Origin of the sequence: Micromonospora mirobrigensis, from assembly GCF_900091555.1 — a bacterium.
Classification (GTDB): Bacteria; Actinomycetota; Actinomycetes; order Mycobacteriales; family Micromonosporaceae; genus Micromonospora; species Micromonospora mirobrigensis.
Genome location: NZ_FMCX01000002.1, coordinates 739,709 through 797,379 on the forward strand (window position 1 = coordinate 739,709; position 57,671 = coordinate 797,379).

Below are 57,671 nucleotides of genomic sequence, written 5' to 3' on the forward strand. Positions count from 1 at the left end.
GCCCCGACGGCACCGTGCTGGTCAGCTGGCCGGCCGCCAACGGGCAGGGCAACACCATCGCGAAGTACACGGTCACCGCCACGTCGACCGGCGCTAACGCCCCGGCCGGCGAGTCGACGAAGACCGAGCTGGTGGTGCCCGCGGGCGCGCTGAGGTACGGCACCCAGTACGCGTTCACCGTGGTCGCGGTCAACGACAAGGGCGCCGGCTCGGCGGCCTCGCCGATGAGCAACACGGTGGTGCCGTTCACCGCCCCGGCAGCCCCGACCGAACTGCGGGCCGCGACCGTGGCCGACCAGGCCGGCACCGTGGCGGTGCAGTGGTCACCGGCGGTGGACAACGGCCGGCCGGTGACGAAGTACCTGGTGGACGTCGGCGGGCAGACCAGTGAGGTGACCGACGTGCAGACCAGCGTCGGCGGCCTCGGCGACGGACAGAACGTCACGGTCAAGGTGACGGCGGTCAACGAGGCCGGGGCCGGCCCGGAGGCGACGGCCACCGCCCGCACCGTCGCGCCGCCGCAGGTCACCGTCACCGGGTCGTCGGCCACCACCACCTCGGCCACGGTGTCGGTCACCGTGGACGCCGGCGGCGGGCAGGCCACCTGCCAGCTCAGCACCACCGGGGCGGCCCCCAAGAGCGGGGACTGCACCGACCTGACCGTGACCGGCCTGACCCCGGGCACCGACTACACGTTCACCGTCACCGCGACGAACGTCGCCGGGCAGGGCACCGCCACCCACGCCCAGACCACCGACCCGATCTACGGGATCGCCACCTGCACCAACGGCACCTCCGGGGCCGAGGCGACGTACTGCAACAAGGACGTCTCCGGGCGCAACGGCAACGAGATCTTCTCCGTGCCGCAGCAGGTCAACGCCAAGCAGGTCGGCTGGGCCAGGCCCGGCACCCGGCTGCGGACGTACTGCAGGAAGCAGGGCGAAGAGGTCTACGCCTACATCTACAACAACGACAAGCGCAGCACCTGGTGGGTGCAGGTCGACTACTCGGGCCGCAACTACATCCCGTGGGCCTGGCTCAACCTGGAGGGCGGCGACGACATCGCCCTCCTGCCCACCTGCTGACCCGCCCGGCGAGGAGCGACTGAGGCACGTGAACCACCCCGAACCGTTGAGCCAGCCGGAGGTGCAGGGCTTCGCCGCCCTCGCCGCCCGGCTGGCCGACAACGTCAACGCCGTCGTGCTGGGCAAGCCGCAGGTGGTCCGGCTGGCGTTGACCGCGCTCTTCGCCCAGGGGCACGTGCTGCTGGAGGACGTGCCCGGGGTCGGCAAGACCACCCTGGCCCGGGCGATCGCGGCCACCGTCAAGGGCGAGTGGCGGCGCATCCAGTTCACCCCGGACCTGCTCCCGTCGGACGTCTCCGGGGTGACCATCTTCAACCAGGCCACCCGGGCCTTCGAGTTCCACCCGGGCCCGGTCTTCGCCAACATCGTCATCGCCGACGAGATCAACCGGGCCTCGCCGAAGACCCAGTCGGCGCTGCTGGAGGTGATGGAGGAACACACCGTCACCGTCGACGGTGTCCGGCACCCGGTGCCGCGGCCGTTCCTGGTGGTCGCCACCCAGAACCCGGTGGAGATGGACGGCACGTACCGCCTCCCCGAGGCGCAACTCGACCGGTTCCTGGTGAAGCTGTCGGTGGGTTACCCCGACGAGGCCGTCGAGGTGGAGGTGCTGCGCGGCGCCACGCTGCGCTCCCCCGACTCGTTGCAGGCGGTCACCGACACCGCCACCGTCGGGGAGATGGTCCGGATGGCGCGCCGGGTGCACATCGCCGAACCCCTCTACACGTACGCGGTGCGACTGGCCGCGGCCACCCGGGGGCACCCGCAGGTGCGGGTCGGGGTCAGCCCGCGCGGGGTGATCGCGCTGACCCGGGCGGCGTGCGCGTACGCGCTGATCGACGGGCGGGGCTGGATCATGCCGGAGGACCTGAAGATCCTCGCCGAGCCGGTCTTCGCCCACCGGCTGCTGCTCACCCCCGACGCCCAGGTCCGCGGCGTCTCCGCCGCCGAGGTGCTCCGCCAGGCGATCGCCTCGGTGCCGGTGCCGCTCCCGTCCGGCCAGGCCACGCCGGTGCACGGCTGAGGCGGCAGCGCACCAGTGGGGATCACCGCCCGGGGCGCCGGGCTGCTCGTCGCCGCCGTCGTGCTGCTCGCCGCCGGCTTCCGGTTCGCGTACCCGGAGCTGACCGTGCTGGGCGCGGCGGCCGCCGTGGCGGTCGGCTACGCCCTGCTGACCGCGGCCTGGCGGCCCCGGTTGACCGTGCGACGGCGGGCCGAACCGGACCGGGTGGCCCGCGGCGAACCAGCCCGGATGACGCTGACCGTGCGCAACACCGGGCGGCTGCGGGCGGCGAACCTGGTCGCCGAGGACCGCTGCGGCGACCGGACGGTGCCCGTGCCGGTGCTGCGGCTGCGCCCCGGCCGGGACACGGAGGTCCACTACGACGTGCCCACCGAGCGTCGGGGGGTGGTGCCGGTCGGTCCGCTGCGGGTGACCCGCCGCGACCCGCTGGGCCTGGTGGCGCTGGCCCGCCGCTACGGCGAGCCGGTGCCGGTCTGGGTGCACCCCCGCGTGCACCCGTTGAACGCGGTGCCCACCGGGGCGGGACGCAGCCTGGACGGGCGGGTCGACAGCGTCGCCCACGGCTCGATCACCTTCGACTCGCTGCGGGAGTACGTGGTCGGCGACGAGCTGCGCCGGGTGCACTGGCGGACCAGCGCGCGGGTCGGCGAGCTGATGGTCCGGGAGAACGTGGACACCAGCCTGCCCCGGACCGTGGTCCTGCTGGACAACCGGGCCGCCGCCCACCCGGACGTCGTCGACGGGGTGGCCGAGTCCTTCGAGGCCGGTTGCGAGGCCGCCGCCTCGGTGGTCGTCGCCGCGATCCGCGCCGACCTGCCGGTGACGCTGCTGACCGTGGCCGCCGGGTCGGCCGACGACGGGCCCCCGCTGGACCGGCTGGCGGCCGTGCGGCTGGTCGACGGCGGAGCGGACGCACTGCGCGACAGCACCGCCCGGCTGCGCCAGGAACGCCTCGGCGACACCCTGGTCTTCCTCACCGGCCCCGGTGGCCGCGCCGACCTGGGCCGGCTGGGCACCGTGCGCGGCGCGTACCCGTCGGTGGTCGTCGGGGTCCTCGCCGCCGGCGGGCCGGCACCGGCGGGCGCGGCGGCCGGCATGGTGGTCATCGACGCCGCCGACGGCGCCACGTTCGCCGCCGAGTGGGACGGGATCCGCCGGTGGTGAGGGCCGCCCGGGCGCTGCGGGCCGTTCCGGTCCCACTCGCGCTGATCACCATGGTCGCGCTGGCCGGCGTGGTCCTCGGCCGGGTGTACGCGGGGCCGCTGCTGACCCGCACGGTGCTCGGCGCGGCGGTCGGCTCGGTGCTGGTCGGGGTGGCCGCCCGCCGGCTGCAGTCCTGGTTGGTGGCCCCGCTGTCCCTGCTCGCCCTCACCGGCTGGACGGCCTGGTCGCTGCGGGTCGCCGCCGCCGACGCCGACCTGCCCGGCGGTCTCGGCGCGGTCACCGCGGACGCCGCCCGCAACGGCATCCCCCGACTGCTCACCGCGATGATCCCGGTCGAGCCGACCCCGGACACCGTGCTGGTGCCGCTGGTCGCCGCCTGGCTGGCCGGCCTGCTCGGCACCGAGGTGGCGCTGCGGTCCGGCCGGGTGCTGCTGGGCTACCTGCCACCCACCCTGTTCTACGCGGGCGCGCTCTACGTGGTCGGCCCGAACGCCGACCCGGCGGTGTGGCCGACCGTCGCCTTCGCCGCGGTCGCCGCGCTGGGCCTCGCCGTGCCGTCGGCCGCACCGGCCGCCGACCCGACCGACGGCCTCACCCCGGCGGTACGCGCCGCCGTTCGGGCCCGCGTCGCCGCCTCGGCCACCGCCGGGGTGGCCGCGGTGGTGGCCCTGGCCGCCCTGCTCGGGCCGGCGCTCGCCGCGCGGGTCGACGAACGGCCGGTCGACCCCCGCCGCTACGTCGAGCCACCGCGGGTGGAGTCGCTGGACGAGAACCCGCTGATCCGGATCTCCGGTTGGGCGCTGAACCCGCGGCAGAAACTGCTCGACGTGCGGACGGACGCCGGCGGCAGCCGTGAGGACGCCGGGACGCGGATCCGGCTGGCGGTGCTCACCGACTACGACGGGGTGACGTGGCGGGTCGGCGCGACGTACCGCAACGCGGGCCGGATCCTGCCGGCGGGGGCGGCGCCGACCGGGCCGGTGGAGACCGTCCGGCAGGAGATCACCGTGGCCGGGCTGACCGGACGGCTCCTGCCGGCGGTGGCCACCCCGCGCGAGGTCACCGGCGCCCGGGTGGCGTACGACCAGGCCACCGGGACGCTGATCCGGCCGGAGGGGCTGACCCCGGGGCTGCGCTACACGGTCACCTCGGCGCGGGAACGCCTCGACGGTGACCTGCTCGCCACGGCGAACGTACCGGCCGGGGACGGGGTGGCCCGGATGCTGCGGGTCGCCGACGGGGTGCCCGAGCAGCTGCGCCGGCTCGCCGACCAGCTCGCCGCCGACAACGCCGCCCCGTACGCCCGGGCCGCCGCCATCGAGGAGTTCCTCGCCACCCACTACCGGCTGGTGGCCGACGCGCCGAGTGGGCACGCGTACCCGAACCTCGGGTTCTTCCTGTTCGGGCCGCGCAACGGCGGTGGCCAGCGCGGCACGTCCGAGCAGTTCGCCGCCGCGTACGCGGTGCTGGGCCGGCTGACCGGGCTGCCGACCCGGGTGGTGGTGGGTTTCCGGACCCGCGGTGACGGTCCGGTCCGGGCGGCCGACGCGTACGCCTGGCCGGAGGTGCTCTTCACCGGGGTCGGCTGGGTGCCGTTCGACCCGCTGCCGCAGCCCGACGACCGCCCCCGCCCGGTCGAGGAGGACTTCCGGCCGAAGCCGGAGACCCCGCCGCCGTCCCCCTCCCGGGCGCCGACGCCCGTACCCTCCGCCACCCCCGCCGCGTCCGCCGTGGCCGAACCGCCCGCCCGCACCGCCGGGGTGTCCAGGGTGGCCCTGGTCGGCGGGGGCGCCGGCGGTCTGCTGCTGCTGGTCGGTGGCGTCCTGCTGGCGTTGGTCGCGTTGCGCCGGTCCCGCAGCACCGCCCGGCTGCGCCGGGGTGACCCCGCCGACCGGATCGCCGGCGCCTGGCGGGAGGTCACCGACGCGCTGCGGCTCGCGGGCGCGCCCGCCCGCGGTGACCTCTCCGCCAGCGAGGTGGCCGCACGGGCCGATCGGACGCTCGACGAGGCCCGCGCGGCGCGTCCGGCGCAGGGCACCGGTCCCGCGCCGACGGTGGCGGAGCTGGCCGGGCTGCTCAACCAGGTGGCGTTCGCCCCGGGCACGGCGACCGCCGAGCAGGCGGCCCGGGCGGTCGGGGTGGCCGGTGGGTACGTGACGGCGCTGCGGGCCGCCCGGCCGTGGTGGCGGCGGCTGCTCTGGTCGGTGCACCCGGGGCCGCTGCGCTGGCGCGGGTGACCGCGGGCGGCCCGGACTGCCGCGACCCGGCCGGGTCGGGTCAGGCGCGCAGTCGGCGGATCAGTTTGCGGAGCCCGGCCTGCCAGCCGTCCGGGTCCTCGGCGCGCCGTCGGGCGTAGTCGGCGACCTCCGGGTGCGGCAGGATGAGGAACCGCTCCTCGGCCAGCCCGGCGATGGTGGCGTCGGCGACCTGGTCGGGGGTGAGCACCGCCCCGGAGGCGGCGATCACCCGCGCCGCGAGGTGCCCGACGGCGAGCCCGTCGGCCAGCATCGGGGTGTCGACCCCCTGCGGGCAGAGCGCGCTGACCAGGATGCCCTGGTCGCGGTAGGTGACGGCGAGCCATTCGGCGAAGCCGACCGCCGCGTGCTTGGTGGCGGTGTACGGGGCGTCGCCGACCGCGGTGAGCACGCCCGCCGCCGAGCAGGTGAGCAGCAGGTGTCCCTGCCCGCGGCGGAGCATCGCCGGCAGGGCGGCCCGGGCGGCGTAGACGTGGGCCAGCACGTTGACCCGCCAGGCGCGGTCCCAGTCGGCGTCGGGCGCCTCGATGCCCTGCCCGGTGGCGACGCCCGCGTTGGCGCAGAACAGGTCGATCCGGCCGTACCGCCGTTCGGTCTCGTCGACCAGCGCGCGGACCTGTTCGGAGTCGGCGACGTCCAGCGCGGCGGCGTGGCCGACCGGGCCGATGCCGTCGGCCACCGCCCGGGCGGCGTCGGCGTCGAGGTCGGCCACCACGACGGCGGAGGCGCCCTCGGCGGCGAAGCGGCGGGCGAGGGCGGAGCCGATGCCGCCCGCCCCGCCGGTGATCACGGCGACCTTGTCGGTGAGGTTCATGGTCAGCTCCCGTCGGTGTGGGGTCGGCCCAGCCGGGCGATCAGGGTGCCGAGCGCGGCGGCGCCACCGGCGGCCAGCTCGGGGGTGGGCAGCAGCGCCAGGACCGGCACGTCGACCCCGGCGTCGGCGTAGCGGCGGACCTGCTCGCGGCAGCTCTCCGGCGAGCCGTGCAGGATCAGCGCGTCGACCACCTCGTCGGGGACCGCCGCGCCGGCGCCGCGCCGGTCACCGTCGGCCCAGGCCCGCCACATCGGGTCGAGCGCCTCCGCCCGGCCCAGCCAGCGGTGGAACTCGGCGTACGCGGGGACGGTGAGATAGCTGGTGATCAGCCGGCGGCCCAGCGCGCGGGCGTGCCCGGCGTCCTCGGTGGGGCAGACGAAGATCCGCGCGGTGACCTCGAAGCCGGGCCGGCGCTCCCCCAGCTCGGCGACGGCGCGGGGCACGTCGTCGGCGGCGAGCCAGTTGAGGATCACCCCGTCGGCCTCGGCGGCGGCCAGCCGCAGCATGCCGGGGCGCAGCGCGGCCAGTTGCACGGGCGGTGGCACGGCGGGCGGGCGTTCCAGGGCGAACCGGCGGACGGTGAAGGTGTCGTAGACCTCGTCGACGGTCTCGCCGCGCAGCGCCGCCCGCAGGAACCGCAGCATGTCCCGGGTACGCCGGAACGGCTCGGCGAAGCGGACGGCGTTCCAGGCCCCGACGACCACCGGCGACGACGCCCCGATGCCGAGGGTGAAGCGGCCCGGCGCCGCCTCGGCGAGCGCGGCGGCGGTCATCGCCAGCAGCCCCGGGCCTCGGGTGAAGACCGGCGCGATGGCGGTGCCGAGGCGCAGCCCCGGCGCCCACGCGGCGGCCAGCGCCAGCGGGGTGAACGCGTCGGTCCCGTTCACCTCGGAGGACCAGACGTCGGTGAAGCCGGCCCGGTCGAGGGCCGCGTACACGGCGGCGTGGTCGGCGAGCGGGATGCCGCTCATCGGCACGGTCATGCCCCATCGGTTCGTCACCCGGTCGATCGTGCCGTTGACCGCCGCCACGAGCAAGATCCGAATCGGCCGGGGCCGGGCGATACGCGCGATACCAACCGCTACGACCGGAAAGAGTGTTACGACTGCGGGGTGGGTGGTGCCGGGGACGGGAGGCGGTCGTGCGGAGGACCCCTGAGCCGGCCGCGCTCCTTCCGGCCGAGAACGGCCAGCGGGCCACCTTCCTGGAGCTCTTCTTCGACCTGGTGTTCGTCTTCGCGCTGACCCGGATCGGCGCCCGCGCGTTCGAGGACCTGGCGCTCGAGCCCGGTCACGCCAGCGGTTGGCGGGCGGTCACCGGCGGCGGCAAGACCCTGTTGCTGCTCTTCGCGCTCTGGGCCGTCTGGCAGGGCACCGCCTGGACGACCAGCCGGTACGACCCGTACCACATCTGGTTGCAGACGATCGTGATCACCGCCCTGGTGTGCAGCATGGTGATGGGGGTGGCGGTTCCCCGCGCCTTCAGCGGCACCGGACTGGCCTTCGCGGTGGCGTACGTGGTCGCCCAGGTGAGCCGACCGGGAATCCTGCTGCTGACGTTACGCCGGTACCAGTACCGGCAGCTCAAACAGCGGATGCTGATCACCTTCTCGGCCAGCGGGGTGCTGTGGATCGTCGGGGCGTTCCAGTCCACCGACCCCCGGGTGGTGCTCTGGAGCGCCGCGCTGCTCCTGGAGTACGCCGGGTCCCGGTTCGGTTGGCCGGTGCCGGGGATGGGCCGCTCGACGGTGTCCCGGTGGGACATCCACGGCGAGCACCTCGCCGAGCGATACCAGCAGTTCTTCCTGGTGGCGCTCGGCGAGACGATCCTGGTCGCCGGGCTGTCCTACAGCCGGGACCCGGCGAGCCTGACGAGGACCGGCGCGTTCGCGGCCGCGGTGGTCACCTCGGTGCTGCTGTGGCGGATCTACGTGCAGCGGGCCGGGCAGATCCTCGCCGAGGCGGTGACCCGGGCCGCGCATCCGGCCACCATCGGCCGGTCGGCGGCCGACACGCATCTGGTGATGGTCATCGGCGTGGTCGCCATCGCGATCGGCTACGAGCTGGTCAACGAGCATCCGACCGGGCACAACGAGATCCCGTGGATCGCGATGATCCTGGGCGGACCGGCGCTGTTCCTGGCCGGGCGGGCCCGCTTCGAGTACGAGGTGTTCGGCAGGGTCTCCCCGTCCCGGTGGATCGCCATCCTGGCGCTGGTGGTGCTGACGCCGCTGCTGGTGCACGTGGCGCCGCTGTTGTCCGCGGTGGCGGCCGCGCTGGTGCTGGCCGCGGTGGCGGTGGCCGACGCCCGCCGGGCCTGGGGCCGGCCCCCCGAGGCCGCGGCCCCGCCGTTCTGAGCCCGACGGCGTTACCATCCGCGGGTGACCTTCTCGATCGTCGCCCGCTCCGCCGACGGGCGCCTGCACGGCGTGGCCGTGGCCAGCAAGTTCCTCGCCGCCGGGGCGCTGGTGCCGGCCGCCGAGGCGCAGGTGGGCGCGGTGGCCACCCAGGCGCACGTCAACCTCGCCTACCGCGCGCAGGGGCTGGCGCTGCTGCGTACCGGGGTGGCCGCCGCCGAGGTGGTGGCCGGGCTGGTCGCCGCGGACCCGGGCCGCGGCGACCGGCAGCTGGGCGTGGTGGGGGCGACCGGCGACGGCGCCACCTGGACCGGGCCGCGCTGCCACCCGTGGGCCGGCGGGCAGGCCGGTGACGGCTGGGCGGTGCAGGGCAACATCCTGGCCGGTCCGCACGTCGTCGACGCGGTGCGGGACGCCTGGCTGGCCGGCGGCGAGCTGCCCTTCCCCCGCCGGCTGCTGGCGGCGTTGCACGCCGGGGACCGGGCCGGCGGGGACCGGCGCGGCCGGCAGAGCGCCGGGCTGCTGGTGGTGCAGCGGCACGGCGGGTACGCGGGCACCGGGGACGAGCTGGTCGACCTGCGGGTGGACGACCACCCGGATCCGGTGACCGAGCTGGGCCGGCTGCTGGAGGTGCACACCATGCTCTTCGGCAAGCCCGACCCGGCGACCCTGCGGGAGCTGACCGGCCCGCTGGCCGACGAGGTTGGCCAGCTGCTGGCCGCCGCCGGTCATCCGGTAGGCGCCGCCGGTCTGGACGACGCGCTCGCCTCCTGGGCCGGGGTGGAGAACCTGGAGGAGCGGATCGTCCCCGGTCGGATCGACCCGATCGTGCTGGCGCACCTGCGCTCGACCATGGGGCACGTTCCGGCTCCCCGCGCGGCCTCCTGACGCGGCTATCCGGCGACCGGCGTGCCGTCGGGCAGTGGCGACGTCCGGCCGGCGGTACGGAAGGCACGCGGCGCGGCGGCGAAGTGCCGTTTGAAGGCGGTGCTGAACGCGAACGGGTTGGCGTACCCGACCTGCCGGGCGACCGCCTCGACGCTGGCGGTGGTGTCCCGGAGCAGGTCCGCCGCCAGCGACATCCGCCATTCGGTGAGGTACGCCATCGGCGGCTGGCCGACCAGCGCGGTGAAGCGGCGGGCGAGGGTCGCCCGGGACACCGCGACCGCCCCGGCCAGCGCGTCGAGGGTCCACGGCTCGTCGGGCCGGTCGTGGATCAGCCGTAGCGCGCCGCCGACGACCTGGTCCCCCTGTGCCCGCCACCAGGCCGGCGCCCCGCTGTCGGGGCGGGCGAACCAGGCCCGCAGCGTGCCGATCAGCACCAGGTCGACGAGGCGGTCGAGCACCACGTCCTGCCCGGGGGCGTCCCGGGTGAACTCGTCGGCGAGCACCCGCACCAGCGCCGCGTCGCGGTCGACGCCGGGCAGGACCACCAGGTCGGGGATCGCGGCCAGCAGCCGCCCGGTCACCTGCGAGGGAAGCTCGTAGGTGCCGGTGAGGAAGGCGCACGGCCCGTCCGGGTCGTTGCCCCAGGTGCGCAGGCCCAGCCCGAGGGTGGTGCTGACGTCGGCGCCGTCGAGGGTGTGGCAGTGCTGTCCGGGGCCGACGACCACCGTCGGCGGGGTGCCCGGGTCGTCGGCGAGGGTGTACGGCCGGGGCCCCTTGACGATCGCCACGTCGCCGGCCTCCAGCCGGACCGGGTCGTCGCCGTCGCGCAGCAGCATCGCGTGGCCCCGGACCATGACCAGCATGCCGACGGCCGCGCGGTCGGCGATGCGGACGGACCACGGGGGCGCCATCACGCAGCGGAGCACGAACGCGCCGCGCGCCCGGTGGCCGTCGAGGATCGTACTCATCGTATCCACGTCGGCCAGCTTAGACGGTCACGAAGGAATTCGAGCCGATCACCCATGGAAGCGTCTCACCGGTCGGGCTTTGATCGGTGTATGACCACTTCACACCACGTCTCCTCCCACCATCCGCACCGGGTACTGGTGACCGGCTCGACCGGCAAGACCGGGCGCCGGGTCGCCGTCGCCCTCACCGCGCAGGGCGTCCCGGTCCGCGCGACGTCGCGCCGGGCGGCCGACCCCCGGGACCGGTTCGACTGGCACGACCGGGACAGTTGGCTGTCCGCCCTGTCCGGCGTCGACGCCGTCTACCTGAGCTACCAGCCCGACCTGGCGGTGCCGGGCGCGGCGGAGGCCGTCGGCGCGTTCGCCGCGCTGGCCGCCGAGCACGGGGTCGGCCGGGTGGTGCTGCTCTCCGGCCGGGGTGAGCCGGGCGCCGCCGACAGCGAGTCGGCGCTGCTGGCTGAGCTGCCGTCGGCGACGGTGCTGCGCTGCTCCTGGTTCGACCAGAACTTCACCGAGGGCGCCCTGCGCGACGTCGTACGTGAGGGGGTGCTGTCCCTGCCGGCGCCGGCGTGGCGGCGGGAGCCGTTCGTCGACGCCGACGACATCGCCGCCGGCGCGGTGGTCGCGCTCACCGATCCCTCGTGGGCAGGGACGGTGGTGGAGCTGACCGGGCCCGCCGCGCCGACCCTCGCCGAGGTCTGCGTGCTCCTCGAGCAGGCGTCCGGCCATCCGGTGACGTACCTGCCCGCCGAGCCGGCGGAGTTCAGGGCCGCGCTCGTGGCTCAGGGCCTGCCCGGCGCGGAGGCCGCCTTCCTGTCCGGGCTCTTCGCGGAGGTCCTCGACGGTCGCAACAGCGCCACCACCGACGGGGTCGCCCGCCTCCTCGGCCGGCCCGCCCGTTCGTTCGCCGAGTTCGCCCGGGACGCGGCCCGGGCCGGCGCGTGGGCCACGGAAGGGGCCCGGCGGTGAGCGGGGCGCTGCGTGGCCTGGCCCTCGGCACCGCGCTGGCCGGCGCGGTGACCGGCGGGGTCTTCGTGGCCTTCTCCACCTTCGTCATGCCGGCGCTCGGCCGGCTCCCGGCCGACCAGGCGATGCGGGCCATGCAGGCGGTGAACGCGCAGGCGCCGCGGAGCTTGCTGATGGTGCCGCTGGTCGGATCGGCGGTGGGCTGCCTGGCGGTCGCCGGGTGGGCGCTGTTCCGGGCCGACCTGCCGGGCCGCGGCTGGCTGCTGGTGGGTGCGGGCGCCGGCCTGGTCGCCTTCGCGGTGACGGCGGCGTACCACGTCCCGCACAACGACGCCCTGGCCCGGCTGCGCCCGGCCGCGCCGGGCAGCGCCGAGCAGTGGGCCCGCTACGCCTCGGCCTGGACCCGGTGGAACCACGCCCGGGCGGTGGCGGCGCTGGTCTCGGCCGCGGCGCTGGTCGTCGGCGTGCTCGACCGGCGGTGAGCGGGGCTCAGCCGGAGAACGACAGCCCGCCCAGGCCGGCCGTCCCGCTCACGGTGATCTCCTCGGGGGTGAGCGGGGCCCGGCCGGTGACCTTGCGCAGCAGGGTCACGTCGTCCCAGCCCAGGGCGTCGGGGACGGGCCGGCCGCCGGTGAGCACCGCGGCGGCGACCCGGGCCGCGGCGGGCGTCAGCCAGGGCTCCCGGTCCAGCGCGTCGGCCAGGTCCAGGCCGTGCACCGCCACCTCCACCACCCGGGTACGCAGGAACTCCGTCACGGTCATCGGCTCGCCGTGCCGGGTCCGGACCACCCGGTCCGGCGTCGCCGCCGTCACCGCCTCGTCGGTGGCCCGCCAGGCCCGCGCGAAGTCGGCAACCATCGCGGGTACGCCGGGCAGCGCCGCGCCCTCCCGGCGGGCCGACTCGATCCGGTCCCGGTCCACCTCGGGGGTGAACTTCGCGGCGCCGAAGTAGCTGACGGCGTCGACCTCGGCGGCCGGCGGCGCGGGTTCGGCGAGCATGCCGGCCAGCCGGCCGACGCCGGTGCGGACGTGCGCGACGAGGTCCCGCAGCCTCCACGGTGGACAGGGCGTCGGCCGGTCCAGGTCGGCGGCCGTGAGGTCACCCAGCACCGTCTCCAGCCGTACGCACTCGTCCCGGAACGCCTCGCGTACCGTCTCCACGTCGTTCCCCTCCCCCGTGCCGGTCGGTCGGCACAGCCTCGCACGGCGGGCTGGGCCGGGTCGCGGCCGTTTCGCCGGTCGCCGCGCGGGTACCCGCGGCCGGACGAGGAGAAGGGGGCGACCGATGGCCGGCATCATGCTGCGCAGCACCGCGTTCACCGATCACGACCTGCTACCGGGACGCTTCGCCCAGGACGGTGGAAACGTGTCACCGCCGTTGCAGTGGTCGGACGTGCCCCACTCGGCCGAGGAGCTGGTGCTGGTGGTGGAGGACCCGGACGCCGGTCGCGCACCGTTCCTGCACTGGCTGGTGACCGGGATCGCGCCGGGGTCGACCGGGGTGGCCGAGGGCGCGGTGCCCGACGGCGGCCGGGAGTGGCCGAACGCCACCGGCGCCACCGGCTGGTCCGGGCCGCTGCCCCCGCTGGGCGAGGAGGCGCACCGCTACTTCTTCCGGCTGTACGCGGTGAACCGGCCGTTGGAGCTGCCGGCGGAGCCGCAGGCCGCGGACGTGCACGCGGCGCTGGCCGGCAGTGAGCTGGCAAGCGGCACGATGGTGGGCACCTACCGGCGCTGAGCGCGGGTGGCCGTCAGCCCTTGATCCGGGGCACCAGCCGGTGCACCGTGACCAGCACCAGGGCGGCCACCACGGCCATCACCCCGGCGATGCCGGCGGCACTGCCGGCGTACCCGACGAAGAGTTCGCGGCGGGACAGTTCGTCGACCGGGACCTGCGGCAGGTCCATCAGCCAGGACAGCGCCAGGCCGGAGGCGACCACGGCGATCAGGCCGCCCAGCCCGAGCACGACCGACGAGACCCGGTGCGCGTCGCCGGAGTCGACCTGCGCCCGTTCCCGCTGGAAGACCAGGAGGAGCAGACCGGCCGCGGCGGCCCACCCGCCGGTGACCAGGTAGGCGGCGACCGCGTCGCTGGGTCGGTGCCAGCCGGCGGAGAGGGTGGCCACGCCGGCCGCGGCGGCGTACGCGGCGCCGACGACGGCGCCCAGGACGCGGACCTTGCGGGGCAGCACCAGGATCAGCGCCAGCGCCACCGAGGCGGCCACCGCGCTGTGTCCGCTGGGCAGGCTGTTGCCCGCCGCCGCCCGTTCCGGGTCGATGCCGAAGTCGGGCCGGGTGAGGAAGTGCTTGAGCAGCTGGACGGTGGCGTTGGCGCCGGCGATCAGCAGGGTGGCCGCCACGGCGAGCGCCTTGCGACCGCGGGCCAGCGCGATGAAGCCGAGCACACCGGTCGCCACCAGCAGCGAGAACAACGACATGGCGTTGAGCAGCCGGTCGACCGGACCGTCGATCCGGTCCTGTCCGATCCGGTTGCCGGTCAACGCCACCGTGTCCAGCCACTGGCCGGTCCGGGTGTGCAGGGCGAGGCGCCAGACGACGATGAAGGCCGCCACCTGTGCCAGGCCGAGCACGACCAACCAGACCGCGGTCCAACCCCTTGCCGTCGTTCGCACCCGCACACCGTACTGGTGGGGGAACGCTCCCGCAGCGGTGGGCGGCACCCCTCGACGGGCCTCGCGGGATTCCCGCTGGTGGACATTGACCAACATGGAATTCACGCCTAGGGTCGCACAGCGTCGACGCCCGCAGGTGCTCCTCTCCCCCGTCCCGAAGGACCCACACCGATGCGACGTACCATCGCCCGCGCCCTCCCCGTCACCCTCGTCGCGGCCGGACTCGGCTACGCCGGCCTGGTGGCCACCCCCGCCGGCGCCGCCACCTCGCTGCCCGTGGCCGGGGTGGTGGCCAGCACCGACGACGGCAACGTCGCGGCGAACACCCTCGACGGCGACCTCGGCACCCGCTGGTCGGCGCAGGGCGACGGCTCGTGGATCCGCTACGACCTGGGCGCCGCCACCCAGGTCGGCTCGGTCCGCATCGCCTGGCACCGCGGCGACGAACGGACCAGCAGCTTCGCCGTGCAGACCTCCACCGACGGCACCTCCTGGACCACCGTCGTCGGGCAGCGCGACAGCAGCGGCACCACGCTGCAACCGGAGACCTACGACTTCGCCGACCGCTCCGCCCGCTACCTGCGGGTGGTCGGGTACGGCAACACGACCAACGACTGGAACAGCATCACCGAGGCACGGGTGCTGGGCCCGGAGACCGCCGGCTGCGCCGTCCCCGCCGACGTGCTCAACCTGACCAACTGGAAGCTCACCCTGCCGACCGGACCGGTCGAGGACCCGACCACCATCACCCAGCCGACGCTCGCCGGCTACCAGGCCACCCCCTGGTTCACCACCGCGAGCTCGTGCGCCGCCGTGCAGTTCCGGGCCGCCGTCAACGGGGTCACCACCAGCGGATCCGGTTACCCGCGCTCGGAGCTGCGCGAGATGACCGGCAACGGCGCGACGAACGCCAGCTGGTCGTCCACCTCCGGCACCCACACGATGAGCTTCGAGGAGGCGTTCACCAACCTGCCCGCCGGCAAGCCGCACCTGGTCGGCGCGCAGATCCACGACGCTTCCGACGACGTCACCGTCTTCCGGCTGGAGGGCACCAACCTGTACGTCACCAACGGCGACAACGCCCACCACAAGCTGGTCACCAGCGGCTACCAGCTCGGCACCCGGTACCGGGGGAAGTTCGTGGTCAGCGGCGGGCAGGTGAAGGTGTACTACAACGACGTGCTCCAGACCACGATCACCCGCAGCTTCTCCGGCGCGTACTTCAAGGCCGGCGCGTACACCCAGGCGAACTGCACCAACGCCGCGCCGTGCGGCGACGGCAACTACGGCCAGACCCTGATCTACGCCCTCACCGTCAGCCACTCCTGAACCCCGTCACCCGCGCCCCGCCACCGCACTCCGGTGGCGGGGCGCTCAGGCGTGGTCCGGTCCCTCGTCGGCGAGCAGCCCGGTGAGCAGGATCCGCAGCGTCCGGTCGAAGAGGTCGGCACGGGGCGGCCCCCCGACCGGACGGCGCAGCGCGGCGGCCAGGTGCGGGTGGGCGGTGAGGTCGACGCCGGTGAGGGCGAACGAGCTCGAGCCGGCCCGCCGACGGGCGAAGAGGCTGACCACGCCGGTGGTCATGGCGATCGCCTCGAACTTGGCGGCGGTGGCGCAGTCGACCGGTTCCAGGATCCGCAGGCAGGTGTCGAACCAGGCCAGGCTCTCCGGACCGGCGGCGGAGGTCCGGGGCAGCAGGTCCAGCAGCCAGGGATGGCGCCCGTACAGGGCCAGTTGCCGGCGGGCCAGCAGCAGGATCCCGGCCAGCCAGTCGTCGCCTCCGGACGGGTGGGGACGCAGCTCACCGATCGCCCGGTCGGTCATCAGCTCCAGCAGGTCGTCCCGGGAGGACAGATACCGGTAGAGCGATCCGGCGCTGGTGCCCAGCGCGGTGGCGACGGCGCGCATGGAGACCGCGGCGATGCCGTCGGCGTCGGCCAGCGCGATGCCGGCAGCGGCGATGGCGTCCCGGCTGTACGCGGGGACGGGGCCGCGGCTGCCGCGTACGGGCCGGGTCCAGATCGACTGCGGGGCCGCGTCGCCGGCTCGGGAATTCGCACGTGCGTCGCTCACCGATCCAGTCTAAACTGCAAACATCGTTCGCGGTTTTATGACGGGAGAGGACGGGCGCATGACAGGTGTCACGGCACGCGATGGCGCGGCGATCACGCTGCACTCGACGGGGAACGGGCCCGGGATCGTCGTGGTGCACGGCGGCGGTGTCACGATCGACGTCTACCGGCGACTGGCCGCCCGGCTGGCCGACCGGTTCACCGTGCACCTCTACAACCGGCGGGGCCGCGCGGACGCCGCACCCCGCCGCGAGCCGTACACCTTCGACCAGGACATCGACGACCTGGCGGCGGTCCTGGAGCGGACCGGGGCGCGCAACGTCGTCGGGCACAGCTCCGGCGGCTTCATCGCCCTGCAGGCCGCGCTGCGGCTGCCGATCGACCGGCTCGCGCTCTACGACCTGGCGATCAGCATCGACGGTGGTTTCCCCAGCGACTGGATCGACGAGGCCCGCCGGGCGGCCGACGACGGCGACATCGCCCGGGGCATGGCCATCACCACCGGCGGCATCAACACCCACTCCCCGGCCGCCCGGCTCCCCCTCGGCGTCCGGACCGCCATCTGCCGCGCGTTCCTGCGCACGCCGATCGGGCGGCAGATGGGCGAACTGCTGCCCAAGACCCTCGACGAGAGCCACCAGATCCGGCTCCACGACGGCCCCGCCGAACAGTGGTCCGCGGTCACCGCCGACGTGCTGCTCATGTACGGCACCGCCGGCCCGCCCTACTACGCCGCCCTGAACGACGCCCTCGCCCGGGCCCTGCCCCGGGCCCGGGTGCTGCCGATCCCGCGCAGCGGCCACGACGGCGTCAACCGCGCGCCCGCCCGGATCGTCGACCCCCTCGCCGAGTTCCTCGCCGCCGGCTGACCGGCCCAGCCGTCCACCCGGTGCGGCCGGTGGGAGACCCGGCCCGGGCCGGTCGACAGTCCTACCCGGAGTGGGCCGGCCCGGGCGGTACCGTCCCCGGAGCCTCCCCCGGGCGCAGAGGAGGTGACCGTGGCCGGGACCGCATCCGACCGGCCGGCCGCACCGGCCGACCCCGGCCCGCCGGAGTCCCTGACCGAGCTGCACGGCGGGCGGCGCGGCGGCGCTGGCCTGGAGCTGGCTGGTGATCCGCCGGTCGCTGCCACCGGGGCTGCGGCACCCGGTGGAACCTGGGCCGCCGGAACCGGTCCCGGACCTCCGGCTCGCCCTAAAATTAAGGGAGAGGCCGCCACGGGGGGAGCGGCCTCTCCGTCAAGTACGTTACTCCGTCCACGGGTGCCGTGTGATCCCACGCGGCGCGAATTTTTCCGGGCTTTTTCGCGCCAGGTTCCACTCCGGGCAACGGGGTGGGCCGACCGACCCGGCGCGCCGGCCGGACGGTGGCCCACCCCTGGCCTGACCGTGGGTATCAGGCCGCCCGCCGGCCGGGTCCGCTCATTCCCCCGGGACCCGCTGGCGACCGGGTGGACGGCGGCAGCGCCGCCCACCCGGAGACTGCCGGTCAGCCGTTCGGGAACAGGTTCCCGTAGTCGGCGTACGCCATGGCGACGTCGGCCTGGGCCCAGAACCGGTGGTAGTTGAACACCGGCTCCGCGCCACCCTTGAGGTACGCGTCGACCTTCGGCCAGTCCGGGTCGTTCTTGTAGAAGGAACGGATGTCCAGGAAGCTCTTGCCGGCGGCGATGGTGTCACCGTTGGGCATCTTCCCGGTCCAGCCCGACGGGACGTAGAGACCCTGCCCGTCGGTGGCGTTGTAGACGTCGTCGAAGCGCTTGTAGTCGCCGCGCTTCTCCGGCATCGACACGCCCTTGGCGTCGCTGGCCGCGTAGAGCGCGTCCAGCAGGCCCTTGGCGGTGTCCTTGGCGGCCACGTTGCCGGACTTCGCCGCGTACGCGATGAGGGTCCGGGCGTAGGCGGCGGCGACGCCGACGTCCTGGCCCTTCACCGTGACCTCGACGTGCAGGTTGGTGTTGGCCTGCGGGCTGGTGGGGTTCCAGTTGTTGGGCTGGCCGGTCCACTTCATGTCCGACGGGATCGACCAGTTGGCGCCCACCGTGGTGTTGGCGATGGCCCACGGCACCCACTTGTCCAGCAGCGCCTTGGCCTTGGCGTTGCCGGTCTGGAGGTAGAGCTCCGCGATGCGCTGCATCGACCAGGCCTGCATGCCGAACCACTGGTTCGACGGCGGGTCGTTGTAGACCGGGTCGACGTCGTAGTACATGCCGTAGAAGGTGGCGGTGCCGGCCGGCGGCTGGGCGTAGCTGCCGTCCCAGCTGTTGGTGGCGCCGCCGGCGATGCCGCCCTCGGCGGACTGCAGCCAGGTGTAGAACTCCAGCTGCCGGTCGAAGCTCTTCTGCCAGTCGGTGACCGCGGTCGGCGACTTCGGCTTGAGCTCCGGCACGTTGGTCAGCGCCCAGGCCGCGAGCGGGTTCTGGTAGCCGAAGTGGTTGTGGCTGGAGCCGATCCGCCAGGACCAGTTCTGCTGCGGGTCGTACGCGCCGCCCCAGGCGTAGTACCAGGACATCAGGTAGTGCGCCGAGTCCTTGCCGCTGCCGGCCGGGCAGGTGCTGGCGCCGACGCAGTTGCCGATCTTCTTGAAGTACTTGTCGAACATCGCGTACCGCAGGTAGTCACCCATCTTGGCGGCCTTGGCCACCGTGGCCGCGACGTCGGCCTCCTTGCCCTGCGCCTTGGCCCAGGTCAGCGCCCAGTACGCGGCCTGCACGGCGCGCGCGTCGGCGTCCGGGGCGTCGGTGTACTTCCACTGCTTGGCCGGGGTGCCGGACTCCTTGACGAACAGGTCCAGGTAGCCGTTCGGGCCGCCGTGCTTCAGGGTGTCGCAGGACGGCTGCGGGACGGTCTCCCAGACCGACTCCTGGGTGCCCCGCTGGAAGGTGTTGATGTAGGCGGGCTTCGTGGTGCCGTCGCCGCAGTGGCCGAAGCCGTAGGTGTTGTCGACGTCGAGCAGCCAGTGCATGCCGTAGATGTCACCGGTGCCGTAGGTGGACTGGAGCTCGCCGCGCAGCGGGTCCTGGCCGACCGGGACGTTCGGCTCCAGGGCCGACGGGTACTGGCTGGGCAGGTTGTGCTCGGCGGCGTACTGCGCCGTGCCGGGAGCGCCGGCGGTCGGCTGGTCGGCGTGCGACGGGATGATGTACTTCTCCATCACCGTCCAGGCGTTGTTGAACGGGGCCCAGTTCTGGGTGACCCGGCCGTACTGCGCCTCGAGCCAGAGCCAGAAGCTGAACGCCTCGGACGTGGTCTCGTGGCCGTGGTCGGGCGCCTCGACGATCAGCGTCTCCACCGAGTGGTACGGCACGCCCTCGGGGCTGAAGTAGCCCGAGTTCTTGATCTTGCCGTACTGGTCGAGGAACCGCTTGATGTACGCGTTGTCCCCGCCCGGGGTGTCGTTGTCGATCTCGGTGGCGGTGACGGTCAGCGGGGCGACGCCGGTGGCCGAGGCGGTGACGGTGGCGGTGCCGCCGACGGTGTCGGCGTCCTCGGCCGCCGCGACGGTGGCGGTGACCCCGGTGTTCCAGTTGGTCGGGGTGAGGGTCAGCGTGGCCGGCGACACGGTGATGTCGCTGTCGCCGGTGACGGCGAGGGTCACCGGGACGTTGGCGGTCGGGGCGGCGCTGAGGGTGTACCGCACGGTCGCGGTGCCGCCCTCGTTGACGCTCACCGCCGACGGGGTGGCGACCAGCCGCGGGCCGGTGGCCGGGTTGACCGTGAAGGACTTCTCGGCGATCGCCGAGCCGCCGGCGTTGTCGTATGCCTTGGCCTGCACCGTGTAGTTGCCGGCCGGCAGGCCGAGCAGGTCGTAGCCGTACGGCGCGGTGGTGTCGGTGTTGACCAGCAGCCCGTTGCGGTAGAACTCGACCTTGCTGATGGTCCCGTCGGGGTCGCTGGCGGTGGCGGTCAGCGGCACGTCGGCCGGGGCCGCGAAGGGCCCGGCCGGTACGCCCAGCGACACCGTCGGCGGCTGGTTGGCCACGGCCCCGTTGCAGGCCACCCCGTTGAGGGTGAACGCGGTGGGCTTCGGGTTGCTGCCGGAGAAGGCGCCGTTGAAGCCGATGGTGGTGGCGGCGCCGGTGGCCAGGCTGCCGTTCCACGACTCGTTGGTCGCGGTCACCTCGCTGCCGCTCTGGCTCCACTTCGCCGACCAGCCCTGGGTCACCCGCTGGCTGCTGGTGGGGAAGGCGAACTTCAGCGCCCAGTTGTTCAGCGCGTCGCCCAGGTTCTTGATGGTGACGGTGGCGGTGAAGCCGGTGTCCCAGTCACTGGTCACATAGGTCACGTCGCAGGCCGGGGCGGCCTGCGCGGCGCCGGCCGGCAGGGTGATCCCGCCGATGGCCAGCGCGGTAGCGGCGAGCATCGCCGTGCGGCGACGTCGTGCCAGGAGTCTCATGTGCGCGGTGTCTCCTCGGACCGGGCCGGGGCGTACGGGCCCCGGCGGGACACCTCCACGCGGTGTACGCGGGGGGACGGAGGCGTCCGGAACGTGGGGTCTTCGGGGCGGGAGCACGGCGAGTGCCGCCGGTCCGTTCCCTCGGGGCGCGCCGCGCCGGATCTCCGGCTGCCCTCGGCGGCCCGCGTCGCGCGAGCTGGCTCCGCTGCGGTGATTCGACAGTGTGCCATGGAAGCGCTCCCACAACAACCACCAGGGCGCTCATGCACGTCCATGTTTCGATCTCATTTTGGGGCTTTCACAAAGCCGTGACGGGCGTTACAGTCGCTGCATCGCCGATGGGAGCGCTTCCATCGACGATGGTGCGAAGAAGGCCGCTCGGGGCGTCTCGACGCTCCGGCGTTACCAGCCACGTTGGCTGACGACGGGCCAGCCCGGACGCCGCCGTCAGCCGTCACCCACCGGCATGGAGGGAGGTGGAACCAGAGCCACTCGCGTGGCCCGGCTCCCGCGCGACACGCACGGCCGGAGACCCAATCCACTCGTGCGTGGTTGCATCGCGGTGGGGACGGGGGTTGCCCTCCCCCGTCCCCACACTAAACCCCCGCCCCCGGCGGGAAAAGAGGCCGACGGGACAGGCGTACCCCGCCACCCGGACGGCCTCCTTCGCTGCTCGGGGCCCGTGGACGCCCGCGCCGCCGCGCCGGCGCCCCGCCGCCCCTCCCCCGCACATCCGGTCGCCCGAACGGCGGGACCGCCGGCCCACCGGCCGCTGGAGCCCCTCACCGCGTGGAGGGTCGCGCCTACCCTATGCTGGGAGCGCTCCCGGCCGTCCGGCGCGCGCCCCACCCACGAGGAGAACCGCCCATGTCGATACTCAGCCGTCGGCACCTGCTCCGCCGCGCCGCGCTCTCCGCCGACGCCACCGGGGCCCCCGGCCCGACCCGCGCCCCGGCGCCACCCACCGCCGAGGCCGACGCGCCCGCCGGTGCGCTGCGGTTCCCGCCGGGCTTCGGTTGGGGCGCGGCCACCTCGGCGTACCAGATCGAGGGCGCCGCCAAGGAGGACGGCCGCGGCGAGTCGATCTGGGACACCTTCAGCCGCACGCCCGGCCGCACCCGCAACGGCGACACCGGCGACGTGGCGGCCGACCACTACCGGCGCTGGCCCGAGGACCTCGACCTGATGCGCGACCTGGGCCTGCGCAGCTACCGCTTCTCCGTGTCCTGGCCCCGGATCCAGGCCGACGGCACCGGCCGGCCCAACCAGCGCGGCCTGGACTTCTACCGGCGCCTCGTCGACGGGCTGCACGAGCGCGGCATCGCCCCGATGGTCACCCTCTTCCACTGGGACCTCCCCCAGGCGTTGCAGGACGCCGGCGGCTGGGAGAACCGGGACACCGCTTACCGCTTCGCCGACTACGCCGGCGCCGTCTTCGAGGGCCTCGGCGACCAGGTGCCGGTCTGGCTGACCATCAACGAGCCGAAGACCGTGGTGCAGAACGGCTACCTGTGGGGACACCACGCGCCGGGCCGGCAGGACGCCGACGCCGCGTACCTGGTCGCCCACCACCTCCAGCTGGCGCACGGGCTCGCCGTACGCGCGCTGCGGGCCACCGGCTCACCGGCCCGGATCGGCCCCGCGCTCAACCTGCACCCCTGCTACCCGGCCGACGACACGGCCGCCGCGGCCGCCGCCACCCGCCTCTACGACGGGTACGAGAACCGCCTCTACCTCGACTCGATCTTCACCGGGGCGTACCCGGCCGACGTGCTGGCCGACCTCGGGCCGGACAGCCGGCTGGTCCGGGGAATCACCGACGGCGACCTGGAAATCATCTCCAGCCCGGTGGACCTGCTCGCGGTGCAGTACTACACCCCGATCTACGTCACCGCCAGCGGTGGCACCGCCCAGCGCTGGCCCACCTCCGAGGCGGAGTGGCAGCAGATCTACCCCGACGGCATGTACGACATCCTGACCCGGGTCACCCGGGACTACGGCCCGGTCCCGCTGACCGTCACCGAGAACGGGCTGCCCTGCCCCGACACCCTCGGCGCGGACGACACCGTCGACGACGCCGGCCGGATCGGCTTCCTGCGCGACCACTTCGCCGCTGCGCACCGGGCGATCGGCGCCGGCGTGCCGCTGGAGAGCTACCACGTCTGGTCACTGCTGGACAACTTCGAGTGGGCCGAGGGGTACGACCAGCGCTGGGGCCTGGTCTACGTGGACTACCCGACCCAGCGCCGGATCCTCAAGCGCAGCGCCCACTGGTACCGCCAGGTGATCGCCGACAACGGCCTCTGAGACGCGGGGAGGGGCCCGGCACGGCCGGGCCCCTCCCCGCCGGCGCCGCTCAGCGGGGCAGCGCCTGCTGCAACTCCGCCCGCAGCGCCGGCGTCAGCATCTCGCCGGCCTGCTTGGCCAGCCGGGCCATCTCGTAGCCCACCACGCCGATGTCGGCCTCCGCGCCGGCCAGGGTGGCCAGGATCGAACCGTCGCGGATCTGCATGACCAGGAAGTAGCCGCGGCCCATCTCCACCACGGTCTGCTTGACGACGTCCCCGTCGAACATCTGCGCCGCGCCCGCGGTGATGCTCATCAGCCCGGACGTCACCGCCGCCAGCTTGTCCGCGTGGTCCCGGGGCAGGTGCGCGGAGATCGCCACCAGCAGGCCGTCGGAGGAGACCACCACGGCGTGCGCCACCCCCGGCACCCGCTCGGCGAACGCGGTCACCAGCCAGCTCAGGTCTCGTGCCTCCTGGCTCATCGTCGTCACTGCCATCCCCCTTCACTGCGCCCGCCAACCGGCGGCAGTCTGAACTCCGTGGTCTCCTCGGCCTCGGCCCGGCGGACCCCGCTGTAGAGCCGGGACAGCATCCCCGAGACCGCTTCCGGGTCCGGCTCGTGCCGCGCCGGCCCGCCCGGCCGGGCCGGACCGTCGACCGTCGGCAGCTGCGCCATCGGCACCCGCACCGGCAGGCCCCGCTCGTTGGTCCCTCCGGTCACCGGCGTCGCCGGGGGCGCCGGTGACACACCGGCCGCCGCGACCGGCGCCGGCCCCTGCCGGGACCACCACCCGCTCCCCGCCGACGCCGACGGGCCGGCGGCCGGGGCGAGCACGTCCTCGGCCCGCACCGGGACCGGACGCGCCGCGGGCTGGCGCGGCACCGACCCTGGCCCGACGCCCACCGCCCGCGGGGCCGCGGGCGCCACCGGCACCGGCCCGCCACCGGGCAGACCCGGCACCGGGACGGACGGACCCGCCGGTACGGCGGCGCGCGACGGCGCCACGGGGATCTCCCGACCCACCGGCGCGAACGGCAGCGCCCCGGCGCCCGGCGCGGCCACCGGATCGGGGCGGCGCCCGGCCACCGGCAGCTCCGCCGCGGGGGCGGCCGCACGGGTCTGCCCGACCAGCGAGGTGAGCATCCGCGGCGAGGCCGGCTCGTCGAGGTCGGGGGACGGAGTCGCGAGGAGGCCGCCGGGGACCAGGATCCGGGCCACCAGGCCGTGCTGGCCGCCGGCCAGCCGCACCCGCAGCCCCAGCCGGGCGGCGAGGTGGCTGACCACGAACAGGCCCATCCGCTCGGACGCGGCCACGTCGGCCGCCGGCGGGCTGGCCAGCACCTCGTTCGCCTGCTCCAGCGCCGCCGGGCTCATGCCCAGGCCCTCGTCGGCGACCTCGATCACCGCGTCCCGACCCTCCGGCCGCACCGTCACCCGCACGACGGTGTCCGGCCGGGAGAAGGCGGTGGCGTTCTCCAGCAGCTCGGCCAGCAGGTGCACCATCTCGCCGACGGCGTGCCCGACCAGGTGCAGGTCGGCCACCTGGTCGTGGCGGACCCGCTGGTACTGCTCGATCTCGGCGCTGGCCGCCAGCAGCACGGCGCCCACCCCGACCGGTCGGTTCCACCGCCGGGTCGACTCGGTGCCCGCGAGCACCAGCAGGCTCTCGTCGTTACGGCGCATCCGGGCGGCCAGGTGGTCCAGCTTGAACAGGTTCTCCAGCTGGTCCGGGTCGGCCTCCTCCCGTTCCAGCTCGTCGAGCAGCTCCAACTGCCGCTCCACCAGCACCTGGCTGCGCCGGGCCAGGTTGACGAACATCGCGTTGACGTTACGGCGCATCATCGCCTGCTCCACCGCCACGCTGACCGCGCTGCGGTGCACGGCCACGAACGCCTCGGCCAGCTCACCGATCTCGTCCTGCGAGCGGACCACGGCCGGCGGGACCTGGATGTCCGGCACTCCGCCGGTCACCCCCCGCAACCGGTCCAGGGCGTCCGGCAGCTCCAGCTGGGCGATCCGCATCGCCTGGCCGCGCAGCAGCCGCATCGACCGGGCCACCGAGCGGCCGACCAGCAGCGAGATGAGGACGCCGACCAGCAGGACGGTGACCACCGCGCCGGCGACCAGCAGCGTGGTGCGCAGCTGGTCGGAGCTGGCGTCGTCGGCCCGGCGTACCGCGTCGTCGAGGACCTTCGCCTCCACCTGGCGCAGCAGCTCCTGCCGCTGCTCGCTGGCGGCCCACCACTGCGGCGCGGGCAGCACCGCCGGGCCGGCGCCACCGGCCGGGAGGCTCTTCTCCTCCAGCTTCGCCGCGGCGACGAACGCCGGGTCCACCGACGTGCGGTCGTACACGCGGATCTGGTCGGAGGTCGCCGCCACCCGGAACGCCCCGAGCGCGGTGAGCTGCTGGGCGCGCAGGTCGGTCAGGGTCACCTCGTCGTTGGGCGCGTAGCGGCCGGCGCGGGCCGCCTCGTAGAGCTCGGCCCGGACCCGGGAGGAGAGCTCCTTGACCCGGGCCAGCTGGACGTAGCGCAGCACGGCGTCGCTGAGCGCCTGCTGCTGCTCGCCGGGGGACGGCTCGGCCAGCAGGCTGAGCAGCGCGTCGACGGCCCGGTGGTAGTTGCTCAGGATCGTCTCGCTGCTCAGCACCGCGGGCGGGATCGCGGCGCGGATGTAGACGACCTGGTCGTACGCCTCGAGCACCTCCGAGTACGCGACCCGCCAGGCGGCGTCGGAGTCGGCCAGCGGCTCGGCCGCCGCGCGCAGGTCCCGCAGCGCCGCGTCGCTGGCGGTCTGCAACGGCTTCAGCGCGGCGATCGCGGCGTCCCGGTCGCCGTTGGCCCCGGCCCGGTGCAACGCGCCCAGCTCACCCGCGGCGCGGTCCCGTTCCTGCTGGATCTGGTGCACGGCGGCGGTGATCTGCCGGCCGATGCCCACCTGGCCGGCGAAGTCGCCCAGCGTCGTGGTCTGCCCGATCAGGCCCCGGGTGAGCACCCCGGCCACCACCAGGAACGCCACCGAGGGCACCACCAGCACGGTGGCGAGCTTGGTGCTGACCCGCCAGTCGCGCAGCCGCAGCGGTGAACGCCGCCGGTGCGGGATCACCCGGACGTCGAACCGGCTCCGCCGCCCGGACGCCACGTCGCGCGACGGGTCGGGACCTGCGCCCACTCGTGCCTCCTCGGTCCCCTCGCGCCCGCCACGTCGGCAGCGGGCTCCATCCAACCAGGCCCGTCTCCGGTGTCAACGCCCTGGCCTGAGGAAACGCTCAGGATGGATCCGGTCGTCGGTCACCGGTAACCGGGGCTGCGTGGGACGGTTCCTCCGTCCGGCCGATGGTGGCCAGCTCACCGGCCTCGCCGATCCGGCCCAGGGCCACCAGGGCGGCACCGGTGGCGCCGATCTCCGGGTTGGGCTGGTGGCGCACCGGCCGGGGCGCCAGGGAGGCGGCGAAGGACCGCCGCCACCAGCGGGAGGCGGTCATCGCCCCACCACCCAGCACCACCTCGACCGGCTGTCCGGCGGTGGACTCCAGCACCGCGAGGTCGTCGGCGACCATCCGGCACAGCCCGGTCATCAGCCCGGCCAGGATCTCCACCGAGGTGGTGCCGAAGCTGAGCCCCTGGAGCTGCCCGGAGCCGGCCGGCGCCAGGCCGGGGGGCCGGTCGCCGCCGAACCGCGGGTTCGCCGGCACGCCGCCGGCCGGCGGCAGCTCGGCCAGCGCGGCGTGCAGCGCCTCCCCGGCCGGCAGCCGCAGCTCCCGGGCGGCCCAGGCGAACAGGTTCCCCCCGCAGGAGTACGCGGCCCCGGTCACCACGTGGTCGTGGTCGACCCGGTACCGCCAGAGCTCGGCGGGCAGGGGCGGCAGCACCGCACCGGCGGGGACCCGCTGGATCAGCCGGACCGCGGCGGAGGTGCCGACGGTGACCGCAGCCCGGGTCGGATCCACACAGCCCTGTCCCACGTTGGAGGCGGCGCCGTCCCCGAGCGGGGCGTGCCAGCGGGCGCGGGCCAGGTCCGGCCAGCGTCGGGCGTGCGCGGCGCGGAGCCGGCCGCGCCAGTCCAGCGGGGCCAGCTCGGGCAGCTCACCGTCGCCGACGCCGGCCAGCGCGCACGACTCGGCGTCCCAGGTCAGCTGCCGCAGGTCGAGCAGCCCGGTGCCGGAGGCCTGGGAGACCGACATCGGGGCGTCGTCGAGCAGCGCGCCGAGGACGTACTCGGCCAGCCCGGCGAAGCGGGCCACCGGCACGTCGATCCGCTGTCGCAGCCAGGGCAGCCGGACGTTCCAGTAGGACCGGTGCCACCAGGCGCCGGTGCGCTGGTGCAGCGCCTGCGGGTCGGCCGGTGCGGCCACGTCGGCGGGTGGCTGGGGCCGGGTGTCGAGCCAGGTGAGCACCGGTCCGAGAGGCTCACCCCGGCCGTCCAGCGGCACCACCGAGTGCCACTGCGCGGACGCGGCGACCAGTTCCACCCCGGCGAGGTGCCCGCCGGCGGTCAGCTCGTCCAGGCACTCGACCAGGCAGGCGAGGTAGCCGGGACCGTCCAGGGTGCCGGACCCGTCGTCGCCGGCGTCGAGGCGTACCTTGCGGCGGGCCAGCGCGCCGGGCAGCGGATTGGCCCGCGCGTCCAGCACCAGCCCGCGTACCGACGACGTGCCGAGGTCCAGAGCCAGAATGTTCATCGCGGGTCACCGTACCCGCCGGGACGGCCGGTCACGCCAAGATCCGCGGGCAGGCCGGCGGCGTGCCGCACACCCGGTCGGGGCACCACGAGGGGCCGCCGGGCGGTAGGGTCGACGCATGCCCGCGCACCTGTCCTGCTGGTGGCCCGCCGACCCGGCGGCCCACTCCCGCGCGTAGCTTTCTTCCCGCGGCCGCCCGTCGAGGCGGCCGCCGATCTTCCTCCGGCACCGGGCCCGCCTCCTCGGGCGGCACCGCCCCCGAGAGGAGCACCCATGCCCCGCCCGCACGACCCGCTCGCCGCCGTCGCCGACGGCCGCGACCCCGGTCCGTTCGCGCTGGTCCGCCGCGCCGACGCCGACCGGTTGGACCTGTTCACCGGCCCGGTGGTCACCGTCGACCGGCTCGCCGACATCCCGCTGCCGTCCGACGGCCCCGGCCCGCACACCCTGGCCCTGGTGCCGTACCGGCAGATCGGCGAGCGCGGGTTCACCCACGTCGACGACGGCGTACCCCTGGAGTGCCTGCGCGTCGACGGGCACCGCACGCTCGGCCTGGCGGAGGCGCTCGCGGCGCTGCCCGACGCCCCGGTGGTCACCACCGGCGGCGGCTTCGACATCGACGACACGGAGTACGCCCGCACCGTCGACCGGGTGCTGGCCGAGGAGATCGGCCGGGGCGAGGGCGCCAACTTCGTCATCCACCGCACGCTGCGGGCCACCGTGCAGGGCTCCCCGCTGCGGGCGGGGCTGGCGGCGCTGCGCCGGCTGCTCGTCGGCGAACGAGGGGCGTACTGGACCTTCCTGGTCTTCACCGGCACCCGGATCCTGGTCGGGGCCAGCCCGGAGCGGCACGTCAGCGTCGCCGACGGGACGGTGCTGATGAACCCGATCAGCGGCACCTTCCGGCACGCCGGGGCCGCCCCGGACCGGGCGGCGCTGCTGCGGTTCCTGCGCGACCCGAAGGAGGTCGAGGAGCTGTACATGGTGCTCGACGAGGAGCTGAAGATGATGGCCACCGTCGCCGAGCACGGCGGACAGGTGATCGGGCCGTACCTCAAGGAGATGGCGCACCTGGCCCACACCGAGTACCTGCTCGCCGGCCAGGGCTCGGCCGACGTGCGGGACGTGCTGCGGCACACCATGTTCGCGCCCACGGTGACCGGCAGCCCGATGGAGAACGCCTGCCGGGTGATCGCCCGCCACGAGCGGACCGGCCGGCGCTACTACTCCGGGGTGCTGGCCCTGCTCGGCCGGGACGCGGCGGGCCGGCAGACCCTGGACGCGCCGATCCTGATCCGCACCGCGGAGATCTCCCCCGCCGGTGACCTGCGGGTGCCGGTGGGAGCGACCCTGGTCCGGCACTCCACCGCCGAAGGGGAGGTGGCCGAGACCCACGCCAAGGCCGCCGGGGTGCTGGCCGCGCTGGGCCTCGGGCCGGAAGCGCCGACCGCCACCGGCGGGGCGGAGGCCGCCGGGCGCCGGCCGCTCGCCGACGACCCGGAGGTACGCGCCGCGCTGGTCGCCCGCAACGGCCCGCTGGCCCGGTTCTGGCTGGACCGGCGTACGCCCGGCGCGACGGTGCTGCCCGGCCTGGCCGGCCGGCGGGCGCTGATCGTGGACGGGGAGGACACCTTCACCGGGATGCTCGCCCACCAGTTCCGCGCGCTCGGCCTCGACGTGCGGGTGCGCCCCTGGCAGGATCCGGGCCCGCTCGACGGGGAGGACCTGGTGGTGGTCGGCCCCGGGCCGGGTGACCCGAGACGGCACACCGACCCGAAGCAGGCCGCGATGCGGGGGCTGCTGGGCCGGCTGCTCGACCAGGGGCGCCCGACGCTGGCGGTCTGCCTCGGGCACCAGCTGCTCGCCGGCCTGCTCGGCTTGCGGCTGCACCGCCGGGAGGCGCCGTACCAGGGGGTGCAGCGGGAGGTGCCGGTCTTCGGCACGCCGCGGCGGGTGGGCTTCTACTCGACGTTCACGGCGCTCGCCGACGCCGACCGGCTGGCCACCCCGTACGGGCCGGTGGAACTCTCCCGGGACGCCGAGGACGGGGCGGTGCACGCCGTACGCGGCCCTGGTTTCGCCGGGGTGCAGTTCCATCCGGAGTCGGTGCTCAGCCGGGACGGCACGGCGGTCCTGGCCGAGCTTCTCGCCCATCTGCTCGAACAGCCGAGCCGGATGGCGACCACGCATGATTCCCCGCATCGCGGGTAGGGCGAAGGGCGACCGGTGGTCCGGACAGGTCGAGAGCCCCCGCCCGGGCCACCGGTCACCATCCGGTGGCGGTCAGCCGGCGGCCATCCCCTTCTTGAGGGCGGCGCCGATCTGGATGGCCCGCCTGGCGGTCAGCGCGGTGGCGCCGAGGGCGACGCTGTCCGGCGCGGTCTCGCCGTTGTTGCTGGTGTGCGAGGCGCCGTACGGGTTGCCGGCGGTGAACTGGCTCGGGTCGGTGTAGCCGGGGGTCACCACCACGCCGCCCCAGTGGTAGAAGACGGTGAGCAGCGACAGGATGGTGGACTCCTGGCCGCCGTGGGAGGTGGCGGTGGAGCAGAACGCCGAGTAGACCTTGTTGGCCAGGGCGCCCTGGGCCCAGAGCGGTCCGGTGGTGTCGATGAACTGCTTCAGCTGGGCGGCGATCATGCCGTACCGGGTCGGCGACCCGAAGATCACCACGTCGGCCCAGGTGAGGTCGTCCAGCTGGACCTCCTCGACGTCCTGGGTCTCCAGGTGGTGCGCCTGCCAACCGGAGTTCGAGCGGATGGCCTCCTCCGGGGCCAACTCCCGTACCTTGCGCAGCCGCACCTCGGCCCCGGCCTCGCCGGCGGCGTCGACGGCCGCCTGTGCCATCTGGTAGGTGATGCCGGTCGCGCTGTAGTAGATGACCGCGACCTTGATCTGGCCGTCCATCACGTGTCCCTCCCTCGTCGTGGATCAGCTCCCGCGACTACCCGTTAGTTGCAGCGTCAAACGTCTGCGGTCCGTGCTCAAGATTTGCGCAAGTTCCTGCGGCAACCGCTCTCCCGGCCGGCCGCACCGGGGATCCTGATCGCACCGGGCACCCGCTCGACCGTGCACCTGAACGGGGGATCGCGCTCCGCCGACGGCGTCGGCGTAGCGCGGTCAGGGGCCGCTCCCCCGCTTCCGTACCCAACCCCTGAACCTGGCCGGAGGCGCTCATCCGCGCGCACCGGCTGTCTATGCTGACCGTCCACCACCGACGGGAGACGGGGCATGACCGTGGCGCTGACCGGCGCGCAGGCGCTGGCCCTGCGGATGCGCGCCCTGCTGCTGCGACCGCACCCGGCCGCCCGCCCGGACGACGTGGCCGGGGTGGTCGAGTGGTTCGGCGCCATGCAGGCCCAGGACATGGCGAGCGGCCTCTGGTCGCTGGGCGTCCGCCTGCCGGCCCTGACGCTCACCGACGTCCAGGCCGCGTTGGAGCGCCGGGAGGCGCTGCGCACCTGGCCGATGCGGGGCACCGTGCACCTGGTGCCGAGCCGCGACGCCCGCTGGATGCTGGAGCTGACCGGCGTACGCGCGCTGACCGGCGCCGCTGCCCGGCGGGCCGCACTCGGCCTCACCGAGTCCGACGCGGACCGGGCCGCCGACGTCCTCGGCACGGCGCTGGCCGGCGGCGGCCGGCTGACCCGCGCCCGGTGCCTGGCCGCCTTGACCGCGGCCGGCTTCGACGTCGGCGGGCAGCGCGGCTACCACCTGCTCTGGTACGCCAGCCAGCGCGGTGTCACCTGCATCGCCCCGCACGTCGGCACCGAGCAGACCTTCGCCCTGCTGGACGAGTGGGCGCCCGACCCGCACCGGCCGGAGCGCGACGAGGCGCTGGGGGCCCTCGCCGTTCGCTACTTCCGCGGTCACGGGCCCACCACCGTGCGGGACTTCGCGGGCTGGACCGGGCTGACCCTCACCGACGCGCGCCGGGCCGTCGCGGTGGCCGGCGACGAACTGGCCACCGCCTGGGTGGACGGGGTCGAGTCGGTGCTGCACCCGGCGCTGCTGGAAGCGCCCCGCGACCGGGTGGACGACGTGCGCGTGCTGCCCGGCTTCGACGAGTACCTGCTGGGGTTCAAGGACCGGACTCTGATGCTCGACCCGGCGCACCAGCAGGCGATCGTGCCGGGCAACAACGGGATGTTCCGGTCGACGGTGGTGCGGGGCGGGCGGGTGGCCGGGACCTGGACACGGACCATCGCCAGGACCCGGGTGAGCATCACGGTCCAGCCCCTGTCCGGGCTGGACCGGGCGGCGGTCGAGGCGGCGCTGGCCGGCTACGCCCGCTTCCTCGGCCTCCCGGCCCGGGTCGACTGGGCGGACTGACCGGTTGCGGCACGTCCGGTGCTCGGCGGTGCGCCGCCCGGCTCACCGGTGGGCCGGCACCGGATCGTGGACCAGGGCGAACCCTGGCCGCAAGGCGATGAGCCTGGCTGCCGCGGCACGGCCGGCAACACGCGCAGGGTGACCAGCGCCGAAGGCGACAGGCGCTTCGAGCGTGATACCTCAGAGTCATCAGTATTCCTCTGAGGTATCACGCTCGAATTGTTCATGGCCTGCAGAGGGCCGGGCCGGCCCGGACGCCGGTGGGTCAGTCGCCCAGGGCGCCGGCGGAGCGACCCTCGCGCAGGGTCAGGTTCCGGCCGCTCGACGGGTCGAACAGGTGGATCTTCTCCAGGTTGAACCAGACCCGCCGGTTCTCCCCCTCGCGCACCGGCGACTCGGCCGAGAGGCGGGTGACCAGGGTGGCCCCACCGCCGCTGAAGTCGGCGCCCGCGTCGGCGGCCAACTCCTCCAGCTCGGCCGCGCTGGCCCGCTCCCCCTCCACGGTGAAGTAGACGTACTTGTCCGAGCCCATCGACTCGACGATGTCGACCGGCGCGTCGAACTCCAGGCCCCGGCGGCGGGTGTCGTCGTCGATCAGTTCGGCGTCCTCGAAGTGCTCGGGGCGGATGCCGAGAATGAGCTCGCGGGGCGCGTCCGCGCCCTCCAGTTCACGGCGGACCCGGTCGCCGATCGGCACGTCGCCCAGCGCGGTGTGCAGCGTGCCGTCCTGCACGGCGGCGTGCAGGAAGTTCATCGACGGCGAGCCGATGAACCCGGCCACGAAGAGGTTGCGGGGGTGGTCGTACAGCTCCTGGGGTGGGCCGACCTGCTGCACCGCGCCGCCCCGCATGATCACCACGCGGTCGCCGAGGGTCATCGCCTCGGTCTGGTCGTGGGTGACGTAGACGGTGGTGGTGCCGAGCTGCTTCTGCAGCTTCGACACGACGGTGCGCATCTGCACCCGCAGCTTCGCGTCCAGGTTGGACAGCGGCTCGTCCATCAGGAACGCCTTGGGCTGGCGCACGATCGCCCGGCCCATCGCCACCCGCTGCCGCTGGCCGCCGGAGAGGTTCGCCGGCTTGCGGTCCAGCAGCGCGGTCAGCTCCAGCACCTTGGCGGCCTCGTCGACCTTCCGGTCGATCTCGGCCTTGTCCAGCTTCGCCAGCCGCAGCGGGAAGGCCATGTTCTCCCGCACGGTCATGTTCGGGTAGAGCGCGTACGACTGGAAGACCATGGCGATGTCCCGGTCCCGGGGCGCCTTGTCGTTGACCCGCTGCCCGCCGATGCGCAGCTCACCGGAGCTGATGTCCTCCAGCCCGGCGATCATGTTGAGGGTGGTCGACTTCCCGCAGCCGGACGGGCCGACCAGGATCACGAACTCGCCGTCGGCAATCTCCAGGTCGACGTCCTGCACCGCGGTGGTCCCGTCGGGGAACCGCTTGCTCACCTTGTCCAGCACGATGTCAGCCATTGTTGTCACCTATCCCTTGACGGCGCCGGAGGTCAGACCGGAGACGATGCGGCGCTGGAAGAAGAGCACGAACAGGATGATCGGAATGGTGATCACCACGGCGGCGGCGCAGATCGCCCCGGTGGGGTCCTCGAACTGCGACTCGCCGGTGAAGAACGACAACGCCACCGGCACCGTACGGGCCCGCTCGGTCGAGGTGAGCGTGATGGCGAAGAGGAAGTCGTTCCAGCAGAAGATGAAGACCAGGATCGCCGTGGTGAACAGCCCCGGCGCGGCCAGCGGGGCGATGACCCGCCGGAACGCCTGGCCCTGGGTGGCGCCGTCCATCTTCGCCGCCTTCTCCAGGTCCCACGGGATCTGCTTGAAGAACGCCGACAGCGTGTAGATCGCCAGCGGCAGGGCGAAGGTGATGTACGGCAGGATCAGCCCGGGCCAGGTGTCGAAGAGGCCCAGCTGCCGCTCGATCTCGAACAGTGGCGACACCAGCGACACCTGCGGGAACATCGCGATCAGCAGGGAGACCCCGACCAGCAGCTTCTTGCCGGGGAAGTCCAGCCGGGAGATCGCGTACGCGGCCATCGCGCCGAGGACCACCGCGATCAGGGTCGCGATGAGCGCGATCCCGATCGAGTTGACCAGCGCCCGGACGAACTGGCTGGTGTCGAAGATCGTGCGGTAGTTGTCCAGCGTCCATTCCCGGGGCCAGAACTTCCCGTCGGCGAGGGTGGCCGGGGTCTTGAAGGACAGCGAGGCGATCCAGAGCACCGGGATCAGCGCGAAGACGACGACGATGACGTCCAGCAGACCCCAGCGCAGCTTCGCGCGCGTGGTGGTTTCGACCGACATCTCAGCGCCTCTCCCCATCGTCGCTGCCCGGGGCAGCGGTACCGAACAGCTTCACGAAGACGAAGGCGATGATCGCCACGGTGATGAAGATCAGCACCGACATCGTGGAGCCGATGCCGAGGTTGAGGCCCCGGATCAGGTTGTTGTAGGCGAGCATCGACACCGACGAGGTCTCGTTGCTGCCGGCGGTCAGCACGAAGATGTTGTCGAAGACCCGGAACGCGTCCAGGGTGCGGAACAGCAGCGCCACCAGGATCGCCGGCTTCATCACCGGCAGCATCACCTTGGTGAACCGCTGCCAGGAGGTGGCGCCGTCGGTGGAGGCCGCCTTGAGCAGGTCCTCCGGGACCAGCGCCAGCCCGGCCATCAGCAGCAGGGCCATGAACGGCGTGGTCTTCCAGATCTCCGCCAGCATGATGATCGCCAGCGAGCTGGCCCGCTCGGTCAGCGGCGCCGACCCGTCGAGCAGGTTCGCCAGGTAGCCGGTGCCCGGCGTCCAGGCGTACTTCCAGGAGAAGGCCGCGACGACCGTGACGATGCCGTACGGGATCAGCGCGGCGGTCCGCACGATGCCCCGGCCGACCAGCGTCCGGTGCATGATCAGCGCGAGGCCCATGCCGAGCACCAGCTCGATCGCCACGGTGACCACCGTGATCAGCATGGTCACCCCGAACGCCGTCCACCAGAACTGGTTGCTCAGCACGGTGACGTAGTTCTCCAGCCCGATGAACTCGCGCTGGTCGGGAAAGCGCAGGTCGAAGCGTTGCAGGGAGAGCCAGACCGAGTAGATGATCGGGTACGCGGTGACCAGCACCATCACCAGCGCGGCCGGCGCGCAGAGCAGCCAGCCAAGCTTTCGTTCGGCCCGCTTGTTCTCACTCAGCGGCGTCTTCTTCGTACGCCGGTTGGACCGCTGGGCCGGCACGGCCGCGTGCCGGCCGCTGCCCTGCTCGGCGTCGGCCGCGACGTCCGCGCCCGCGGGAGTGGCGTTGATGCTCATGCCGCCGCCTCCCTTCGGTCGCCGGCGCCACGAGCCTCCATGGCGCTGAGCTGGCTGGTTCGCTCGCGGCGCTCGCTCACGGGAGCACCCCCTTCGAGACGAGGGCGTCGGCGATGGCCTTGCGCAGCTGGTCGGCGGTCTGCTGCGGCTGGATGCCCGACGGCGGCGACAGGTACGCCGACATGACGGTCGAGATGCTCTGGTAGGCCGGGTTCAGCGGGCGGACCGCCGGGTCCTTGAGCTCCTCGAGGATGGTCTCCTTCATCGGGTACGCCTTCTCCATCTCCGGGTCGGCGTAGATCTTCTCGATGGTCGGCGGCACGCCGTCGTTGATCGCGGAGAACTTCTGGTTCTTCTCGTCGCGGATGCACCTGGCGGCCTCGAAGGACTCCTTCGGGTGCTTCGAGTAGGAGCTGACCGCCATGTTCACCCCGCCGATGGTGACCTTGCCGGGAGTGTTCTCGTCGATGCCGGGGAAGCGGGCCCACTTGACCTTCTTGGCCAGCTCAGGGTTGGCCTCCTGCAACGCGGGATAGACGAAGGGCCAGTTGACCTGGAAGGCGCCGTCGCCGTTCTGGAACTCCAGCCGGACCGGGTCCTCGACGGCGTTGCTGAACGACGGCGACGTCACGCCCGACGTGGCGAAGCGCTGCAACTGCTCCAGCGCCTTGACGGTGCCGGCGTCCATCACCGCCTTCTTGCCGTCCTCGCTGAGGATCTTGCCGCCGGCGCTCTCGGCGAGGCTGTTGTAGAGCACCACGAGGCCCTCGTACTGGGCGCCCATGGTGAGCACCTGGTACGGCTTGTTCTGGCTCTTGAGCTCCTTGGCCTGCTGGATCATCTGGTCCCAGGTCTTCGGCGGCTCGGGCACCAGGTCGCTGCGGTACCACAGCAGCTGGACGTTGGTGTTCTTCGGCGCGGCGTAGAGTTTGCCCTCGTAGCGGGCGGTCTCCAGCGGCCCGGCGAGGGTGCCCTGCTCCACGTCGGCCTGGTCCTGACCGGTCCACTCGCGGATCCAGTCGGCGCTGGCGAACTCCTGGGTCCAGGTGACGTCCAGGCCGAGGATGTCCATCCCGGTGTCCTCGGCGGCGAGCCGGCGCACCATCTGCACCCGCTGGTCGTCGGCCTGCCGCGGCAGCACCCGGTAGGCGATCTTGTAACGCCCCTGGGCCTGCTGGTTGCAGTCGTCGACCACCTTCTGCAGGTTCTGCTCCGGCGGGTAGTACAGGTTCAGCGTGGGCGTACCCCCGCTCTCCCCCGCACCACAGGCCGCCAGCGGCGCCACCAGGGTCAATGCGGCGGCCGTCGCGGCCAGGCGTACGCGTGGCCGGCGCCGGTGTCGCGACTCGTCGGGGTCCGTCGTCATCGCCCTCCCCCTTCCTTCGGCGAGAGCCGGGGGGAAGCGGTCCGTGCCCCGGCGCACGGCGGAACGTCCGGGGACCGGTGTGGTGGAACCCGCCCGACCCCGGGCGTTTCGTGCGCTAACACTGCCCGACCTGCGAAGTCGCGAAACCTGAGCCGGCCGTGAGGTGGCTGAACGGGCGATCTGTGGCGCAGATCACCGCGCTGCGGCCGGCCGCCACCCGCCGTACGCTCGGCCGATGGACGCCACCTTCTTCTTCGATCCCGCCTGCCCGTGGACCTGGCGCACGTCGCGCTGGCTGGTCGCCGTGGCCGAGGCCCGCGGCCTGGCCGTGGAGTGGCGGGCCTTCAGCCTGGCCATCCTCAACGAGGGCAACGTGCCGCCGCAGTTCGCCGAGGCGATGGCCGCCTCCGGCCGGGCGCTGCGCCTGGTCGAGGCGCTGCGCGCGCAGGGCCGCCACGACGACGCCGGCCGCTTCTACACCGAGTTGGGCACCCGCACCCACGACGCCGGCAACCCGCCGTCGGACAAGCTCGTCACCGAGGCCGTCGAGGCGGCCGGCCTGGGGTCCGAGACGGCCGCGCTGGACGACGAGCGCTGGGACGAGGCGGTCCGCAAGTCCCACGCCCTGTCGTACGCCTCGGCGGGCCCGGACATCGGCTCGCCGGTGCTGATGATCCCCGGCGCCCAGCGGGGCATGCACGGGCCGATCGTCACCGAGGTCCCCGGCACCGAGGACGCGCTGGTCATCTGGGACTCGCTGCTGCCGCTGATCCGCCTGGACACCTTCCACGAGATCAAGCGCGGCCGCCGCTGACCGGCCGGCCGGGCGGTGTCGGACCCGGCGGGCATGATGGCCGGGTGATCGCGCGCTTCAAGGACCTCTGCATGGACGCGACCGACGCGCACGCGCTCGGCGCCTTCTGGGCCGGCATCCTCGACGGCGGGCTGGTCGACACCGGCGACGGCGACACCCGGGTCGACCCGCGCGGTCGCTCAGGGGCCGAGTCGATCTGGGTCAACACGGTGTCCGAACCGCGCACCGGCAAGACCCGGGTGCACCTCGATCTGCGGCTGACCCGGGACGACCCGGGCGCGCTGCTGGCCGCGGGCGCCCGGCTGGTCCGTGAACCCGATGCGGAGATCGACTGGTGGGTGCTGGCCGACCCGGACGGCAACCAGTTCTGCGCGTTCGGGCCGGGCGCGGGTGGCCGGCCCGGCGTCTTCGGGCTGGTGGTCGACTGCGCCGATCCGACCGCCCAGGCCGGCTGGTGGGCGGGCGTGGTCGGCGGCCGGGTGGCCACCACCGACGACGGGGACGTCGCGCTGGTGGGCGCGGCCGGCCTCCCCTGGGACCGCTGGGTCTTCGACCAGGTGCCGGAGCGCAAGCGGGTGAAGAACCGGGTGCACTGGGACGTCGACCTCACCGACCCGGAGCCGACCAGGCTGATCACCGCCGGGGCGACCCTGCTGCGCGAGCCGGACGACCGGGTCGGGTGGTGGGTGCTGGCCGACCCGGAGGGCAACGAGTTCTGCGCGTTTCCGCCGAGGCCCGCCGCCTGACCCGGATCCCGTCCCACCAGGTGACCGGGCGACTACCCGGCGCGCTGCCGGTCGACTAGCCTGTGACCTGCTCCGCAGCGCGCGTCGCCGTCGAAGTCGATACGCCTCCGGCCGACCCCCGCCCGCCCGATCGGTTGGTTCTGACGGGAAGTCCCCTCCCCCGCGTCACCGGTTGGGCAGGATCGTCCTACGAGGAGGTGCCGTCGTGCAGGACACCCGCGCTCTCGCCCTGACGTTCGAGGTGAGCGGCCTGCCCCCGGTGAAGACCGAGGCGCTGTCCATCTTCGCCGCCGGCCACCGGCAGGCGACGAGGGTCCGCGCCCTGCTCCAGGCGGCCTGTACGGCGGCCCAGCGCACCGGCTGGACCCCGTTGGGCGGCCCGGTCGAGGTCGACCTGACCCTGCGCTGCCCGCCGGGGCACCGCACCTCCGACGCCAGCACCCTGCTGGGCGGGGTGTGCGCGGTGCTCCAGGACAAGAAGCGGGTGTCGAACATCGGCCTGGCCCACCTTGGCGTCCTCGTCGACGTCGCGCTCTACTCCGACGACCGGCAGATCCGTCGCCTGTCGTACCTGGAGGAGCCGGCGGAGGAGTTCTCCTATCGGGTGCGGGTCGCCGCCGCACCGGCCGGGGTTTGATCGAGGTCCGCGGCGGGGTATCGCGGACGCCGACGAAGGGAGCGCCGAATGTCGGAGCCACATGTCACGCTCGACCCGAGCGGGCTGGATCCTGTGCAGCAGAAGCTGCGCGGCCCGCTGGAGGAGCAGCTGACCTCGGCCCTGCAGGCGGCGACGGAACGGGTCCGGGCGAGCTACGCCGGCGAGCCGGTCGAGCAGGTCTGCCAGCGGCTGCTGGAGGAGACCCGCTCCGGCCTGCACCCCGACATCGCCGCGGGCTTCAACCCCGACATGGACGAGTTCTGCCGGGTGGCCGTGGCGATCGTCCGCGGCGAGGTCTCCTGAACCACCGCTGACCCGGCCCCGCCCCACCCGGGCGAGGTCGGGTCGCGCCGTGCTCAGCCGCGACGCACGTCGACGGAGACGACGTGGCCGCCGTCGGCCCGGGTCGACTCGGCCAGCCGGACCGGCACCGCCCGGGTGAGGCCGAGACCGAAGCTGACCTGCCCCTCGAAGTCGCCGGCGTCGGCCCAGCCGCGCAGGGTAGGCAACCCGATCGCGGCCGGCGGCGCGGTGGTCACCGTGCTGGCGCCGTGCGCGTCGTGGGCCTGGGCGGTGCGGAAGGCCACGGAGAGGAACGCCGCGCCGGGCAGCCGGACCGGGGTGCCCCTGCCGTCGGTGGTCACCTCCGGCACGTACGCCACCTCGTAGCCGGGGGTGGGCCCGCGGAAGACGAAGCTGATCCGGCTGTAGCCCTCGGCGGGATGGTCGCCGACGCGTACGCCGGTCAGGGTGGACAGCGGCAGGCCCGGATCCGGGGTGACCGGCGGACGGACGTCGTGGTCGACCCGGGCGGGCGTGGTGGGCACGGCCCACCCGTAGGTGACCCGCCAGTCGGCGGCGGACGGCGCCGGCCGGGACCCGGCCGACGTGGCGGGCGCCGGCGCGGAAGGCGCACTGTCGGGGGTGGTCGCGGCGGTCGTCGGCGCGGTGGCGCTCGTCCCGGACCCCGCCGGGGCGCCGGGCTCAGACGTCGCGCCGTCGGGGTCGGCCGAGCAGGCCGCCGCGAGCAGCACGACCAGGCTCAACAGCAGTGGTACGCGCCGATCCGTCATGCCTCCAGCGTGCACCCCCGAACCGGCCCTGACCAGGGCCGATCGTCGGATCGAGGGGTAGAAACAGGTCAGGACCGGGTCCGCAACTCCCCGGTCCTGACCCCCAGCCGTCCGGCGTGGTAGCGGAATTCGCCACGGAGAGCGCGGCAGGCGGGGCACGCCGCCCACGCCGGGCTCCACACGGCGAGCCGGCCCGCTTGCACTCAGCTCCACGGTGCCCAACTACCGGACTTCGGCGCGTCCGGCGAACTCACCCCGAAGAGTCGTTGGACGCGGGGCCCAATTTAGGCGCGTCGTCGCAGGTCGGACAAGCTTTGGCGGGGACCCGCGGATGTGATTGACGCCAACGTCAAAAACCGGCATGTCGCCGTAACGGGGTCAGCCGATCCGGCGCTGTTCCTTACCGAGGAGAGGAGGGCGTTCCGGCGCTCGGCGGCCCCCGGTGAGCGTACCGGCGGCCCAGGCGCCGGCGGCCAGGGCAAGTGCCACCAGGTGCAGCAGCCGCACCCCGGCGGGGGCGGGTGTGGTGGCGGCCGGCAGGGCCGGGAGCACCGCACCACCGACCAGGCTGACCGCGAGCGCGGCCCGCCAGAACCGGACCGGCGCAGCCGGTGGACCCGAGGGCGGCGGCCCGGCGCAGACCCGGCGGCGGGGCGCTGCCCACAACGCCAGCCCCAGCACGACGGCCCCGCCCACCGCCGAGCCGATCAGGTCGGCGAAGGACCACCAGTGCATCCCGGTGGCCGCGTGGAAGTCGATGCCCAGCGCACGCGGCCAGCGCTCGGTGTGGGTGACCCGGTCCAGCACGACGTGGCTGAGCGCGCCGATCAGCGCCGAGCAGACGGTCACCTGCCACGGGTGCCGTACGCCGCCCAGCGCCGCGTACTGCGGCCAGTCGAACAGCCGCTGCCCGGGCAGGTGCACCGCCACCCCGGCGATCGTGCGCCGGACGAGCCAGGCGTAGCAGAGCGCCACCGGTAGGCACCACCAGAGCACCCCGCCCAGGGTGTGCGTACGCATCCCCAGTTCGAGGGGTGTGCCGACGAAGAGGTAGCCGACGTCCGGCGCCACCGCGCCGGTGGCCAGGGCGACCCCGTCGAACCAGTGCGGTCGCCACAGCTTCAGTGGCAGCACCGGCGCCAGGTGCGAGGGGAACGTCAGCGGCACCTGCCCGACGTTACCGGCCCGCGCCCGCCCCGAAGAGCGTACGCAGCTGGCGAAACTCCTTCAGGTGGACCACTGCGGGATCGTCCGGGTCCAGTTCGTCGTGCTCCAGCACCCAGGTGTTGTCGTTGGGGATGAAGACCGCGTTCAGGCCGGCCGCCCGGGCCGGCAGGATGTCCGAGCGCGGCGAGTTGCCGATCATCCAGGCGGTCGCCGGGTCGAAGCCGTGCTCGCGGGCGAGCCACCGGTAGGTGTCGACGTCCTTCTCCGCCACGATGTGCGCCGCCCGGAAGTGGTGCAGCAGCCCGCAGGCGTCCAGCTTGCGCTGCTGCTCCTCCCGCTCGCCCTTGGTGAGCAGCAGCAGCTCGTGCCGGCCGGCGAGGGCGTCCAGGGTGTCGGCGACTCCCGGCATCAGCTCGACCCGGTGTTGGACCAGCGCGGCGGCGAGCTCGTCGAGCCCACGGCGCTCGGCGTCGGTGGCGGGGCGTTCCCGCAGCCGCTCGAGACACTCGCCGAGGCTGCGCAGGAACACCTTGGAGCCGTAGCCGTGCGCCACCGCGTTGGCCCGCTCGATGTCGTCGAGGATGGCGCGGATCTCGGCCCGGTCCAGGGTCGGGTGGTCGATCCAGCCGAGGAAGTCGTCGATCACCCGCTCGAAGACGACGTTGTTCTCCCAGAGCGTGTCGTCGGCGTCGAAGACCAGAACCTTCGCCTCGCGCGGCTGCGCCATGCCGTCCCCTCCCCTGTCCGGTGCCCGGGAAACCGTACTCGGGGACGCCCGGCGCCTCACCCGCATTTTCAGCGGCGCCGGGTCAGGATGAGGTCGGCGACCAGGGCCGTCCAGCCGGTCTGGTGCCACGCCCCCAGCCCGGCCCCGTTGTCGCCGTGGAAGTACTCCGGGAAGGCGATCAGGTCCCGCCAGTCCGGGTGGGTCTGGAACAGCTGGGCCGCACCGTAGATCGGCCGCCGACCCCAGTCGTCGCGGGTGAACAGCGAGATCAGCCGGGCGGAGAGGTCGTCGGCAATCTCGTCCAGGGACCTCTTCACCCCCGAGCGGGTCGGGTACTCGACCTGGAGGTCGTCGCCGAAGAACGCCGCGTAGTCGCGCAACGCGCTGATCAGCAGGAAGTTCGTCGGCATCCAGATCGGCCCGCGCCAGTTCGAGTTGCCGCCGAACAGCCCGCTGGTCGACTCGGCCGGCTCGTAGCCGACGCAGAACTCCTGCCCGCCGAGGGTGACCGAGAACGGCTTGTCCAGGTGCGCGCGGGAGAGCGTACGCAGGCCGAACTCGGAGAGGAACTCGTCGGTGTCGAGCATCCGGGCGAGCAGCCGGGTCACCTGCTCCGGGCCGACCATGGACAGCAGCCGCTGCTGCCGGCCGTCGGGGCCGAGCCGGCGGGCACCGATCACGTGCGCGTACTCGGGGCGGTGGGCGAGGAACCAGCGCAGCCGGGCGCCCAGCTCGGGCAGCCGCTGGAGGGTACGCGCGGTGAGCCGGGTGGTGGCGGCCAGCGGCAGCAGCCCCACCACCGAGCGGACCTTCAGCGGCACCTGGCTGCCGTCGGCCAGCCGCAGCACGTCGTAGAAGAAGGCGTCCTCGTCGTCCCAGAGCCCCTGTCGGTACGCGGCCCCGGCGATGTACGCGAAGTGCTCGAAGAACTTGGTGGCGGTGTCGACGTACGCGTGGTCGTGCTCGGCCAGCACGATCGCCATGTCCAGCAGGTTGAGCGCGTACATGGCCATCCAGCCGGTGCCGTCGGACTGCTCCAGCACCCCGGCCACCGGCAGCGCCGCCGAGCGGTCGAACGGGCCGACGTTGTCCAGCCCGAGGAAGCCGCCCTCGAAGACGTTGTTGCCGCCGGTGTCCTTGCGGTTGACCCACCAGGTGAAGTTGAGCAGCAGCTTGTGCATCACCCGGGCGAGGAACTCGTGGTCGCGCGAGCCGTCGATCTCGAAGACCTTCAGCGCCGCCCAGGCGTGCACCGGCGGGTTCACGTCGCCGAACGCCCACTCGTACGCCGGGATCTGCCCGTTGGGGTGCAGGTACCACTCGCGGAGCAGGAGCAGCAGCTGCGCCTTGGCGAAGCCGGGGTCGACCCGGGCGATGGTGACGCAGTGGAAGGCCAGGTCCCAGGCTGCGTACCAGGGGTACTCCCACGGATCCGGCATGGAGATCACGTCGAAGCTGTTCATGTGCCACCATGCGCTGTTGCGCCCGTGCCGGCGCCCGGCGGGCGGGGGCGCCGAGCCGGGGTCGCCGTCCAGCCACCGCTGCACGTCGAAGTGGTAGAACTGCTTGCCCCACATCAGCCCGGCGATGGCCGTGCGGGCGATCAGCGCCTCGTCGGCGTCGGCGGCGGCGGGGATGACCCCGGCGAAGAACCGGTTCGCCTCGGCCCGCCGGGCCCAGAACACCGCGTCGAAGCCGTCGGTGAGGTCGGCCGGTCGGGGGGTGACGCCGCCGGGCGGCGGGGCGGTGCGGGTCAGCCGCAGCCGGATCTGCCGCTGCCCGCCGGCCGGCACGTCCAGCACGTAGTGCAGCGCGCCCTTGGTGCCCTGCCGGTCCGGGTTGACGCTGGCCGCGCCGTCGACCACGTGGTCGTTGATGCCGTCCTTCGGGTACGCCGACCGGCCGTTCAGTCCCCAGAGCCGCTCGGCGTTGGTGTCGTTGTCGCAGAGCAGCGGGGTCGGCTCGCCCTCGCCCTCGAGCATGATCTGCCCGAGCACCCAGTGCTCGCCGACCAGCCGGGCGCCGGTGCCGGCCCGCGGATCACGGTCGGCGCCGACCAGGTTCGGGATCCGGTCGCCGCCGGGCAGCCCCCAGGACCAGGTGTTGCGGAACCAGAGCGTGGGCAGCACGTGCAGGGTGGCCGCCTCGTCGGCCCGGTTGGCCACGGTGACCAGCACGCACATGTCGGTCGGGGACGCCTTGGCGTACTCGACGGTCACCGCCCAGTACCGGTCGTCGTCGAAGATCCCGGTGTCCACCAGCTCGTACTCGGTGTCGTCCCGGCCGCGCAGCGCGTTGACCGCGACCAGCTCGTCGTACGGGAAGGCGGCCTGCGGATAGTGGTAGCGCCAGCGCATGAAGGAGTGGGTGGGGGTCGAGTCCTCGTACCACCAGTACTCCTTGACGTCCTCGCCGTGGTTGCCGCCGTCCCCGCCGAGGCCGAACATCCGCTCCTTGAGGATCGGGTCGTGGCCGTTCCACAGCGCCAGCGCGAAGCAGAACGTCTGCCGGTCGTCGCAGACGCCCGCCATGCCGTCCTCGTTCCACCGGTAGGCTCGGGACCGCGCGTGATCGTGGGGGAAGTAGTCCCACGCCGTGCCGTGTTCGCTGTAGTCCTCCCGTACCGTCCCCCACGCCCGCTCGGACAGATAGGGACCCCATGCGCGCCAGTCCTGCTCCCCGGCGTCGGCCTGGGCCAGGCGCAGCCGCTCGGCGTCGAAGGCGGGTTCGTCGGAGGGCGAACGGTCGGTGATCACGTGCACATCTTCGACGCCGCCGGGGTACTTGACCACAGCGCCCATTCTCGTCGTGGCGTGTTACACCTCGCCGCCGCTGGAGGGAAGTTGATCGACATCGGTTTCGGGCCGCAGGTGTGCGGCGACCTGACCGCCGCCGCCGGCCGGGAATGGCTGGTCACCGACGGTCGGGGCGGCTACGCCACGGGCACGGTCGCCGGCCTGCGCACCCGCCGCTACCACGGTCTGCTGGTGGTGGCCGGTGAGACGCCGGCCTCCCGCAAGGTGGGACTGGTCGGCCTCGACCCGGCGCTGACCTGGCCGTCGGGCGCCCAGGTCCGGCTCGGCGCGCACGAGTGGTCCTCCGGCGACGTCGACCCGCGCGGCTTCGAGCTGCTGGAACGCTTCGAGCTGGTCGACGGGCTGCCCCGCTGGCGCTGGCGGATCGGCGACGTGGTGGTCGAACGCGAGCTGGCCATGACGTACGGCCGGTCCTGCGTGGCCGTGGTCCACCGGCTGGTCTCCGGCGGCCCGGTCCGGCTCGACCTGTCCGCGGTCTGCACCTGGCGCGACGTCCACGGCGAGCGGCGGGCCGACGGGCCGGCCCTCCGGATGGAGCAGGCCGACGGCGGGGCGGTGGTGGAGGGCGCGTTCCGGCTCGCCGGCCCGGACTGGCGCCCGGAGGGCCAGTGGTGGCTGGGCGTGCACCACCGCGAGGAGGCCGCCCGGGGCCTGAACCCGGACGAGGACCTCTGGTACGCCGGCCGGTTCGCAGGGATGCTGGACCGCCCCGGGGACACCGTGTCGGTGCTCGCCTGGGCCGACGACCTGGCCGAGGAGCCGCCGCCGGCGACCGAGGTGGTGGCCGCGGCCCGGCGGCGCAACCGGGCGGTGGTGGGGGCGGCCCGCCCGGCCGACGGGGTCGACGCGACGCTCGCCCTGGCCGCCGACGCGTTCGTCGTCCGCACCGCCGCCGGCCCGGACGTGGTGGCCGGCTATCCCTGGTTCGGGGCCTGGTCGCGGGACACGATGACCGCCTACGAGGGGTTGTTCCTGGCCACCAACCGGTTCGACGAGGGTCGGGAGCTGCTGCGGTCGTACGCGGCGACGCTGTCGGAGGGGATGCTGGCGAACACCGCCGACACCGGCCGGGTGGAGTACAACACCGTCGACGCGGCGCTGTGGTTCCTGCACGCGGTGGACCGGCACGTCACCCTGGCCGGCGACGCCGACCTGGGCGCGGAGCTGCTGCCGGCGCTGCGCGGGATCGTCGACGCGCACCTGGCCGGCACCCGGTACGGCATCGCCGTCGACCCGGCCGACGGGCTGGTCACCCAGGGCGGCCCGCCGGACGTGGCGCTGACCTGGATGGACGCCCGGGTGTACGGGGTGCCGGTGACCCCGCGTACCGGCAAGCCGGTGGAGGTCAACGCGCTGTGGGTCAACGGGCTCGCCGGCCTGGCCGAGCTGGCGCGGCGGGCCGGCGAGGACGCCGGCGATCTGGTCCGGCTGCACGAGCGGGCCCGGACGGCGTTCCGCGCCCGCTTCCCGGCCCCGGTCGGCTGGCTGTACGACGTGGTGGACGGCCCGGCGCCGGCGTACCCGCTGGGCGGGGCGGCCCACCACGACGACGACCTGCTCCGCCCCAACCAGCTGCTGGCCTGGTCGCTGCCGTACGCGCCGATGGAGCCGGACGAGCCGACGCTGCGCCGGCTGCTGGCCGGGCTGTTCACCCCGCTCGGCCCGCGCAGCCTCTCCCCCGACTCCCCCGGCTTCGCCGGCCGGCACCGGGGTGGTCCGGCCGAGCGCGACGGCGGCTACCACCAGGGCACGGTGTGGCCGTGGCTGATCGGCCCGTTGGTGGATGCCCACCGGCGCGCGAAGCTACCGGTCGATGACCTTTTGGTCGGACTTGAGGGCCATTTGGGGGATTGCGGGTTATCTTCGGTGAGTGAGACGGCCGACGGCCTCGCACCGCACGCCGCGACCGGGTGCCCCTTCCAGGCCTGGTCCGTCGCCGAGCTGCTGCGGGTCCGCCGGAGCCGCTAGGCACGCTTTACACAGTCGCAACGGCGACGTCTCCACCGGTTATCCACCCCCGGCGAGGATTGGTCACAACCCAGGCGACGACACGGCACCCGGTGACGGGCGCCCGCCGGAGCCTGCGCGGGACACCACCTGAAGGGGGCCGCATGTCACCGGACGCCGACGTGATCGACATCCACCCCACCCGGCGCCAGCGGGTGCTGATGCTGTCCTGGGAATATCCGCCGGTGCTCGTCGGCGGCCTCGGCCGGCACGTCCACGCCCTGTCGGTCGCCCTCGCCACCGCCGGGCACGACGTCACCGTGGTCACCCGCCACACCGACGGCGCACCCCTGGAGGAATACGCCGACGGCGTCCGCATCCTGCGCGCCGCCGAAGACCCCGTCCGCTTCCCCCTCGCCACCGACTCCCTCCTGGCCTGGACCATGGCCTTCAACCACACCCTCACCCGCGCCGCCCTGCGCGCCACCGAAACCGGCACCTACGACGTCATCCACGCCCACGACTGGCTCGTCGCCCACACCGCGATGACCCTGCGCGACCACTTGGACGTGCCGCTGGTCAGCACCATCCACGCCACCGAGGCCGGCCGACACCAGGGCTGGCTGCCCGAGGAGATGAACCGCACCATCCACGGCGTCGAGCACTGGCTCAGCAACTCCTCGGGCCGGGTGATCGCCTGCTCCGGCTACATGCGCGAGCAGGTCACCCGGCTCTTCGGCGTACCCGACGGGCGGGTGGACGTGGTGCCCAACGGCGTCGACGACCGGGCCTTTCGAGCCCGGCCGCGCGCGGTCGCCGACGCCCGGGCCCGGTTCGCCGGGGACGGCCCGCTGGTCGGCTTCGCCGGCCGGCTGGTCTACGAGAAGGGCGTCCAGCACCTGGTGCGCGCCGTACCGCAGCTGCGCCGCCGGCATCCCGGGCTGCGGGTGCTGGTCGCCGGCGACGGCCCGTACAAAACGGAGCTGGTCGCCGAGGCCGATCGGTTGGACCTGCACGACACCGTCCGCTTCACCGGCTTCCTCGACTCGGTGGCGCTGCCCGCGATGCTCGGCGCCACCGACGCCACCGTCGTGCCCAGCCTCTACGAGCCGTTCGGCATGATCGCCCTGGAGGCGGCCGCCGCCGGGGCGCCACTGGCCGTCGCGGCCACCGGCGGGCTCGCCGAGATCGTCGAGCCCGGGGTCACCGGCGTGACCTTCCCGCACAGCGACCCCGACGCCCTCGCCGGCGCGGTGGACCGACTCCTCGGCGACGAGGTCTTCGCCCGCCGGGTGGCCCGCCAGGCCCGCGGCATGGTCACCGAGCGGTACGGCTGGACGACCATCGCCGCCCGCACCGCGGCCAGCTACGCCACCGCCCGCCGGGAGCACGGCCCGTTCCAGGCGCGGCGCGCGGCCGCCCTGTTGGCCGGCGGACGCGGCCGGATCGTGATCCCCGACGGCAACCTGCTCGCCACCGAGGGCGCCGCCTGCTGAAGAAGAAATCCGACGACCGATAGGTCCGCCCCGATCCATTGGCTACGGTGTACGCGGCCAACGGTGAGGAGAACCGTGCAGCAGGTAGTGATCGCCGGTCGGTACCGCCTGCTCGAGCTGGTCGGACGGGGCGGAATGGGCCGGGTCTGGCGCGCTCGGGACGAGGTGCTGGACCGGGAGGTGGCGCTCAAGGAGATCGTGCCCCCGTCCTGGCTGGCCGAGTCCGAACGCGACGAGCTACGGCTGCGTACGCTGCGCGAGGCGCGGACCGCCGCCCGGCTCAACCACCCCAACGTGGTCCGCGTCTACGACGTGGTCCGGGTCGAGCACCATCCGTGGATCATCATGGAGTACGTGCCCTCACGGTCGTTGCAGACCGTGCTGGACACCACCGGTCCGCTCGACCCGGTCCGCGCCGCCGACATCGGACTGTCGCTGCTGGGGGCGCTGCGCGCCGCGCACGACGCCGGGGTGCTGCACCGGGACGTGAAGCCGCAGAACGTGCTCGTCGCCCACGACGGCCGGTTGATGCTCACCGACTTCGGACTCGCCACCTTCGACGGCGGGGACGGGCTGACCACCCGCCCCGGGATGGTCCTCGGCTCACCGCAGTTCGTCGCCCCGGAACGGGCCGCCGAGGGGGTGTCCAGCGTGGAGGCCGACCTCTGGTCGCTCGGCGCCACCCTGCACGCGGCGGTCGAGGGCCGCTCGCCGTACGCCCGCAGCACCGCGATGGCCACCCTGGCCGCGCTGGCCTCGTCCCCGCCCGACCCGGCGCCGAACGCGGGCCCGCTGCGGCCGGCGCTGGAGGGGCTGCTCCGGCGCGACCCGCGCCGGCGGATCCGGCACGACGAGGCCGCCCGCCTGCTGGAGGCGGTCACCCGCCCGGTCTCCACCGTCGAGCCGCCGACCGAGCAGCTGCCCGTGGCCCGTTCCGGCACCGCGCTGGTCACCCCGCCCCCCGCCTGGCCGGGGGCGCGCCCGCCCGGTGGCAACCCCGGACCGGGCGGGCCGGCCGGCGTCACGCCGACCAGCCCGGCGGTGCCGCCCCCGGTCGGCCCGCTCGGCGGCTCCCGGGACGTGGCCGTGCACCGCGGCGCGGCCGTCGTCCGCCCGGGCGGCTCCGACACCCCGCTCGACGTGATCCCGGACCCGGTCCCCACCTCCGGAATGGCCCGGGAGTCCGGGCACGGCTGGACCGGCGCCCCGCTGGACGCCGGGCCGCCGCCCGGCGGGGGCCCGTCCTGGACCGCCGGGCCGCCCGGTCCGCCGGATCCACCGCCGCCGGGCGCCCGGCCGGTCCCGTCACGGACCATCGGCGACGGCGCCCAGCGCTGGGCGCTGCTGGCGCTGGCCCTGCTGGTGGCGGTGGCGGCCGGGGTGGGCACCGCACTCGCCGTCACCCGGGACACCGACGACGACGACCGCCCCGCCGGGGCCAGCAGCAACCAGCCCCAGGAGCATCCGGAGCCGCCACCGGGCGGCGAGCCCGGCCGGCCCGGCCAGCCCGATGACCATCCGCCGCCGTTTCCCTGCCTGCGACCGGACCCGGGCGGCGAGCCGGTCGCCCGGGGCGGCGCCACGGCCGACGACGGGTTCCGGCCGCCGACCGGCTGGACCTGGCACGCCGGCAGCGGGTACCGGATCGCCGTGCCGGTGGGCTGGCTGCTCAGCCGGGAGGGCACGGTGGTCTGCCTGCGCGACCCGACCAGCCGGCGCACGATCAGCGTCGAGCCGGTCACCTCGGACACGGGGGATCCACTGGCCCGGCTGCGCGGCGACGAGCGCCGGGCGCTCGACGGGGGCACCCTGCCGTCGTACGACAAGGTGCGGCTCGCCGCTGACGGCCGCGGCGCGGCGTGGGAGTGCCGGTGGGTGGCCCCGTTCGGGGAGCGCCAGCACGCGCTGCGGATGCTGCCCGGCGGCGACCTCGGCGGGTGGACGCTCGGCTTCAGCACCTCCGACGCGGACTGGCCGGCGGCCCTGCCCGAGCTGGGCGTGTTCCGGGAGAGCTTCCGCTCCGGCGCGTCGGCGCGGATCACCCCGACCTGATCCGCGCCGCGCCGGCACGCGGGGCGCCACGCCAGCGGATGAGAAATCGCGCACCGCTGGATATCGTGTACCCCGGGTGACCGAGGGGGACGCGACGTGCGGCAACAGGTGGTCGCCGGGCGCTACCGGCTGCGGCAACTGGTCGGCACCGGCGGCATGGGACGGGTGTGGTTGGCCCACGACGAGATGCTGCACCGCGAGGTGGCGGTCAAGGAGGTCGTCCCGCCGTCCTGGCTGGCCGAGACCGAACGCGACGAGCTGCGGCTGCGGACGCTGCGCGAGGCGCGTACGGCGGCCCGGGTCGACCACCCCAACGTGGTCCGGCTCTACGACGTGGTGCACGAGGGGGAGAGCCCCTGGATCGTGATGGAGTACGTCCGGTCCCGCTCGCTCCAGCAGATCATCACCACCGAGGGCCCGCTGGATCCGCGCCGGACGGCCGAGGTGGGGCTCGCCGTGCTGGCCGCGCTGCGCGCCGCGCACGCCGCCGGGGTGCTGCACCGCGACGTGAAGCCGCACAACGTGCTGGTCGCCGACGACGGGCGGGTGGTGCTCACCGACTTCGGGCTGGCCACCTTCGAAGGCGGCGACGGGGCGATGACCGGGCCCGGCCTGGTGCTCGGCTCGCCGCAGTTCGTCGCCCCGGAACGCGCCCGCGACGGGGTCTCCGACCCGCGTACCGACATGTGGTCGCTCGGCGCGACGCTCTACGCGGCGGTCGAGGGGCAGTCGCCGTACGCCCGGGGCAACGCGATGGCCACGCTGAGCGCGCTGGCCACCGAGCCACCGGACCCGGTGCGCCGGGCCGGCCCGCTGCGGCCCGCCCTCACCGGCCTGCTCCAGCGTGACCCGTGGCGCCGGCTCACCGCGGCCGAGGTCGAGCCGCTGCTGCGCGCGGTGGCCGGCTCGGCCCCGGTCGGGCCGGGGTCCTCGGGTGGCGGCGGGGGCGGCGTCGCGCTGCCCGCACCGCGCGATCCGGGGACCTCCGATCGCGTGGCAGGGCTGGTGCCGGCCCCGTTCGACCGCGTCGAGCAGTCGGCCGGGCCCGGCCCCGTGGCCGCCGCCGGCGTCGAACTGCCCGTGGCGGGCGGCGGCGGCCCCCGGCCGGCGCCGGGCAGCGTCCAGCTCCGACCGGTCACCGGCCACCCGGTCGGCGGGACGGCGGGCGGCCGGTACGTCGACCCGGCACCAACGGCCGAAACGGGCGGCAGGCGTACCGACGGCGCCCCGGAACCCCGGCCCTCCCGGCCGGGCCGGTCGACCCGGCGTACCCGACTGGTCGGTGTCGGCGCGGCGGTCGCGCTGCTCGCCGGGGCCGGCGTGGCGGTGGCGCTGCACGACGCGGACGGCCCGGACCGGCTGCCGTCGGGGAGCGGCGCCGGCTCCCCCGCGGCGACCGCACCCGCCACCACCGGTGCGGCCAGCACCGGTCCCGCCGCCAGGGCGGCGGTTCCGGCCGCGTTCGCCTGCGGCACGGCACCGCCGACGGCCACCCCGGTCGCCACCACGCCGCCGCGTGCCGGGGAGGACGCCCTGCTGCCCGGCTGGACCTGGTACCGCGATCCGGCGGGCTGGCGGGTCGCCGCCCCCACCAACTGGCTGCGCTGGACGGAGTCCGGCGCGACCTGTTTCCGCGAGCCCGACGGCTCGCGGCTGCTCAGCGTGGCGCCGGTGCGGCCGACGGCCGACCCGGTGGCGTACTGGCGGGCCGAGGAACGGCGGCTGCGCGGCACCGGCGCCCTGCGCGACTACCGACTGGTGGAGATCTCCGCCCTGGAGATCTACGGCCGGGACGCGGCGATCTGGGAGTGCGCCTGGCGCAACGCGGCGGACCTGCGGGTGCACTCCGCCCGGTTGCTGGCCCGGCCGGCGCCCGGGCGGGCGTACGCGGTGGCGTGGCTGACCACGGAGTTCGACTGGCTGGTCAACGGCCAGTACTTCCTGATGATCCGGCAGAGCTTCGGCGACGACGGCTGACCACGCTCCGCTGTGGACGGTCGGGGCATTGCCCGCCCGGTCCCCCTCTGGCACAGTGGCGTAGTTTGTGGATCAAGAACTCCCGGGGAGGCGAGCGGCATGATGGGACCGTCCCACGCGCTGTCCGGCGCGGCGGTGTGGCTGGCCGGGTCGTGGGCGCTGGACCACTTCGCCGACTACCACCAGTCGCCGCTGGCCCTGGCCGTGGGGACCGCCGTCTGCGCCGGTGGCGCGCTCTTCCCCGATCTGGACCTCTCCGGCAAGGTGACCCGCAACCAGGGCGGCGCGACCGTCGCCCGCACCTTCGGGGTGTTCTCCCTCTTCGTCGCCGAGGTGATCGAGAAGATCTCGCTCGGGGTCTACTACGCCACCAAGCTCAGCCGCGACCCGCGCCGCAACAACGGCCACCGCACGCTGACCCACACCCTGCCGTTCACGGCGCTGGTCGGTTGGGGCACCACCACGCTCTGCGCCGCGTACGGCAAGTGGGCCGTGGTCAGCATCCTGTTCTTCATGATCGGGCTGGCGCTGCGCGGCCTCTTCGACGAGTGGGCGGAACGGGCCGGCTGGGTCATCGTCACCCTGGCCTCGGCCGCCGCCGCCTGGTACACGTTCGCCAACCTCCCCGGTGACCGGGGCTATCCGATGATCGGCCTGGCCGTCGGGGTCGGGTGCGTGGTGCACATCCTCGGCGACATGATCACCAAGGCGGGGGTGCCGATCCTCTGGCCCATCCCGATCAAACGCCGGATGTGGACGATGATCGGCCTGCCGAACAGCATCGCGCTGCGTACCGGCAGCAAGGCCGAGGTGGTGGTGCTGCGGGCGGTGCTCACCGCCGTCGCGGTGCTCGCCGCGGTGGGGCTGGTCGCGCCCGGCGTGCTGCGCCGCTTCGACATCGAGATCTGACCCGACGTCCGCCCGACCTCAGCCGGCCGGCACCAGGATCGCGTACGCCGAGGAGACATCGGCCAGGTCGGACCCGCCGGAGGCCTCGAGGGTGATCTGCACGCGGGTGGCGGGCAGCGGCATGCTCGTGGTGGTCTCCTCGCCGTCGCACGGCACGTCGCCACCGGCCAGCGGGGGCTCCTCCCCGGAGGTGCCGGCCAACTGGTAGTGGACCGTGCGGGAGGGTTCGTCGGCGACGCAGGCGGCCCGCACCAGATACTCGGTGCCGGCCCGGGTCTCCCGGTGGCTCGTGCCGCTCATGCCCGCGTTCGCCCCGCCGGTGTACACCACCCGCGCGATCTCACCCGGCAGCGTGGCCGGCACCGACAGCCGGGGACGCCCGGCTTCGGCCGGAGCGGTCGCCGCCGAGGTGGCGGCGGTCGCGGGCCGGGGCGACGGCGCCGCCCCGGCCGGCGGAGCGGTCGGAGCGGTGCCGCTCGTGCAGCCGCCGACGGCCGCGGCCAGCAGCGTGGCGAGGGCGGTTACGGTACGGCGTGGCAGTGGCATGGCGTCGATCATGGCAGACCGCTGCGATGATCACGGCCAGCGTGGGGATGGGATTCGGGGTGCGCTACTGCGCGGTACGGGCGACGGTGGAGCCGTGGCCGGCAGGGTACGGGTCAAAAGGGGTGGACGTGGAGGTGACGCGATGACGGGACGGGTCTTCCCGCCGGGATTCCTGTGGGGGTCGGCGACGGCGGCGTACCAGATCGAGGGGGCGGCCCGGGCCGACGGCCGGGCCCCCTCCATCTGGGACACCTACAGCCACACCCCGGGCCGGACGTTGAACTCCGACACCGGCGACGTGGCCGCCGACCACTACCACCGGTGGGCCGAGGACCTGGACCACATGGCCCGCCTCGGACTGGGGGCGTACCGGTTCTCGATCTCCTGGCCGCGGGTGTTCCCCGGCGGGCGGCGCAACCAGCGCGGGGTGGACTTCTACTCCCGGCTGGTCGATGGGCTGCTGGAGCGCGGCATCCGGCCGGTGGCCACCCTCTACCACTGGGACCTGCCGCAGGAGCTGGAGGACGCCGGGGGCTGGCCGGTCCGGGACACCGCGCTGCGGTTCGGGGAGTACGCCGCCGAGATCGTCGGGGCGCTCGGCGACCGGGTGCACACCTGGACGACGTTCAACGAGCCGTGGTGCTCGGCGTACCTCGGCTACGCCTCGGGGGTGCACGCGCCGGGGCGTACCGAGCCGGCCGCCGCGCTGGCCGCCGTGCACCACCTGAACCTGGCGCACGGCCTGGCCGGCCGGGTGGTCCGGGAGCTGGCCCCGGCGGCCGAGCTGTCGGTGACGTTGAACCTGCACGTGATCCGCCCGGCCTCCGGCTCGGACGCCGACGCCGACGCGGTACGCCGGATCGACGCCCTGGCCAACCGCGCGTTCCTCGGCCCGATGCTGGACGGGGCGTACCCGGCGGACCTGCTCGCCGACACCGCGAAGGTGACCGACTGGTCGTTCGTGCGCGACGGCGACGAGCGCACCGCGGCGGTGCCGCTGGACGTGCTGGGTGTCAACTACTACTCGACCACCCTGGTCCGGGCGTGGGACGGGGTGTCACCCCGGTCGGACGCCGACGGGCACGGCCGCTCCGCGCACTCCCCCTGGGTCGGCGCGCAGGACGTGGACTTCCTGCCCCAGCCCGGCCCGTACACGGCGATGGGCTGGAACATCGACCCGAGCGGGATGACCGAGCTGCTGCTGCGGCTGCACGCGGAACACCCGGACCAGCCGTTGATGATCACCGAGAACGGCGCGGCCTTCGACGACGTGGTCACCCCGGACGGGGCGGTGCACGACGACCGCCGGGTCGACTACCTGCGCCGGCACGTCGACGCCGTCGGGGCGGCGATCGACCGGGGAGCCGACGTCCGGGGCTACTTCGTCTGGTCGCTGCTGGACAACTTCGAGTGGGCGTACGGCTACGACCGCCGGTTCGGCATCATCCGGATCGACTACGACACCCTGACCCGGACCTGGAAGGACAGCGCGCACTGGTACCAGCGGCTGGCCGCCACGAACGCCCTGCCGGACTGACCGGGGTTGTCGGTGGGTCGGTCTAGGTTGGGCCCGCAGGCCCACGACGGACAGGGGAAGAGATGACCACGCTGGAGAACCGGGCGAACACCGCGCTGCTCGTCGTCGACGTGCAGAACGACGTCGTCGGCGGGGCGTACCGTCGCGACGAGGTGGTGGCCACCATCGCCGACCTGGTGGAGAAGGCCCGCCGGGAGGGCGTCGCGGTGGTCTGGGTGCAGCACTCGGACGCGGGGCTGGAGCACGGCAGCGACGCGTGGCGGATCGTGCCGGAGCTGGTGCCGGCCGACGGCGAGCCGATCGTGGCGAAGCACTACGGCGACTCGTTCGAGGACACCACCCTGGAGGCGGTCCTGGCCGACCGGGGCGTCGGGCGGCTGGTGGTGGCCGGGGCGGAGACCGACGCCTGCATCCGTTCGACGCTGCACGGCGCGTTCGTCCGCGGCTACGACACGACCCTGGTGGGCGACGCGCACACCGCGGGCGACAAGACGGCGTGGGGCGCGCCACCGGTGGAGCAGGTGGTGACGCACACCAACCTGTACTGGAAGTTCCAGGCCGCGCCGGGGCGGGAGGCCGGGACGGTGGAGGCCAAGGAGGTCGATTTCCGGGCCTGAGCCGGCCCGTGGCCGGCTCAGGCCGGGACCCCGGTGGGGTCAGACGCCGACGCGCTGCTCGGGCACGCTCAGGCCGTAGAGCAGCATCAGCTCCGGGCTGTCCACCCGGCTGCCGTCGGCCACCGTGTCGCAGTCGATGTCGACGATCTGGTCCTTGTGCGCGAGCAGGTAGGGCCGGGCGCCGACGTCGGCGCTGGCCAGGGTGGCGATGCCCGGCCAGTGCCGGCGGCCGAAGAGCATCGGGTAGCCGCGCAGCCCGCTGTAGGTGGCGCAGACCAGCACGTCCGGGTAGGGCAGGGCGGTGACCCGGCGGACGGCGGCGGCGGTCAGGCCGGGCATGTCCACCGGCACCACCACGACCGCCTCGATCGTCTCGTCGGTGAGGGCTGCCAGCCCGGCGCGGATCGACGAGCCGACACCGGTGCCCCAGGCCCGGTTGACCACCACGGTGGCGCCGGTCAGGTCGGTCGTCTCGCGGACCTGGTCGGCCGCCGCCCCGAGCACGACCACGACCTGTCCGCAGCCCGCCTCGTTCATCGTGTCGATCATCCGGTTCACCAGGGGCCGCTCCCCCTGGTGCAGCAGCGCCTCGGGTCCGCCGATACGGCGCCCGCCACCCGCTGCGATGATCATTGCTGCGATCCGGTTCAGCTGTGCCCCCTCGACAGTGGGGACCGGCCGGGCGCGCTGGCGTCCGGTCCGACCCGTCGTACGCACACCGGACCCAACGAGCGCCGCCGGGACGGGGTAGCGGGGCAAATCGGAAATAGTGCCGCTAGGTGGCGTCGGCGTAACAGTCGACGATGGACAGATCAAGCGGAAACCGCACCGGGGTGTCGCCGAAGAGCAGCGCGGTCGCCCGCTCGCCGCAGCGGGTCACCGTCTCGGCCACCGCCTCCGCCTGCTCGGCCGGGCAGTGCACCACCACCTCGTCGTGCTGGAAGAAGACCAGCTCGGCGGCGGTGCCGGCGAGCGCCGTACGCAGCACCGCCAGCAGGGTGGAGGCCCACTCGGCGGCGGTGGCCTGGATGACGAAGTTGCGGGTGAACCGGCCCCGGGACCGGGCCGCCCGGGCCCCCGGGCTCTGCGGGTCGGCGACCGGCTCCGGGTCCAGCCCCGGCAGGCCGTCGCCGAATCCGGCCGAACCCGGCGGGCAGGTCCGCCCCAGCCACGACCGGACCAGCCCGCCCGCCTCCCCCGTGCGGGCGGCCGCCTCCACGTAGCCGAAGGCGACCGGATAGTTGCGCCGCAGCACGGCCAGCGCCGGCACGGCTGCGCCGCCGGTCTGCCCGTACATCGCGCCGAGCAGGGCCACTTTGGCCCGCGCCCGGTCGCCGCCGAACGCGTCCCGGGCCAACGCCGCGTAGAGGTCGCCCGCCCCACCGGCCGCGGCCAGCCGGGCGTCCCCGGAGACCGCGGCGAGCACCCGCGGCTCCAGCTGGCCGGCGTCGGCCACCACGAACCGGTGGCCCGGGTCGGCAACCACCGCCCGCCGGATCACCTTGGGGATCTGCAACGCGCCCCCGCCCCGGGTGGCCCACCGGCCGGAGACGACCCCGCCCGGCACGTACTCGGGGCGGAACCGACCGCCGGCGACCCAGGCGTCGCGCCAGGCCCAGCCGTGCGCCGTCCAGATCCGGTAGAGCTCCTTGTATTCCAGGACCAACGGCACCGCGGGATGGTCGACGCCGCGCAGCACCCAGGCCCGGGTGTTGGGCAGCTCCACCCCGGCCCGGGCGAACGCCCTGATCAGCTCGGCCGGCGAGTCGATGTGCAGGCCGGGCACTCCGAGCAGCTCGGCGATCCGGGCCGACAGCTCGGCCAGCCGGCGCGGCGGACCGCCCACCGGTGAGGGGCCGCCGAGCAGCTCGGTGAGGATCGCGTCGTGCACGTCGACCCGCCAGGGCAGCCCGGTGGCGCCCATCTCGGCGGCCACCAGCACGCCGGCCGACTCGGCGGCGACCAGCAGCCGGAACCGGCCGGGATG

The 57,671-nt window shown here is 74.2% G+C and carries 47 protein-coding genes (2 of these 47 running past the window's edge); 25 read left to right on the top strand and 22 right to left on the bottom strand.

Annotation, left to right across the window (positions count from 1 at the left end; all coding sequences use genetic code 11):
• The 4 genes in view from GA0070564_RS10580 to GA0070564_RS10595 are tightly spaced (at most 28 nt apart) and all read left to right on the top strand, a layout consistent with a single transcriptional unit that may run on beyond the window.
• Nucleotides 1-1,085, top strand: the 3' end of a protein-coding gene (locus GA0070564_RS10580; RefSeq protein WP_425412440.1) for a fibronectin type III domain-containing protein. It extends 1,564 nt beyond the left edge of the window; only the last 1,085 of its 2,649 coding nucleotides appear in the window; the start codon falls outside the window, past its left edge; the stop codon is at nt 1,083-1,085.
• Nucleotides 1,086-1,113: 28 nt separating this feature from the next.
• On the top strand, nt 1,114-2,109 hold the full coding sequence (locus GA0070564_RS10585) for an AAA family ATPase (RefSeq protein ID WP_091606550.1): 996 nt from the start codon (nt 1,114-1,116) through the stop codon (nt 2,107-2,109).
• A gap of 15 nt (nt 2,110-2,124) precedes the next feature.
• The gene (locus tag GA0070564_RS10590; protein WP_091606553.1) at nt 2,125-3,273 is read left to right on the top strand and encodes a DUF58 domain-containing protein; all 1,149 of its coding nucleotides are present in this window, start codon (nt 2,125-2,127) and stop codon (nt 3,271-3,273) included.
• On the top strand, nt 3,267-5,510 hold the full coding sequence (locus GA0070564_RS10595; protein WP_425412441.1) for a transglutaminase domain-containing protein: 2,244 nt from the start codon (nt 3,267-3,269) through the stop codon (nt 5,508-5,510). Before GA0070564_RS10590 ends, GA0070564_RS10595 begins: the two co-directional genes overlap by 7 nt.
• Before the next feature lie 40 nt (nt 5,511-5,550).
• Here GA0070564_RS10595 and GA0070564_RS10600 read toward each other — a convergent pair whose 3' ends face one another.
• Both GA0070564_RS10600 and GA0070564_RS10605 read right to left on the bottom strand, forming a co-directional pair.
• Nucleotides 5,551-6,342 (bottom strand): SDR family oxidoreductase, encoded by a 792-nt coding sequence (locus GA0070564_RS10600; RefSeq protein WP_091606557.1) that lies wholly within the window; start codon nt 6,340-6,342, stop codon nt 5,551-5,553.
• A gap of 2 nt (nt 6,343-6,344) precedes the next feature.
• Nucleotides 6,345-7,325: an LLM class F420-dependent oxidoreductase gene (locus GA0070564_RS10605; RefSeq protein ID WP_091607143.1), complete on the bottom strand. Its 981-nt coding sequence runs from the start codon at nt 7,323-7,325 to the stop codon at nt 6,345-6,347.
• 158 nt (nt 7,326-7,483) lie between these two features.
• Between GA0070564_RS10605 and GA0070564_RS10610 the strand changes: the two genes are divergently transcribed.
• Together GA0070564_RS10610 and GA0070564_RS10615 are read left to right on the top strand one after the other, a co-directional pair.
• Nucleotides 7,484-8,698, top strand: coding sequence for a low temperature requirement protein A (locus tag GA0070564_RS10610; RefSeq protein ID WP_091606559.1), 1,215 nt, complete (start codon nt 7,484-7,486; stop codon nt 8,696-8,698).
• 24 nt (nt 8,699-8,722) lie between these two features.
• Nucleotides 8,723-9,586 carry a DUF1028 domain-containing protein gene (locus GA0070564_RS10615; protein ID WP_091606562.1) on the top strand — a complete coding sequence of 288 codons (864 nt, stop codon included), beginning with the start codon at nt 8,723-8,725 and terminating at the stop codon, nt 9,584-9,586.
• Between the two features lie 5 nt (nt 9,587-9,591).
• On the opposite strand, the gene GA0070564_RS10620 is transcribed toward GA0070564_RS10615, so the two are convergent.
• Nucleotides 9,592-10,563 carry an AraC family transcriptional regulator gene (locus GA0070564_RS10620; RefSeq protein ID WP_091606565.1) on the bottom strand — a complete coding sequence of 324 codons (972 nt, stop codon included), beginning with the start codon at nt 10,561-10,563 and terminating at the stop codon, nt 9,592-9,594.
• An 81-nt stretch (nt 10,564-10,644) separates the two neighbouring features.
• Here GA0070564_RS10620 and GA0070564_RS10625 point away from each other — a divergent pair, with 81 nt between their 5' ends.
• Nucleotides 10,645-11,523 carry an NAD(P)H-binding protein gene (locus GA0070564_RS10625; RefSeq protein ID WP_091606568.1) on the top strand — a complete coding sequence of 293 codons (879 nt, stop codon included), beginning with the start codon at nt 10,645-10,647 and terminating at the stop codon, nt 11,521-11,523.
• The gene (locus tag GA0070564_RS10630; RefSeq protein WP_091606571.1) at nt 11,520-12,002 is read left to right on the top strand and encodes an anthrone oxygenase family protein; all 483 of its coding nucleotides are present in this window, start codon (nt 11,520-11,522) and stop codon (nt 12,000-12,002) included. Before GA0070564_RS10625 ends, GA0070564_RS10630 begins: the two co-directional genes overlap by 4 nt.
• A gap of 7 nt (nt 12,003-12,009) precedes the next feature.
• On the opposite strand, the gene GA0070564_RS10635 is transcribed toward GA0070564_RS10630, so the two are convergent.
• Nucleotides 12,010-12,681, bottom strand: coding sequence for a maleylpyruvate isomerase N-terminal domain-containing protein (locus GA0070564_RS10635; RefSeq protein ID WP_245669901.1), 672 nt, complete (start codon nt 12,679-12,681; stop codon nt 12,010-12,012).
• 124 nt (nt 12,682-12,805) lie between these two features.
• Here GA0070564_RS10635 and GA0070564_RS10640 point away from each other — a divergent pair, with 124 nt between their 5' ends.
• Entirely contained in the window at nt 12,806-13,258 is a 453-nt protein-coding gene (locus GA0070564_RS10640; protein ID WP_091606577.1) for a YbhB/YbcL family Raf kinase inhibitor-like protein, read from the top strand.
• A 13-nt stretch (nt 13,259-13,271) separates the two neighbouring features.
• Here the strand turns inward: GA0070564_RS10640 and GA0070564_RS10645 are convergent, their stop codons facing one another.
• On the bottom strand, nt 13,272-14,159 hold the full coding sequence (locus GA0070564_RS10645) for a phosphatase PAP2 family protein (RefSeq protein ID WP_176730630.1): 888 nt from the start codon (nt 14,157-14,159) through the stop codon (nt 13,272-13,274).
• Nucleotides 14,160-14,324: 165 nt separating this feature from the next.
• On the opposite strand from GA0070564_RS10645, the gene GA0070564_RS10650 reads away from it, so the two are divergent.
• Nucleotides 14,325-15,482: a polysaccharide lyase family 7 protein gene (locus GA0070564_RS10650; RefSeq protein ID WP_091606582.1), complete on the top strand. Its 1,158-nt coding sequence runs from the start codon at nt 14,325-14,327 to the stop codon at nt 15,480-15,482.
• A gap of 45 nt (nt 15,483-15,527) precedes the next feature.
• On the opposite strand, the gene GA0070564_RS10655 is transcribed toward GA0070564_RS10650, so the two are convergent.
• On the bottom strand, nt 15,528-16,226 hold the full coding sequence (locus GA0070564_RS10655) for a TetR/AcrR family transcriptional regulator (protein WP_091606586.1): 699 nt from the start codon (nt 16,224-16,226) through the stop codon (nt 15,528-15,530).
• Nucleotides 16,227-16,284: 58 nt separating this feature from the next.
• On the opposite strand from GA0070564_RS10655, the gene GA0070564_RS10660 reads away from it, so the two are divergent.
• Nucleotides 16,285-17,094 (top strand): alpha/beta fold hydrolase, encoded by an 810-nt coding sequence (locus GA0070564_RS10660; protein ID WP_091606588.1) that lies wholly within the window; start codon nt 16,285-16,287, stop codon nt 17,092-17,094.
• A 619-nt stretch (nt 17,095-17,713) separates the two neighbouring features.
• On the opposite strand, the gene GA0070564_RS10665 is transcribed toward GA0070564_RS10660, so the two are convergent.
• Nucleotides 17,714-20,611, bottom strand: a complete 2,898-nt coding sequence (locus GA0070564_RS10665; RefSeq protein WP_176730642.1) for a glycoside hydrolase family 48 protein — start codon at nt 20,609-20,611, stop codon at nt 17,714-17,716.
• A gap of 876 nt (nt 20,612-21,487) precedes the next feature.
• Here GA0070564_RS10665 and GA0070564_RS10670 point away from each other — a divergent pair.
• A complete protein-coding gene (locus tag GA0070564_RS10670; RefSeq protein WP_091606594.1) occupies nt 21,488-22,927 on the top strand; it encodes a GH1 family beta-glucosidase in 1,440 nt (479 codons plus the stop codon).
• Nucleotides 22,928-22,976: 49 nt separating this feature from the next.
• Here the strand turns inward: GA0070564_RS10670 and GA0070564_RS10675 are convergent, their stop codons facing one another.
• The 3 genes from GA0070564_RS10675 to GA0070564_RS10685 form a co-directional block, all read right to left on the bottom strand.
• A complete protein-coding gene (locus tag GA0070564_RS10675) occupies nt 22,977-23,390 on the bottom strand; it encodes a roadblock/LC7 domain-containing protein (protein WP_197697678.1) in 414 nt (137 codons plus the stop codon).
• Between the two features lie 5 nt (nt 23,391-23,395).
• On the bottom strand, nt 23,396-26,080 hold the full coding sequence (locus tag GA0070564_RS10680; RefSeq protein ID WP_141714748.1) for a sensor histidine kinase: 2,685 nt from the start codon (nt 26,078-26,080) through the stop codon (nt 23,396-23,398).
• A 97-nt stretch (nt 26,081-26,177) separates the two neighbouring features.
• Nucleotides 26,178-27,590, bottom strand: a complete 1,413-nt coding sequence (locus GA0070564_RS10685; protein WP_091606600.1) for an FGGY family carbohydrate kinase — start codon at nt 27,588-27,590, stop codon at nt 26,178-26,180.
• Between the two features lie 273 nt (nt 27,591-27,863).
• Between GA0070564_RS10685 and GA0070564_RS10690 the strand changes: the two genes are divergently transcribed.
• Nucleotides 27,864-29,801, top strand: coding sequence for an anthranilate synthase family protein (locus GA0070564_RS10690; protein WP_091606604.1), 1,938 nt, complete (start codon nt 27,864-27,866; stop codon nt 29,799-29,801).
• Between the two features lie 72 nt (nt 29,802-29,873).
• On the opposite strand, the gene wrbA is transcribed toward GA0070564_RS10690, so the two are convergent.
• Entirely contained in the window at nt 29,874-30,494 is a 621-nt protein-coding gene (gene wrbA, locus GA0070564_RS10695) for an NAD(P)H:quinone oxidoreductase (RefSeq protein ID WP_091606607.1), read from the bottom strand.
• 324 nt (nt 30,495-30,818) lie between these two features.
• Between wrbA and GA0070564_RS10700 the strand changes: the two genes are divergently transcribed.
• A complete protein-coding gene (locus GA0070564_RS10700) occupies nt 30,819-31,919 on the top strand; it encodes a winged helix DNA-binding domain-containing protein (protein WP_091606610.1) in 1,101 nt (366 codons plus the stop codon).
• Between the two features lie 265 nt (nt 31,920-32,184).
• Here the strand turns inward: GA0070564_RS10700 and GA0070564_RS10705 are convergent, their stop codons facing one another.
• The 4 genes from GA0070564_RS10705 to GA0070564_RS10720 all read right to left on the bottom strand — a co-directional run bounded on the left by GA0070564_RS10705 (nt 32,185) and on the right by GA0070564_RS10720 (nt 36,602).
• A complete protein-coding gene (locus GA0070564_RS10705; RefSeq protein ID WP_091606613.1) occupies nt 32,185-33,390 on the bottom strand; it encodes an ABC transporter ATP-binding protein in 1,206 nt (401 codons plus the stop codon).
• Between the two features lie 9 nt (nt 33,391-33,399).
• The gene (locus GA0070564_RS10710) at nt 33,400-34,236 is read right to left on the bottom strand and encodes a carbohydrate ABC transporter permease (RefSeq protein WP_088972115.1); all 837 of its coding nucleotides are present in this window, start codon (nt 34,234-34,236) and stop codon (nt 33,400-33,402) included.
• Between the two features lies 1 nt (nt 34,237).
• Nucleotides 34,238-35,236: a carbohydrate ABC transporter permease gene (locus GA0070564_RS10715; protein ID WP_091606616.1), complete on the bottom strand. Its 999-nt coding sequence runs from the start codon at nt 35,234-35,236 to the stop codon at nt 34,238-34,240.
• Between the two features lie 76 nt (nt 35,237-35,312).
• Nucleotides 35,313-36,602 (bottom strand): ABC transporter substrate-binding protein, encoded by a 1,290-nt coding sequence (locus tag GA0070564_RS10720; RefSeq protein ID WP_091606619.1) that lies wholly within the window; start codon nt 36,600-36,602, stop codon nt 35,313-35,315.
• Between the two features lie 235 nt (nt 36,603-36,837).
• On the opposite strand from GA0070564_RS10720, the gene GA0070564_RS10725 reads away from it, so the two are divergent.
• From GA0070564_RS10725 to GA0070564_RS10740, 4 genes are all read left to right on the top strand, one after another.
• The gene (locus GA0070564_RS10725) at nt 36,838-37,416 is read left to right on the top strand and encodes a DsbA family protein (protein WP_091606622.1); all 579 of its coding nucleotides are present in this window, start codon (nt 36,838-36,840) and stop codon (nt 37,414-37,416) included.
• Between the two features lie 44 nt (nt 37,417-37,460).
• Entirely contained in the window at nt 37,461-38,162 is a 702-nt protein-coding gene (locus GA0070564_RS10730) for a VOC family protein (RefSeq protein WP_091606626.1), read from the top strand.
• Between the two features lie 205 nt (nt 38,163-38,367).
• Entirely contained in the window at nt 38,368-38,799 is a 432-nt protein-coding gene (locus GA0070564_RS10735) for a RusA family crossover junction endodeoxyribonuclease (protein ID WP_091606631.1), read from the top strand.
• Nucleotides 38,800-38,847: 48 nt separating this feature from the next.
• Nucleotides 38,848-39,123, top strand: a complete 276-nt coding sequence (locus tag GA0070564_RS10740) for a hypothetical protein (protein WP_091606635.1) — start codon at nt 38,848-38,850, stop codon at nt 39,121-39,123.
• Between the two features lie 53 nt (nt 39,124-39,176).
• On the opposite strand, the gene GA0070564_RS10745 is transcribed toward GA0070564_RS10740, so the two are convergent.
• The 4 genes from GA0070564_RS10745 to GA0070564_RS10760 form a co-directional block, all read right to left on the bottom strand.
• Nucleotides 39,177-39,893: an AMIN-like domain-containing (lipo)protein gene (locus GA0070564_RS10745; RefSeq protein ID WP_091606639.1), complete on the bottom strand. Its 717-nt coding sequence runs from the start codon at nt 39,891-39,893 to the stop codon at nt 39,177-39,179.
• 378 nt (nt 39,894-40,271) lie between these two features.
• Nucleotides 40,272-41,060: a DUF4184 family protein gene (locus tag GA0070564_RS10750; RefSeq protein WP_091606643.1), complete on the bottom strand. Its 789-nt coding sequence runs from the start codon at nt 41,058-41,060 to the stop codon at nt 40,272-40,274.
• Between the two features lie 10 nt (nt 41,061-41,070).
• The gene (locus tag GA0070564_RS10755; protein WP_091606647.1) at nt 41,071-41,787 is read right to left on the bottom strand and encodes an HAD family hydrolase; all 717 of its coding nucleotides are present in this window, start codon (nt 41,785-41,787) and stop codon (nt 41,071-41,073) included.
• Between the two features lie 68 nt (nt 41,788-41,855).
• Nucleotides 41,856-44,588 carry an MGH1-like glycoside hydrolase domain-containing protein gene (locus tag GA0070564_RS10760; RefSeq protein ID WP_091606650.1) on the bottom strand — a complete coding sequence of 911 codons (2,733 nt, stop codon included), beginning with the start codon at nt 44,586-44,588 and terminating at the stop codon, nt 41,856-41,858.
• A 42-nt stretch (nt 44,589-44,630) separates the two neighbouring features.
• On the opposite strand from GA0070564_RS10760, the gene GA0070564_RS10765 reads away from it, so the two are divergent.
• The 5 genes from GA0070564_RS10765 (at nt 44,631) to GA0070564_RS10785 (ending at nt 52,984) form a co-directional block, all read left to right on the top strand.
• Nucleotides 44,631-46,571 (top strand): amylo-alpha-1,6-glucosidase, encoded by a 1,941-nt coding sequence (locus tag GA0070564_RS10765; protein ID WP_091606653.1) that lies wholly within the window; start codon nt 44,631-44,633, stop codon nt 46,569-46,571.
• Between the two features lie 143 nt (nt 46,572-46,714).
• Nucleotides 46,715-48,046, top strand: coding sequence for a glycosyltransferase family 4 protein (locus tag GA0070564_RS10770; protein WP_091606656.1), 1,332 nt, complete (start codon nt 46,715-46,717; stop codon nt 48,044-48,046).
• Nucleotides 48,047-48,121: 75 nt separating this feature from the next.
• Nucleotides 48,122-50,098, top strand: a complete 1,977-nt coding sequence (locus GA0070564_RS10775; protein WP_091606659.1) for a serine/threonine-protein kinase — start codon at nt 48,122-48,124, stop codon at nt 50,096-50,098.
• A 96-nt stretch (nt 50,099-50,194) separates the two neighbouring features.
• Nucleotides 50,195-52,075, top strand: coding sequence for a serine/threonine-protein kinase (locus GA0070564_RS29615; RefSeq protein WP_091606662.1), 1,881 nt, complete (start codon nt 50,195-50,197; stop codon nt 52,073-52,075).
• Nucleotides 52,076-52,174: 99 nt separating this feature from the next.
• Nucleotides 52,175-52,984, top strand: coding sequence for a metal-dependent hydrolase (locus GA0070564_RS10785; protein ID WP_091606664.1), 810 nt, complete (start codon nt 52,175-52,177; stop codon nt 52,982-52,984).
• An 18-nt stretch (nt 52,985-53,002) separates the two neighbouring features.
• On the opposite strand, the gene GA0070564_RS10790 is transcribed toward GA0070564_RS10785, so the two are convergent.
• On the bottom strand, nt 53,003-53,530 hold the full coding sequence (locus GA0070564_RS10790) for a hypothetical protein (RefSeq protein ID WP_141714749.1): 528 nt from the start codon (nt 53,528-53,530) through the stop codon (nt 53,003-53,005).
• Nucleotides 53,531-53,672: 142 nt separating this feature from the next.
• On the opposite strand from GA0070564_RS10790, the gene GA0070564_RS10795 reads away from it, so the two are divergent.
• Together GA0070564_RS10795 and GA0070564_RS10800 are read left to right on the top strand one after the other, a co-directional pair.
• Nucleotides 53,673-55,067, top strand: a complete 1,395-nt coding sequence (locus GA0070564_RS10795; RefSeq protein WP_091606672.1) for a GH1 family beta-glucosidase — start codon at nt 53,673-53,675, stop codon at nt 55,065-55,067.
• Nucleotides 55,068-55,129: 62 nt separating this feature from the next.
• A complete protein-coding gene (locus GA0070564_RS10800) occupies nt 55,130-55,684 on the top strand; it encodes an isochorismatase family protein (protein WP_091606675.1) in 555 nt (184 codons plus the stop codon).
• Between the two features lie 39 nt (nt 55,685-55,723).
• Here GA0070564_RS10800 and GA0070564_RS10805 read toward each other — a convergent pair whose 3' ends face one another.
• Both GA0070564_RS10805 and GA0070564_RS10810 read right to left on the bottom strand, forming a co-directional pair.
• Entirely contained in the window at nt 55,724-56,317 is a 594-nt protein-coding gene (locus tag GA0070564_RS10805; RefSeq protein ID WP_091606678.1) for a nucleotidyltransferase family protein, read from the bottom strand.
• A 142-nt stretch (nt 56,318-56,459) separates the two neighbouring features.
• Nucleotides 56,460-57,671 carry the 3' portion of a bifunctional 3'-5' exonuclease/DNA polymerase gene (locus GA0070564_RS10810; protein ID WP_425412442.1) on the bottom strand. The gene runs 465 nt beyond the window's last position, so 1,212 of the gene's 1,677 nt are visible here — the last part of the coding sequence; its start codon lies beyond the right edge, outside the window — the gene reads right to left on this strand; its stop codon occupies nt 56,460-56,462.

Bases quoted from the DNA above. Each gene is read 5' to 3' on its own strand.
- GA0070564_RS10600 (WP_091606557.1), bottom strand. From the start codon at position 6,342: ATGAACCTCACCGACAAGGTCGCCGTGATCACCGGCGGGGCGGGCGGC.
- GA0070564_RS10605 (WP_091607143.1), bottom strand. From the start codon at position 7,325: ATGACCGTGCCGATGAGCGGCATCCCGCTCGCCGACCACGCCGCCGTG.
- GA0070564_RS10625 (WP_091606568.1), top strand. From the start codon at position 10,645: ATGACCACTTCACACCACGTCTCCTCCCACCATCCGCACCGGGTACTG.
- GA0070564_RS10640 (WP_091606577.1), top strand. From the start codon at position 12,806: ATGGCCGGCATCATGCTGCGCAGCACCGCGTTCACCGATCACGACCTG.
- GA0070564_RS10650 (WP_091606582.1), top strand. From the start codon at position 14,325: ATGCGACGTACCATCGCCCGCGCCCTCCCCGTCACCCTCGTCGCGGCC.
- GA0070564_RS10660 (WP_091606588.1), top strand. From the start codon at position 16,285: ATGACAGGTGTCACGGCACGCGATGGCGCGGCGATCACGCTGCACTCG.
- GA0070564_RS10670 (WP_091606594.1), top strand. From the start codon at position 21,488: ATGTCGATACTCAGCCGTCGGCACCTGCTCCGCCGCGCCGCGCTCTCC.
- GA0070564_RS10675 (WP_197697678.1), bottom strand. From the start codon at position 23,390: ATGAGCCAGGAGGCACGAGACCTGAGCTGGCTGGTGACCGCGTTCGCC.
- GA0070564_RS10685 (WP_091606600.1), bottom strand. From the start codon at position 27,590: ATGAACATTCTGGCTCTGGACCTCGGCACGTCGTCGGTACGCGGGCTG.
- GA0070564_RS10690 (WP_091606604.1), top strand. From the start codon at position 27,864: ATGCCCCGCCCGCACGACCCGCTCGCCGCCGTCGCCGACGGCCGCGAC.
- wrbA (WP_091606607.1), bottom strand. From the start codon at position 30,494: ATGGACGGCCAGATCAAGGTCGCGGTCATCTACTACAGCGCGACCGGC.
- GA0070564_RS10700 (WP_091606610.1), top strand. From the start codon at position 30,819: ATGACCGTGGCGCTGACCGGCGCGCAGGCGCTGGCCCTGCGGATGCGC.
- GA0070564_RS10705 (WP_091606613.1), bottom strand. From the start codon at position 33,390: ATGGCTGACATCGTGCTGGACAAGGTGAGCAAGCGGTTCCCCGACGGG.
- GA0070564_RS10710 (WP_088972115.1), bottom strand. From the start codon at position 34,236: ATGTCGGTCGAAACCACCACGCGCGCGAAGCTGCGCTGGGGTCTGCTG.
- GA0070564_RS10715 (WP_091606616.1), bottom strand. From the start codon at position 35,236: ATGAGCATCAACGCCACTCCCGCGGGCGCGGACGTCGCGGCCGACGCC.
- GA0070564_RS10720 (WP_091606619.1), bottom strand. From the start codon at position 36,602: ATGACGACGGACCCCGACGAGTCGCGACACCGGCGCCGGCCACGCGTA.
- GA0070564_RS10725 (WP_091606622.1), top strand. From the start codon at position 36,838: ATGGACGCCACCTTCTTCTTCGATCCCGCCTGCCCGTGGACCTGGCGC.
- GA0070564_RS10740 (WP_091606635.1), top strand. From the start codon at position 38,848: ATGTCGGAGCCACATGTCACGCTCGACCCGAGCGGGCTGGATCCTGTG.
- GA0070564_RS10745 (WP_091606639.1), bottom strand. From the start codon at position 39,893: ATGACGGATCGGCGCGTACCACTGCTGTTGAGCCTGGTCGTGCTGCTC.
- GA0070564_RS10755 (WP_091606647.1), bottom strand. From the start codon at position 41,787: ATGGCGCAGCCGCGCGAGGCGAAGGTTCTGGTCTTCGACGCCGACGAC.
- GA0070564_RS10760 (WP_091606650.1), bottom strand. From the start codon at position 44,588: ATGGGCGCTGTGGTCAAGTACCCCGGCGGCGTCGAAGATGTGCACGTG.
- GA0070564_RS10770 (WP_091606656.1), top strand. From the start codon at position 46,715: ATGTCACCGGACGCCGACGTGATCGACATCCACCCCACCCGGCGCCAG.
- GA0070564_RS10785 (WP_091606664.1), top strand. From the start codon at position 52,175: ATGATGGGACCGTCCCACGCGCTGTCCGGCGCGGCGGTGTGGCTGGCC.
- GA0070564_RS10790 (WP_141714749.1), bottom strand. From the start codon at position 53,530: ATGCCACTGCCACGCCGTACCGTAACCGCCCTCGCCACGCTGCTGGCC.
- GA0070564_RS10795 (WP_091606672.1), top strand. From the start codon at position 53,673: ATGACGGGACGGGTCTTCCCGCCGGGATTCCTGTGGGGGTCGGCGACG.
- GA0070564_RS10800 (WP_091606675.1), top strand. From the start codon at position 55,130: ATGACCACGCTGGAGAACCGGGCGAACACCGCGCTGCTCGTCGTCGAC.
- GA0070564_RS10805 (WP_091606678.1), bottom strand. From the start codon at position 56,317: ATGATCATCGCAGCGGGTGGCGGGCGCCGTATCGGCGGACCCGAGGCG.